Origin of the sequence: Paraburkholderia sp. GAS41 (assembly GCF_050436545.1) — a bacterium.
In the GTDB taxonomy this organism is placed as follows: domain Bacteria; phylum Pseudomonadota; class Gammaproteobacteria; order Burkholderiales; family Burkholderiaceae; genus Paraburkholderia.
Genome location: NZ_JBNDMK010000023.1, coordinates 56907 through 112778 on the forward strand (window position 1 = coordinate 56907; position 55872 = coordinate 112778).

The 55872-nt window shown below is 62.9% G+C and carries 55 protein-coding genes and 1 pseudogene (2 of these 56 running past the window's edge); 31 read left to right on the plus strand and 25 right to left on the minus strand.

Going from position 1 to position 55872, the window contains the following annotated elements:
- A protein-coding gene (locus P3T43_RS26715) for an L-lactate MFS transporter (RefSeq protein ID WP_429284008.1) crosses the window boundary here: on the minus strand, positions 1–817 show its 5' portion. It extends 587 nt beyond the left edge of the window; 817 of the gene's 1404 nt are visible here — the first part of the coding sequence; its start codon is at positions 815–817; its stop codon lies off the left edge, out of view.
- Here P3T43_RS26715 and P3T43_RS26720 point away from each other — a divergent pair.
- The 3 genes from P3T43_RS26720 (at position 807) to P3T43_RS26730 (ending at position 4697) form a co-directional block, all read left to right on the plus strand.
- Complete coding sequence (locus P3T43_RS26720) at positions 807–1205, plus strand: hypothetical protein (RefSeq protein WP_429284009.1); 399 nt, start codon at positions 807–809, stop codon at positions 1203–1205. The two genes, P3T43_RS26715 and P3T43_RS26720, sit on opposite strands and share 11 nt — an antisense overlap.
- A gap of 261 nt (positions 1206–1466) precedes the next feature.
- Positions 1467–2903, plus strand: a complete 1437-nt coding sequence (locus tag P3T43_RS26725) for a M23 family metallopeptidase (protein WP_429284010.1) — start codon at positions 1467–1469, stop codon at positions 2901–2903.
- A 384-nt stretch (positions 2904–3287) separates the two neighbouring features.
- On the plus strand, positions 3288–4697 hold the full coding sequence (locus P3T43_RS26730) for a DUF2252 domain-containing protein (RefSeq protein ID WP_429284011.1): 1410 nt from the start codon (positions 3288–3290) through the stop codon (positions 4695–4697).
- Positions 4698–4708: 11 nt separating this feature from the next.
- On the opposite strand, the gene P3T43_RS26735 is transcribed toward P3T43_RS26730, so the two are convergent.
- From P3T43_RS26735 to P3T43_RS26750, 4 genes are read right to left on the minus strand one after another with little or no spacing between them, the layout of a single operon-like run.
- Positions 4709–5530, minus strand: a complete 822-nt coding sequence (locus P3T43_RS26735) for an energy transducer TonB (protein ID WP_429284012.1) — start codon at positions 5528–5530, stop codon at positions 4709–4711.
- Complete coding sequence (locus P3T43_RS26740) at positions 5523–5921, minus strand: ExbD/TolR family protein (protein WP_429284013.1); 399 nt, start codon at positions 5919–5921, stop codon at positions 5523–5525. Before P3T43_RS26740 ends, P3T43_RS26735 begins: the two co-directional genes overlap by 8 nt.
- Positions 5918–6550, minus strand: coding sequence for a MotA/TolQ/ExbB proton channel family protein (locus tag P3T43_RS26745; protein ID WP_429284014.1), 633 nt, complete (start codon positions 6548–6550; stop codon positions 5918–5920). Before P3T43_RS26745 ends, P3T43_RS26740 begins: the two co-directional genes overlap by 4 nt.
- A gap of 39 nt (positions 6551–6589) precedes the next feature.
- Entirely contained in the window at positions 6590–8941 is a 2352-nt protein-coding gene (locus P3T43_RS26750; RefSeq protein ID WP_429284015.1) for a TonB-dependent receptor, read from the minus strand.
- A gap of 353 nt (positions 8942–9294) precedes the next feature.
- On the opposite strand from P3T43_RS26750, the gene P3T43_RS26755 reads away from it, so the two are divergent.
- The 5 genes from P3T43_RS26755 to gndA all read left to right on the plus strand — a co-directional run bounded on the left by P3T43_RS26755 (position 9295) and on the right by gndA (position 13722).
- A complete protein-coding gene (locus P3T43_RS26755) occupies positions 9295–10053 on the plus strand; it encodes an SDR family oxidoreductase (RefSeq protein WP_429284016.1) in 759 nt (252 codons plus the stop codon).
- A gap of 174 nt (positions 10054–10227) precedes the next feature.
- The gene (locus P3T43_RS26760) at positions 10228–10464 is read left to right on the plus strand and encodes an oxidoreductase-like domain-containing protein (RefSeq protein ID WP_429284017.1); all 237 of its coding nucleotides are present in this window, start codon (positions 10228–10230) and stop codon (positions 10462–10464) included.
- A gap of 95 nt (positions 10465–10559) precedes the next feature.
- Positions 10560–11417 (plus strand): NAD-dependent protein deacetylase, encoded by an 858-nt coding sequence (locus P3T43_RS26765; protein ID WP_429284018.1) that lies wholly within the window; start codon positions 10560–10562, stop codon positions 11415–11417.
- Positions 11418–11537: 120 nt separating this feature from the next.
- Positions 11538–12152, plus strand: coding sequence for a DUF938 domain-containing protein (locus P3T43_RS26770; RefSeq protein ID WP_429284019.1), 615 nt, complete (start codon positions 11538–11540; stop codon positions 12150–12152).
- A gap of 160 nt (positions 12153–12312) precedes the next feature.
- Positions 12313–13722, plus strand: a complete 1410-nt coding sequence (gndA, locus tag P3T43_RS26775) for an NADP-dependent phosphogluconate dehydrogenase (RefSeq protein ID WP_429284020.1) — start codon at positions 12313–12315, stop codon at positions 13720–13722.
- Between the two features lie 123 nt (positions 13723–13845).
- Here gndA and P3T43_RS26780 read toward each other — a convergent pair whose 3' ends face one another.
- Positions 13846–14166 carry a hypothetical protein gene (locus P3T43_RS26780; RefSeq protein ID WP_429284021.1) on the minus strand — a complete coding sequence of 107 codons (321 nt, stop codon included), beginning with the start codon at positions 14164–14166 and terminating at the stop codon, positions 13846–13848.
- A 307-nt stretch (positions 14167–14473) separates the two neighbouring features.
- Between P3T43_RS26780 and P3T43_RS26785 the strand changes: the two genes are divergently transcribed.
- From P3T43_RS26785 to ltaE, 3 genes are all read left to right on the plus strand, one after another.
- Positions 14474–14785 carry a cupin gene (locus P3T43_RS26785; protein WP_429284022.1) on the plus strand — a complete coding sequence of 104 codons (312 nt, stop codon included), beginning with the start codon at positions 14474–14476 and terminating at the stop codon, positions 14783–14785.
- Between the two features lie 202 nt (positions 14786–14987).
- Positions 14988–15782: a peptidoglycan DD-metalloendopeptidase family protein gene (locus P3T43_RS26790; RefSeq protein ID WP_429284023.1), complete on the plus strand. Its 795-nt coding sequence runs from the start codon at positions 14988–14990 to the stop codon at positions 15780–15782.
- A 161-nt stretch (positions 15783–15943) separates the two neighbouring features.
- Positions 15944–16951, plus strand: a complete 1008-nt coding sequence (gene ltaE / locus P3T43_RS26795; RefSeq protein ID WP_429284024.1) for a low-specificity L-threonine aldolase — start codon at positions 15944–15946, stop codon at positions 16949–16951.
- Between the two features lie 34 nt (positions 16952–16985).
- On the opposite strand, the gene P3T43_RS26800 is transcribed toward ltaE, so the two are convergent.
- Complete coding sequence (locus P3T43_RS26800) at positions 16986–18353, minus strand: MFS transporter (RefSeq protein ID WP_429284025.1); 1368 nt, start codon at positions 18351–18353, stop codon at positions 16986–16988.
- A gap of 451 nt (positions 18354–18804) precedes the next feature.
- A complete protein-coding gene (locus P3T43_RS26805; RefSeq protein WP_429284026.1) occupies positions 18805–19032 on the minus strand; it encodes a hypothetical protein in 228 nt (75 codons plus the stop codon).
- Between the two features lie 335 nt (positions 19033–19367).
- Between P3T43_RS26805 and P3T43_RS26810 the strand changes: the two genes are divergently transcribed.
- Positions 19368–21821: a glycogen/starch/alpha-glucan phosphorylase gene (locus P3T43_RS26810; protein ID WP_429284027.1), complete on the plus strand. Its 2454-nt coding sequence runs from the start codon at positions 19368–19370 to the stop codon at positions 21819–21821.
- 97 nt (positions 21822–21918) lie between these two features.
- On the opposite strand, the gene P3T43_RS26815 is transcribed toward P3T43_RS26810, so the two are convergent.
- From P3T43_RS26815 to phnG, 13 genes are all read right to left on the minus strand, one after another.
- Positions 21919–23016, minus strand: a complete 1098-nt coding sequence (locus P3T43_RS26815) for a hypothetical protein (RefSeq protein ID WP_429284028.1) — start codon at positions 23014–23016, stop codon at positions 21919–21921.
- 220 nt (positions 23017–23236) lie between these two features.
- The gene (locus P3T43_RS26820) at positions 23237–23584 is read right to left on the minus strand and encodes a hypothetical protein (protein WP_429284029.1); all 348 of its coding nucleotides are present in this window, start codon (positions 23582–23584) and stop codon (positions 23237–23239) included.
- A 159-nt stretch (positions 23585–23743) separates the two neighbouring features.
- Positions 23744–24133 carry a DUF6232 family protein gene (locus P3T43_RS26825; RefSeq protein WP_429284030.1) on the minus strand — a complete coding sequence of 130 codons (390 nt, stop codon included), beginning with the start codon at positions 24131–24133 and terminating at the stop codon, positions 23744–23746.
- A 203-nt stretch (positions 24134–24336) separates the two neighbouring features.
- Positions 24337–25479, minus strand: a complete 1143-nt coding sequence (locus P3T43_RS26830) for a porin (protein WP_429284031.1) — start codon at positions 25477–25479, stop codon at positions 24337–24339.
- Between the two features lie 482 nt (positions 25480–25961).
- Positions 25962–27077, minus strand: a complete 1116-nt coding sequence (locus P3T43_RS26835) for a succinylglutamate desuccinylase/aspartoacylase family protein (RefSeq protein WP_429284032.1) — start codon at positions 27075–27077, stop codon at positions 25962–25964.
- A gap of 305 nt (positions 27078–27382) precedes the next feature.
- Positions 27383–28165, minus strand: a complete 783-nt coding sequence (locus P3T43_RS26840; RefSeq protein ID WP_429284033.1) for an ABC transporter substrate-binding protein — start codon at positions 28163–28165, stop codon at positions 27383–27385.
- Positions 28166–28742: 577 nt separating this feature from the next.
- A complete protein-coding gene (locus P3T43_RS26845) occupies positions 28743–29876 on the minus strand; it encodes an alpha-D-ribose 1-methylphosphonate 5-triphosphate diphosphatase (RefSeq protein ID WP_429284034.1) in 1134 nt (377 codons plus the stop codon).
- 36 nt (positions 29877–29912) lie between these two features.
- Positions 29913–30680: a phosphonate C-P lyase system protein PhnL gene (phnL, locus tag P3T43_RS26850; protein WP_429284035.1), complete on the minus strand. Its 768-nt coding sequence runs from the start codon at positions 30678–30680 to the stop codon at positions 29913–29915.
- 8 nt (positions 30681–30688) lie between these two features.
- Positions 30689–31459, minus strand: a complete 771-nt coding sequence (phnK, locus tag P3T43_RS26855; protein ID WP_429284079.1) for a phosphonate C-P lyase system protein PhnK — start codon at positions 31457–31459, stop codon at positions 30689–30691.
- A gap of 8 nt (positions 31460–31467) precedes the next feature.
- Positions 31468–32385, minus strand: coding sequence for an alpha-D-ribose 1-methylphosphonate 5-phosphate C-P-lyase PhnJ (locus tag P3T43_RS26860; RefSeq protein WP_429284036.1), 918 nt, complete (start codon positions 32383–32385; stop codon positions 31468–31470).
- Positions 32382–33620, minus strand: coding sequence for a carbon-phosphorus lyase complex subunit PhnI (locus tag P3T43_RS26865; RefSeq protein WP_429284037.1), 1239 nt, complete (start codon positions 33618–33620; stop codon positions 32382–32384). The genes P3T43_RS26860 and P3T43_RS26865 overlap by 4 nt, the downstream gene beginning before the upstream one ends.
- Entirely contained in the window at positions 33620–34246 is a 627-nt protein-coding gene (gene phnH, locus P3T43_RS26870; RefSeq protein WP_429284038.1) for a phosphonate C-P lyase system protein PhnH, read from the minus strand. Before phnH ends, P3T43_RS26865 begins: the two co-directional genes overlap by 1 nt.
- Positions 34247–34269: 23 nt before the next feature.
- Positions 34270–34752, minus strand: a complete 483-nt coding sequence (gene phnG / locus P3T43_RS26875) for a phosphonate C-P lyase system protein PhnG (RefSeq protein WP_429284039.1) — start codon at positions 34750–34752, stop codon at positions 34270–34272.
- 178 nt (positions 34753–34930) lie between these two features.
- Between phnG and phnF the strand changes: the two genes are divergently transcribed.
- From phnF to P3T43_RS26895, 4 genes are all read left to right on the plus strand, one after another.
- Entirely contained in the window at positions 34931–35689 is a 759-nt protein-coding gene (gene phnF, locus P3T43_RS26880; RefSeq protein ID WP_429284040.1) for a phosphonate metabolism transcriptional regulator PhnF, read from the plus strand.
- A complete protein-coding gene (locus tag P3T43_RS26885; RefSeq protein WP_429284041.1) occupies positions 35686–36438 on the plus strand; it encodes a DUF1045 domain-containing protein in 753 nt (250 codons plus the stop codon). Before phnF ends, P3T43_RS26885 begins: the two co-directional genes overlap by 4 nt.
- Positions 36435–36992, plus strand: coding sequence for a phosphonate metabolism protein/1,5-bisphosphokinase (PRPP-forming) PhnN (gene phnN, locus P3T43_RS26890; RefSeq protein ID WP_429284042.1), 558 nt, complete (start codon positions 36435–36437; stop codon positions 36990–36992). The genes P3T43_RS26885 and phnN overlap by 4 nt, the downstream gene beginning before the upstream one ends.
- Positions 36993–37255: 263 nt before the next feature.
- Entirely contained in the window at positions 37256–38458 is a 1203-nt protein-coding gene (locus tag P3T43_RS26895) for a M20 aminoacylase family protein (RefSeq protein WP_429284043.1), read from the plus strand.
- A 107-nt stretch (positions 38459–38565) separates the two neighbouring features.
- Here the strand turns inward: P3T43_RS26895 and P3T43_RS26900 are convergent, their stop codons facing one another.
- Positions 38566–39399: an IclR family transcriptional regulator gene (locus P3T43_RS26900; protein WP_429284044.1), complete on the minus strand. Its 834-nt coding sequence runs from the start codon at positions 39397–39399 to the stop codon at positions 38566–38568.
- A 283-nt stretch (positions 39400–39682) separates the two neighbouring features.
- On the opposite strand from P3T43_RS26900, the gene P3T43_RS26905 reads away from it, so the two are divergent.
- The 11 genes from P3T43_RS26905 (at position 39683) to P3T43_RS26955 (ending at position 49975) form a co-directional block, all read left to right on the plus strand.
- Complete coding sequence (locus tag P3T43_RS26905) at positions 39683–40387, plus strand: FadR/GntR family transcriptional regulator (protein WP_429284045.1); 705 nt, start codon at positions 39683–39685, stop codon at positions 40385–40387.
- A 93-nt stretch (positions 40388–40480) separates the two neighbouring features.
- The gene (ltnD, locus tag P3T43_RS26910) at positions 40481–41374 is read left to right on the plus strand and encodes an L-threonate dehydrogenase (protein ID WP_429284046.1); all 894 of its coding nucleotides are present in this window, start codon (positions 40481–40483) and stop codon (positions 41372–41374) included.
- Between the two features lie 13 nt (positions 41375–41387).
- Positions 41388–42689: a 3-oxo-tetronate kinase gene (gene otnK, locus P3T43_RS26915; RefSeq protein WP_429284047.1), complete on the plus strand. Its 1302-nt coding sequence runs from the start codon at positions 41388–41390 to the stop codon at positions 42687–42689.
- Positions 42686–43342 (plus strand): aldolase, encoded by a 657-nt coding sequence (locus P3T43_RS26920; RefSeq protein WP_429284048.1) that lies wholly within the window; start codon positions 42686–42688, stop codon positions 43340–43342. Before otnK ends, P3T43_RS26920 begins: the two co-directional genes overlap by 4 nt.
- 53 nt (positions 43343–43395) lie before the next feature.
- Positions 43396–44184, plus strand: a complete 789-nt coding sequence (otnI, locus tag P3T43_RS26925; protein ID WP_429284049.1) for a 2-oxo-tetronate isomerase — start codon at positions 43396–43398, stop codon at positions 44182–44184.
- Positions 44185–44211: 27 nt separating this feature from the next.
- The gene (gene denD / locus P3T43_RS26930; protein ID WP_429284050.1) at positions 44212–45195 is read left to right on the plus strand and encodes a D-erythronate dehydrogenase; all 984 of its coding nucleotides are present in this window, start codon (positions 44212–44214) and stop codon (positions 45193–45195) included.
- Between the two features lie 433 nt (positions 45196–45628).
- On the plus strand, positions 45629–46831 hold the full coding sequence (pcaF, locus tag P3T43_RS26935) for a 3-oxoadipyl-CoA thiolase (protein WP_429284051.1): 1203 nt from the start codon (positions 45629–45631) through the stop codon (positions 46829–46831).
- A gap of 288 nt (positions 46832–47119) precedes the next feature.
- Positions 47120–47659 (plus strand): sigma-70 family RNA polymerase sigma factor, encoded by a 540-nt coding sequence (locus P3T43_RS26940; RefSeq protein WP_429284052.1) that lies wholly within the window; start codon positions 47120–47122, stop codon positions 47657–47659.
- On the plus strand, positions 47659–48474 hold the full coding sequence (locus tag P3T43_RS26945) for an anti-sigma factor family protein (RefSeq protein ID WP_429284053.1): 816 nt from the start codon (positions 47659–47661) through the stop codon (positions 48472–48474). The genes P3T43_RS26940 and P3T43_RS26945 overlap by 1 nt, the downstream gene beginning before the upstream one ends.
- Positions 48475–48648: 174 nt before the next feature.
- Entirely contained in the window at positions 48649–49593 is a 945-nt protein-coding gene (locus P3T43_RS26950) for a metallophosphoesterase family protein (protein WP_429284054.1), read from the plus strand.
- 85 nt (positions 49594–49678) lie between these two features.
- Positions 49679–49975: a cupredoxin domain-containing protein gene (locus tag P3T43_RS26955; RefSeq protein WP_429284080.1), complete on the plus strand. Its 297-nt coding sequence runs from the start codon at positions 49679–49681 to the stop codon at positions 49973–49975.
- Between the two features lie 75 nt (positions 49976–50050).
- On the opposite strand, the pseudogene P3T43_RS26960 reads toward P3T43_RS26955, so the two are convergent.
- Positions 50051–51134: pseudogene (locus P3T43_RS26960) on the minus strand (EAL domain-containing protein).
- Complete coding sequence (locus tag P3T43_RS26965; protein ID WP_429284055.1) at positions 51032–51748, minus strand: CSS-motif domain-containing protein; 717 nt, start codon at positions 51746–51748, stop codon at positions 51032–51034. Before P3T43_RS26965 ends, P3T43_RS26960 begins: the two are co-directional and overlap by 103 nt.
- Before the next feature lie 30 nt (positions 51749–51778).
- Here P3T43_RS26965 and P3T43_RS26970 point away from each other — a divergent pair, with 30 nt between their 5' ends.
- From P3T43_RS26970 to P3T43_RS26985, 4 genes are all read left to right on the plus strand, one after another.
- Entirely contained in the window at positions 51779–52111 is a 333-nt protein-coding gene (locus P3T43_RS26970) for a DUF2322 family protein (protein ID WP_429284056.1), read from the plus strand.
- Between the two features lie 61 nt (positions 52112–52172).
- Positions 52173–53102 carry a LysR substrate-binding domain-containing protein gene (locus P3T43_RS26975; RefSeq protein WP_429284057.1) on the plus strand — a complete coding sequence of 310 codons (930 nt, stop codon included), beginning with the start codon at positions 52173–52175 and terminating at the stop codon, positions 53100–53102.
- Positions 53103–53272: 170 nt separating this feature from the next.
- A complete protein-coding gene (locus P3T43_RS26980; RefSeq protein WP_429284058.1) occupies positions 53273–54529 on the plus strand; it encodes an aromatic ring-hydroxylating oxygenase subunit alpha in 1257 nt (418 codons plus the stop codon).
- Between the two features lie 10 nt (positions 54530–54539).
- Positions 54540–55697: a 2Fe-2S iron-sulfur cluster-binding protein gene (locus P3T43_RS26985; protein WP_429284059.1), complete on the plus strand. Its 1158-nt coding sequence runs from the start codon at positions 54540–54542 to the stop codon at positions 55695–55697.
- Between the two features lie 65 nt (positions 55698–55762).
- Here the strand turns inward: P3T43_RS26985 and P3T43_RS26990 are convergent, their stop codons facing one another.
- Positions 55763–55872: the 3' end of a DUF2442 domain-containing protein gene (locus P3T43_RS26990; protein WP_429284060.1), read on the minus strand. Its footprint extends 130 nt past the window's final position; 110 of the gene's 240 nt are visible here — the last part of the coding sequence; the start codon falls outside the window, past its right edge; it ends in the stop codon at positions 55763–55765.

The window sequence follows — 55872 nt, forward strand, 5'->3', positions numbered from 1 at the left end:
CGTTCAGGAACAGGACGAGCCAGATCAGATAGAACTGCGGAGTCTTCAGCGCCTGATCGATATCCACGTGATTGCGCGAGATCATCTTGTTGTGGTTGCCGACGGGGGGCGTCCAGCCGGCCGGTTTCCAGTCGGCGGGGGGCACGCGGATCGCGAGTGCGCCGATCGACATCGAGATGAAATACGCAATGCCCAGTACTACGAACGTTTCTGCGACACCATTGCCGGTTGCACTGCGGAAGTGATTCATCAGCGCCACGGACAACGGTGCTGCAATCATCGCACCGCCGCCGAAGCCCATGATCGCCATGCCGGTTGCCATGCCGCGACGGTCGGGGAACCAGCGGATCAGCGTCGAAACAGGCGAGACATAGCCGAGCCCGAGACCAATCCCGCCGATTACACCGTAGCCCAGATAGAGCAAGACAATCTGATGCATCCAGACGCCGAGCGCAGAAACCAGAAAGCCGCCGCCGAAGCAGCATGCCGCGGTGAACATCGTGCGGCGTGGTCCCACCCGTTCGAGCCATTTGCCGGCGAACGCCGCCGACAAGCCCAGGCACACGATTGCCAGCGAAAAGATCCAGCCGAGCGTGGTGAGCGACCAGTCATCCGGCGCGGACTGGGTGAGGCCGATGACCTTCGTGAGCGGTCCGTTGAAAACCGAGAACGCATAAGCCTGACCGATACAGAGATGCACGGCGAGCGCGGCGGGTGGCACCATCCAGCGCGAGAAGCCCGGTCCTGCGATGGTGGCCTGTTTGGAAAAGAATGGGGCAGAGCCTGGCGTCCCACTCGGCTCAGTAATGCTGCTCATGTTGTGTCTCCGTTTGCGTGTAGTCATTGTTATCGGCGCGCGCGTCGCAATGCTTGAACGTCGCCGCGTGACGAGAGTCGCTTCGCCCGTCGCGCAATATATGCTCTTAAACATCATATTGATTGAAGCCGCATACGACGGTCAGACCGCCTTTCACACGATAGGTTGCGCCGATTCCATTGGCAATATGAGATGGGAGTGCATAAGGTGTCGGCCTGGTGCCGGGTTTTTCTTCATCCAAAACCGGCATGCAGCCTGCGGATGGTTCGTTTTTGCGCGCCGCAATATCGATCAGCGAGCCGTGGCGCGATATGCGGGGAAATCAAGCCGGCAAAGGAGCAAAGGCAATCGCAACACTGCATGGAATCTCGCGCTGAACGCCGTGTAGTGCCGCAGCGCGGCAAAGTCGCGAGCGGCGGCGCATTGAATCTTATTGGCGATCAGATTTGCGTCGGACAAGACAGGACTAGTCCTATTTTTACGAAGCATCGCTGTCAGTACACTCGTGATCCCTGTTGCTGGGCTGTACGGTCCGATGTCGTAAGTCTCCTACGGTTGCTTGCGCATCTGTTCTGCACTGCTGCCTAGTGTTGTTGCACTGTCGCTCAAGCCCGCAGCCTTTCTGTTTCGACTGCGAGATTTCTACGTCATGTGGCCGTATCTACGTAACATCTTCGCGCGCGAGCAGGTCATTTCCACTGATACGAGCCGCCAGGCTCATCTCAAACGCAAATCCCCGATCGGTATTGCCGCCAGCGCGGCCCTGCTGAGTAGTGCGATCGCCGCACTGGGCGCTCCGGTTGCCTCAGGCGTCGTGGCGAATGCGCGCAGCCGGCCCGCAACGGCCGGCGCCAGCGGACTCGCAGTGGAATGGGCCGTGCTGGGCGCGCAATCCAAAGCCGGGATGCCGGTTGGCTTTAGCCGGCCAGTCGCTGGTGGACTGCCGCCCGTGTCCGTCATGCGTACGACATCCGATGGCTCACTCATGCAGCCTTCGCTGCGCCATGACTTGCGTGCACGTCCCCTGGACAGGTTGTCGCTGAATGAGCCGGTGCTGGCGACCCTGTGCTCGCTCAGCCCGTACCTATGCGCGCCGCTCGCCCCGGCTGCGAATCCGCATGAGTGGTCCGGGCGTATTGCTGCCAATCCCGGTGCCGTCCACCTTGGCGTGACCGGCCCAAGCGCGATGGATGGCACACCTTCCACCCTTTCGAGCCCGGCGCCGTTGAGCATGCCGGCGGCCGACGCTGGCAGCTTTACCGGACGGCTGCAAGGCGGTTCGCGCGCGGCATGGACGCCTGTCGGGTTGCCGGCCGACCTCGCGGCGCAACTCAGTCGCATCGTCGCCGGACACCTGGATGTTAGGCGACCCGTTCAGGCGGGCGATTACTACCGTATCGTCTACGAACCCGTGGCAGGCAATCTGGCGGCCTCGTCGCGCAGACGCGTGACGGCGCTAGAGATCCGCTTGGCGGGCCAGACGTACCGCGCTGTGTGGTTCATCGCATCCGGGCGAACGGCCGGTGACTATTACTCGTTCGATGGTCAGCGTCTTACCGCCGAGCCGTTCGCCATGCCGCTGAATTACGTCCGCGTGAGTTCGCCGTTCGGCTATCGGATTCATCCGGTGACGGGGCTGCGTCTGCTGCATACGGGCGTGGATCTGACGGCAGCGCAGGGAACGCCTGTCGTGGCTGCTGCGGCAGGAACGGTGCAGTTCGTGGGCCTCGATAGCGGTTACGGCAAGCATGTCGTCGTGCGTCATGCACGCGGCTATACCACTTACTACGGCCACCTGTCGGCGTTCGCCAGCGGCTTGCGCGTGGGCGCGAGAGTCAGTCAAGGGCAGCCGCTGGGCGCGGTCGGGCAGTCGGGCGTCGCAACTGGACCGCATCTGCATTTCGAAGTACGCCTGAACAATCAACCTGCCGATCCGCTCAGGTTGACGAGTCGCTCCAGCGCGGTACTGCTGGCAGGCCGTCAACGTGCAGCCTTCGATCATGTGGCCAGCGTCGCCCGCGATCGGCTCGCGGGATTGTCCGCTGATGTCCGCACCGCATCGGATTCGACATTGGGAATGCGTTAAGTCTGCAAGGCTCGGTAAAAGGTCGAAACGCGCTGTGATGGTCACGTGCGTGTCGCACATTCCGATGACGCTGTCGTGACAGTGACGGCGTTGACGAGCAAAGCTCTACGTGCGGTTAAGTCGTGTCGTGAGAGAGAAAGGGGCCGGTGCGCAAGGGTGGCACCAGCCCCTTTCTGCCTCTCGGGTGGCTGCACTTGCGCCCGGGTTCAGCACAGGATTTAATACGGCCATGCGATGGCGTCAGCCAGCGTGGCAGTGAGGCGGTCTTCGAACAACAAAACGAATCGTGCAAGCCGGTGCGCTCCGATGTGGGTGCGTTGGCACGGTAACGGCGTGGGCCCAGATCTCACCGGCTACGGCGAGTCACCCGAAACGGAGAAGAGCATGAAAGCCAGCACCATCGCGGAACGGGAGGCCATTGGCCGGGCGGCGCGCGAACATTCGAAGCGTTCGAGTCATCGCACGGTGGGCGAAATCCATCGCAATCCGGTCGATCTTCTCAAGCAAAGCAGCGAAGGGCGGGTTCAGAAACTCGTGCCGTTGCGCTACGGTCGCATGGGCGTGTCGCCATTCACGTTCTTTCGCGGCAGCGCGATCATTCAGGCTCACGATCTGGGCCACCTTCCCGATACCGGCCTCGTCATGCCGATCTGCGGGGACGGCCATCTAATGAACTTCGGCGGTTTTGCGACGCCCGAACGGCAACTCATATTCGATCTGAACGACTTCGACGAAGTGGCGATCGGCCCCTTCGAATGGGACCTCAAGCGCTTGACTGCCAGTCTCGTGGTAGCCGCGCGGCATATGCGCCTGAGTCGCGGTTTCGCGGGCGATCTGGTGATGACAGCGGTAAACGAGTACCGTGACCGCATGACGCAGTATGCGCAATGCGGCTCGCTGGAGTTGTGGTACGAACGCATTTCGTTCGAACGGATGGCTGAAACGGCGTTGACGCCCGAGCGTCGCCGCACGGTCAGGCGCGGCATGGAAAAGGCCGCGGGGCGCACCCAGGAAAGCATGCTGGACAAGATGTGCGAACACGACGGCGACAAGCTGACCATTCGCGATGCGCCGCCCGGACTCTTTCACGTACACGGCACGAATACGATGTTCGAGGCCGAAGACGACTGGTTCACGCTCGGCGACTGGCGCAAGCTGATCGGCCCGATGTACGGCGAATATCTGAAGACGCTGAGCCACGACCGGCGCGAACTGCTCAGCCATTTTTCGATGCAGGACCTGGTGTTCAAGGTGGTCGGCGTGGGCAGCGTGGGCACACGCTGTCTGGTGCTGCTCAATACGGATCACATCGGCAAGCCGCTCTTTTTGCAGATCAAGGAAGCGCGTCAGTCGGTGATCGCGCAGTACTTTAAAGGCCAGACCATCCATCACGATGGCGAACGCGTCGTGCGCGGCCAGCGGGTGTTGCAGGCAGCGAGCGATATTTTCCTCGGCTGGTCGACTGGTCCATCGGGCCGGCATTTCTATTTCCGGCAACTGCGCGACATGAAGCTCTCGGCGAACATCGAACTGTTCGATAACGACCTGCTGCTGGGTTACGCAAAGCTGTGCGGATGGGTCATGGCACGAGCGCATGCGAAAGCGAGCGGCAAGGCGATCGAGCTCAGCGCGTATATTGGCCGCGGCGATCAGTTCGGCGAGGCTTTGAGCGAGTACGCGTTCGGGTACGCGGACCAGGTCGAGAAGGACTACGATCTATTCATGAAAGCCTGCCGTAGCGGTGAACTCGAAGCGCGTGGCGACGAGGACCTGGCGGCGGATTTCCGTCTGTAGCCCGGTTCGATTCAACTTACCGAGAAGTGCACGCGCACAACCTGATCGCTTTCAACCGGGTGGCCGTTTTCCATCGCAGGGAAGAAGCGCCAGCGGTGTAAGGTCTCCAGCAGAATCTGATTGAGCCGCGGATTTTGCGTTGGCTTCACCAGTGCGACGTCGAAGGTACCGTCTGCGCGTACCTTGAAGTGGGCGACGGCGGTGACCTGATAGCCCTGTTCGCGCAGATCGTCGGGCAATGCCGGCATGGGTTGCGAGAGCAGGCGCGCCTCGTTGGTGCCGGATGATGCGGATGATGCCGCGGAGGCCGTACGGTTCAGCGGCGTTGCTGGCGCACTCGATGCAGCTTGCGCGGCTTCCATCGCCGGTGCTTGCACCGAAGCCGGAGCCGATTGATCGTGCGTGGCCGGTGCTTGCGCCGAAGCCGCAGGTGGTTGATCGTGCGTGGCCGGCGCCGCTGGCGAGCGTGGCGCTTCGCGCTGCGGCGTTGTGGGCGTGGGAGCGTTGCGCAGTGGGGCTACGTGCGCGAGTGGCTGTGGCTGTGGCTGAACCTGCACCGGGCTCGACGGACGCTTCACTGCCTGCGGCGGCGGTGCCGCGTAAGCATGCGCCACTGCGGCAGCAGATTCCGCTGGCACTGGTGGCGTCAGTTCAACCAGACGCATCTCGATGGTCGTTAGCACCGTGCGGGGCGCAGTCTTGCGGCTCGAAAGCCAGTCCACGGAATGCACGAGCGGCGCGAGGCATAGCATTGCAGCCAACAGAACGGCTAAAGGGAATCGCACGCGCTCGCGGTCGGCGAGTGCCAGCAGTTGCTGCAAGCCGCTATTCACGATGCACGGCAACAAGAAAATGTTCGGCGCCGGCCCGGCGAGCGGCCAGCATGGCCTGCACCACGACACCATGCGATGCGTGATCGTCAGCGGCTACCACTACTTTGGCATCGGGGCGCAGCAGGCGCGCGACAGTCGGCGTGATCTGATCGAGTCGCACGGCCTGCTGATTGATAAATACCTGGTTAGCCTGATTGACCGAGAGGGTCAGCGGTTTGTCCTGCGTTAGGGGCTGCGCGTGTCCTTGCGGCAGGTTGATCCGCACCGCGTCGAGACGCTGCATGGCCAGCGAGGTCAGCATGAAAGTGGCCAGCAGAAAGAACATCACGTCGATCATGGGAATGATTTCGATGCGGCCGCGCTTCGAGCGGCGTGAGCGCCGCAGTTTCATGCTGACCGCCCCGCGCTTTCGCTGGCAAGGCGCAACTCGCTAAGGGCTTCGTTGGCGAACGATTCGAGTTCGTCCATCAACCGGTCGATGCGGCGCGAAAAGAAGTTGAACGCAAACAGCGCGACGAGGGCGATGACGAGACCAATCGCCGTCGCGATCAAAGCCTGCGCGACGCCGCCGGTCACACCCGGCGGGTTGACCAGGCCGTCACCGCCGATCAGCCTGAACGAATGCATCATGCCGACGATCGTGCCCAGCAGACCTAGCAATGGCGCTGCCGTCACGATCGTTTCGAGTAGCCACAGGCCGCGGCCCATGTCGCGCTCGATTCGCGCGGCGGCGGCTTCGACCCGAGTTTCGATGCGCCACAACGGGCCCCGCGTGTCGTCGAGCAGGCGGCCGATCCGGCTAAAGGCATGCTGTCGCGGCAAGCCGCTGGGAAGCTTCGCTCTGCCAGGCACATCAGTGGCCGCTGCGGCGCTCAGCGATTCCGGCATACGCGCAAACCGCCAGAACGCATAAGTCCGATCGAGCGTGATGGCAAGCGCGACAATCGCCAGCACGGTCAGCGGATAAATCACCCAGCCGCCGAGGCGTGCGACATCGGCGAGATTGGTCCAGTCGTTCATGGTGAAACTCCTTCGGTTGCCTTGCTGTCACCCGCGAGATCAGAACCGCTTGGTGAGGCCGGCATAAATGGCGCGCTGCGGGCCATACTGCGGCGCTTCAACGCCGATACCCGAACCATCGCGCAGTTCATACACGCTGTTGATCGCATTGATCAGCACGAGACGGGCATCGAATTTGCCGACGATCGATACGTCGAAATGCTGGATCACAGCGAGATTCAGTTGTCCGTACCACGGTAGCTTGTCGGTATTCGCAAAGCCGCTACGCAGGCCGCTGCCGACTATCGCATCGGCCGTGAAAGTGGTCCTGCCGAGGTCATAGGCGCCGCCGAGCGAAACGGTCATACGCTGGTCGTGATCGAGGAACACCCAGTTGCTGGCAATAAACGAGAGTTCGGCCGCGCTGAAGTTGAACTGCGCCGAATCGACGTCCTTGCCCTGCGCCCGGCTATACGCCAGATTCAGATACGCGGAGACGTTGCCCTGCTTGTAGTTGCTGGTGAATTCGAGTCCGTAGACGCGGCCGTACTGGTAGTTGAACGGCGTGAAGATCAGCGCTGTGCCGAATTGGCCTTCATCCAGCAGGTTGCTTGCGATCTTGTAGTACGCGTCGAGCCCGACGGTGAGCGCTGGTGTGACGCGTTGCGTGACGCCGATATCGAAATAGTCGCTGCGCTCGGGTTGTACCGGACTGTCCTGAGTGACTTCGCTCTGATTGGTGGTGCCGTTAAAGCGCGTGATAGTCGAAGCCGAGACCAGTTCGAAATCAGGCGGTGTGAAGTAGCGCGAATAGCCGGCGTGCAGCGTAGTGGCGTTGGTCGGCGTGAACACGAGGCCGATGCGCGGGCTCAACTGGTTCGCATGCACGTACTCGTCCATGCCGTCGTAGCGCAGACCGTAGTTCAGCGTGAGCTTGCTGTTGAGCTTCCATTCGTCCTGCAGATAGGCGCTATACAGATAGCCGGTGCTCGCGCCCGAATCGTTAATGGTGAAGGGGACGTCCGAAAGCGGGTTGCCATTGGCGTCGGTTGGGAACACGGCGACGCTGTCGTTGAACACGGCGTGTTCCTGTTCGAGCCACGCACCGCCGCGCAGCGTGTGGGTGTTGTTGAGCCGGAACGTCGTGTCGGCCTGCACGCCCTCTGCCTGGTTGCTGCGGAAGTCCGTCGACGCCACGCCGTTGAACATCAGATCGCCCACCGGGTCCGGATTGAACTGGGTGCGCGTGTATCGGGTGAATAGCGACACCTGATAGTCGAGCGCGTCGCCGTTGGTGCCTTGCAACGCCAGCACGGCGAAGTTGTTCAGTTCCGATTGCGTTTCGTTGAGATTGGCGGAATTGAAAGACGTCTGGCGAGCAAGTGCGAAATTGGTTGGCAAGCCTGGCGTGTTGGGCAGTTCGAACTGGTTGGCGGCCGTGCCCGCCATCAACGTCACACGCGTGAGCGGGTTGATGATGTACGACAGATAGCCGAAGCCGTTGCCGAGGCGCGTGTGATCGTGCAGCGGACTGCCGTCCGACGTCGGCGCTTCGATGCCGAGGTTGTTCACCCCGAGCGTGCCGGTGAAGAAATAGCTTAGCGGTCCTTGCGAACCGTACACGTCGGCGCTGCTTTGCAGCGTCTGATGGCTGCCGCCGTACACGTCGACGGAACCGCCGTTGCCGAGGTCGCCCGATTTGGTCGTGATGTCGACGATCCCAGCGGTTTTATAGCCGTATTGCGCAGGCAACGCGCCGGTGATCAGGTTCACCTGATCGATGATATGCGTATCGAGCGACTGCCCGAAGCCGCTAATCGGCTCGGGAATGATGATGCCGTTGATCCGGTATTGCAGGTCGGCGTGATCGCCGCGCACATGGAGCTGGCCATACGAATCGTTCGCGACTCCTGGTGCCTGCAGCAGAACCTGGTTGATCGGTGTGTTGTCGCCTTGCGGCAGCGCCTGGATGTCCGCTTGCGTGAAACGGTAGACGCTTGCGCCGACTGCTGGCTGCAGGCCGTTACGGGCCACGTCGAGACGTTGCGCCTGAACGTTGACATCCATCGCGCTGCCTTTTTCGAGCGCGATCTTCAACGGGTGAGGCGTGCTGCCGTCGACGGTAGCGAGGCTGGAATTGGCGCCAAACCCCTTGGCGCCGGCCGTGACGGCATAGGTGCCCGGCTGGACAACAGGCAACACGAAACTGCCGTCGTGGTTCGTGTGTGTTTGCGCAAGCGTATGGCCGTCGGAATCCTGCAAGGAAACGGCGGCGTTTTCGAGCGCATGCCCTTGCGTATCGGTGACGACGCCTGTCACGGGCGCGCCCCCCGATACAGCAAGGACATGCAGGGAAAGGGTCTGCGCAAACAGCAGCAAGGCGGCACGCGAAATGAGTGTGTGATGTTTCATGTTCTTGTTATGCGGGTGGGAATCCTCGTGTCGCATCGTGCGAGTTCGCGCTGCGTGGCAGCCGAGTCCAGCGTGCGATTTTGTGAAATGTTATAACATAACAAATAAATTTGGCAATCGTCCACTTGAGCGGACGAGGCGGGTCGGCACAAAGGTTGGAGCCAACGCTGCGCGAGGCGGGCCGGCGCGCAGGCTGCGGCCAGCGTCGAGCCTGTTGAGTCAATTGGCCCGCAGACTTCGCTGCCGGCGTGGCGCAGACGTGGTACGTTTGACGCGATTCATCTGATTCATCTGATTCATCTGATTCATCTGATTCATCTGCTTCGTCCGATTCGTTTGCAAGGAGACAGGTTGTGACCGCAACAAACAAGGTAGCGCTGGTAACCGGCGCGGGCAGCGGCATCGGCCGTGCGACGGCGCTTAGACTGCTCGAACACGGCTATCGCGTGGTGCTGACCGGGCGCCGTCAGACGCCGCTCGACGAACTCGCCGCCGAGGCGCAGCAACGCGGCGCGGACGCGCTCGCCGTGGCCTGTGATGTCAGCGATGCGGCGAGCGTCGCCGCGCTCTTCGACGCGATCCGCCAGCGCTATGGCCGCCTCGATGTGCTGTTCAACAACGCCGGACGCGGCGGTCCGCCGGTCGAGATCGACGAGCTCAGCGTCGAAGATTGGCGCGCCGTGGTCGACACCAACCTGACCGGCGTGTTTCTCTGCACCCGTGCGGCTTTCGGCATGATGAAGACACAGACGCCGCAGGGCGGACGCATCATCAACAACGGTTCGATCTCGGCTCACGCGCCGCGCCCGAACAGCATTGCCTACACGTCGACCAAACACGCGATTACCGGCCTGACCAAATCGGTGTCGCTCGACGGCCGTAAATACGACATTTGCTGCGGGCAGATCGACATCGGCAATGCGGCCACCGAGATGGCCGCGCGCATGGCGCGTGGCGTGCCGCAGGCCAACGGCGAGATCGCGATCGAGCCGCTCATGGATGTGGAACTGGTCGCCGACGCGGTCTTGCATATGGCGGAGCTGCCGCTGTCCGCGAACGTGCAGTCGATGACGATCATGGCGACCAAGATGCCGTTTGTCGGACGGGGGTAAGGCGGCGCGACCGGGAATGCCGGCGCGCAGCGAGCGACGGGACGGTCACCTCAAGGGGCATCGTCCCGGCCGTCCATCTGCGGCGAAAAGCTGTGATCGCAATCGGCGTCGCACACAGCACGCCACCCTTGAGATCAACTTATACTGACTGACTCCCGTTACCCGGATAGCGCCGTGTCTCGAGCTTTGCCGTTGGACAAACCACGCGACCCGCAGCAGGACCACGCGCTCGACGATCCACCGCCGGTGCCCCCTGTGCGGCCCGGCCTCGACGATTGCTGTCACAGCGGATGCAACCCGTGCGTGTTCGACCTGTACGACGACGCGCTGGAGCGCTATCAGACCGCGCTTGCGCAATGGCAGGCGCGCCAGCCGCGGCCTGCCGCCGGGGCACGCGGCCACCGGCGTTAAGGCGACCCGGAGTGTGTCCATGCTCGCGGGCATCAAGCCAAGCCCTGCAACCTGAAACGCAACGTAAACCCGCCTATCCTCGACAGTCCGCACTTATGACCGACCTTCAGGCCGCCCCGATGCAAACGCCCGCGCTGGATGAACTCCATGAGTTCGTCCAGCGTCACCCGCGTCTGTTTGTGCTGACGGGCGCGGGAATCAGCACCGACTCCGGCATTCCCGGCTATCGCGACGAAAACGGCGAGTGGAAGCGTTCGCCGCCGATCACCTTGCAGGAGTTTCTCGGCTCGCTTGCGGCGCGGCAACGCTATTGGGCGCGCAGCATGATTGGCTGGCCGGTGGTGGCCGAGGCCCGGCCGAACGACGCGCATCGTGCGTTGGCCAGGCTCGAAGCGGCCGGGCATGTGCCGACTCTCGTCACACAAAACGTCGATGGCCTGCATCAGCGCGCGGGCAGCAGCGACGTGATCGAACTGCACGGCAGCATCGGCGCGGCGACCTGTCTGGATTGCGGCACGCGGCATGCCCGCGCGACGATCCAGCAGACGCTCGAAGCCGACAACCCCGCGTTGCTCGACGTAGTCGCCGAGCCCGCCGCCGACGGCGACGCGCACCTCGAATGGCACGACCTCGGCGGCTTTCGCATTCCTGCGTGTCCGAATTGCGGCGGCCTGCTGAAACCTTCGGTGGTGTTCTTTGGCGAGAACGTGCCGCGTGTGACGGTCGACGAGGCCACCCGCGCGCTCGAAGCGGCCGATGCCATGCTGGTGGTCGGTTCGTCGCTGATGGTCTATTCGGGCTATCGCTTCTGCGTGTGGGCGCAAAAGATGGGCAAACCGATCGCCGCAATCAATCTCGGCCGTACGCGCGCCGATCCGTTGTTGTCGTTGAAGATCGCCGCGCCCTGCGCCGACACGCTGACCGCACTCGCCGCGCGTCTCGCGCTGGATTGAGCGCCCTCGCCATATCGCCCGCAGATCGCCGATAATGGAACGCCGCTTGCCGCGCCGACCCTGTATCCGACCGTCGCGACGAACCCCTCGGCGAAAGACTACGCACCGGCCTTGACTGACATGACCCTACCCGATCCCACGCTGCGCCAGCATGCCCCCGCCGCCGAACGCAATCGCGAGCCGATCCTCGCCGTCTTGCGGCAGGTGTTGCCCGCGAGCGGCGTGGTGCTTGAAATCGCCAGCGGCAGCGGTCAGCACGTGACACATTTTGCGGCGGCGCTGCCCGGACTCATCTGGCAGCCGAGCGACCCCGACGTCCACGCCCGCGAGTCGATTGCCGCGTGGACCGCGCATAGCGGCCTCGCCAATGTGCGCGCGCCGCTCGAACTGAGCGTCGAACGCGCCTCGTGGGGCATCGACGCAGCGCAAGCGGTGGTCTGCATCAATATGATTCACATCTCGCCGTGGACAGCCACCGAGGCATTGTTCGACGGCGCGAGCCGCCTGCTCGACAGCGGCGGTGTACTGTATCTGTACGGGCCCTACCGGCGGCACGGCGCGCATACGGCGCCGAGCAACGAAGTGTTCGACCAGCATCTGCGCGAGCGCAATCCGGCGTGGGGCGTCCGGAATATGGAAGCCGTGGTGGCGCTCGGCGAAGCACAAGGGCTCACATGCAGGGAACCGGTCGGCATGCCGGCCAACAATTTCAGTCTGGTGCTGACGAAACGCTAGCGCGCCAGGCGGGTCTGAAGGGAGATTCAAACGCGGGGGCTCCGTGTGGGCCCGTTAGCGAGCGGCAATCGGCCATTTCTTTTATGCTTTCATCCTCGACATCCCGCCAACGTCAATTGCGGCGCGGCGTCACGACAATCTGGAAATCTGGAGAATTCAAATGGGCAAACAGGCAATCGGCGTAGTGGGGCTAGCGGTCATGGGCCGTAATCTGGCACTCAACATCGAGAGCCGCGGCCATGCGGTGTCCGTGTACAACCGCAGCCGCGAGAAAACCGATGAACTGATCGCAGAATATCCGGACCGTAAGCTGGTGCCGACCTTCACGCTCGAAGAGTTTGTCGATTCGCTGGAGAAACCGCGCCGCATCCTGATGATGGTCAAGGCCGGTGCCGGTACCGACGACACCATCAACCTGCTCAAGCCGCTGCTGGACAAGGGCGACATCCTGATCGACGGCGGCAATACACATTTCACCGACACGATTCGCCGCAACCAGGAACTCGCCAAGGCCGGCCTGCATTTCATCGGCACGGGTGTGTCGGGCGGTGAAGAAGGTGCGCTCAAAGGTCCGTCGATCATGCCAGGCGGTCAACGCGACGCCTACGACCTGGTCGCGCCGATCCTCACCGAAATCTCCGCCAAGGCGCCGGACGGCGAACCGTGCGTCGCCTACATGGGGCCGGACGGTGCGGGGCACTTCGTGAAAATGGTGCACAACGGCATCGAATACGGCGATATGCAGTTGATCGCCGAAAGCTATGCGGTGTTGAAGCAGGTGCTCGGTCTGTCGAACAAGGAACTGGGCGAGGTCTACACCGAATGGAATACGGGCGAACTCGACAGCTATCTGATCGAAATCACCTCGAAGATTTTCAGCAAGAAGGATGACGAAACGGGCAAGGATCTGGTCGACGTGATCCTCGACCGTGCGGCGCAAAAGGGCACCGGCAAGTGGACCAGCCAGAACGCGCTCGATCTCGGCGTGCCGCTGCCGCTGATTACCGAATCGGTATTCGCGCGCGTGCTGTCGTCGCTGAAAACCGAACGCGTGGCCGCGAGCAAGGTCATCAAGGGACCGGAAACCAAAGCGTTCGAGGGCGACCGCGCCGCGTTTATCGAATCGGTGCGCCGCGCGTTGTATTTCAGCAAGGTGATCTCGTATGCGCAGGGCTTCGCGCAATTGCGGGCCGCTTCGCAAGAGTACAAATGGGATCTGGACTTCGGCACGATCGCGAAGATCTTCCGCGCGGGCTGCATCATCCGCGCCCGCTTCCTGCAAAAGATTACCGATGCCTATACGAAGGACAAGCAGATTGCCAATCTGCTGCTCGATCCGTACTTCAACGACATCGCGTCGAACTACCAGTCCGCACTGCGCGATGTGGTGATTGCGGCGATCAAGGCCGGCGTGCCGGTGCCGGCGTTTGCCTCGGCGGTGGCGTACTTCGACGCCTATCGCTCGGAACGTGTGCCGGCCAACCTGGTGCAGGCGCAGCGCGACTTCTTCGGTGCGCATACGTTCGAACGCGTCGACAAGCCGGGTAGCTTCCACGCCAACTGGTCCTGAGCACAGCCGGACTTCGGTATGCGGTAAAAGACGCCGGCCAGGCAATCTGGTCGGCGTTTTGCGTTTTGGCGTCGGTTCGGTCGGTCTGTAGCGGCAGAGCCTGCCAGCCTGCGGCGGCGCTACTCAGTGCAACATGCGTCGGCGACGCCCGATATCGTCGAATAGCTCGTTGCTGGGTTCGAGTGCGAGCAGCCACGACTCGTCGTAGCCGCTGAGGTTGTCGAGCGCTTCGCGCAAGCGCTCGAGCGCGAGAGCGGGAATCTCGACGCTGGCCTCGACGCCGCTCGAGAGGCCGGCAACGCTGGCGAGCTGGACCAGCGCGTCAGCCGCTTCGGCCACATCCGCCGCGAACACGAGGTGGGTATTGAGCAGTTCAACCAGACCTGGGGATGCCGCAACATCTTCGACGTTTAACTGCACGGCCAGAAACGTGGCTTTGTTCATCCCCGAGCTCCTCACGGACAGGACATGGCGGCGAGCGGTTCGCCTGCGGTGCGTTGCTTCAGCAAGACCCAGTATAGGCGAGGCAATGCGGGATTCAATGATCACACGAATCGGGCTGACGCGCGGCGCGACGGCGCGAGGCGTAGGCAGCAGGCGGCGCGCCCTATAATGGCGCGAGAAGATTTTTCCGGCCGGGTTTCGTAGCGGGCCTGCACAAGCTGGTTTGGCGAGGCTTTCACGGCTGCTTCTGTGCAGCGCAGCATGACTTTGCATGGACTGGCCGTGCCGGCCGGCATGCCCGATCATCATGAAGATTATCCGTAGCAAGACATTTACGGCGGAGCGTCCGTGGGGTGCACTCGATATCGCCAACATGCGGGGCATTACCACGCGCCTGCACTGGACGGATCAGCCGTACAGGTGGCATGTGAATCACGGCGAGGAAGTCTTTGCTGTCCTCGACGGCCGGGTGGAGATGCGCTACCGCGAAGCGGGCGAGGAACGTTCTGTGCTACTGGAGACGGGCGATGTGTTCTTTGCGTCGGTGGGCACCGAGCATGTCGCTCATCCGTTGGGCGAAGCGCGCATTCTCGTGGTCGAATCCGAGGGCAGTGTTTGAGCGGCGCGAACGAGGTTGATTCGGAGCGCGAACCAAATGCGGCTGTCACGGAGCGACCAAGGTTGCACGCCGCTCGTGCCGTGGACAAACGGCGTCAGAGAGGCGTCGCCAGTACAGCGTGTTGAAGTGCGCTGGTCGCGCCGCAGCGGCCACGGCGCCTACGCCTGAAGATTGGATTGACTCACGTGCCGAGGATGATCAGATGACAGAAAAATCGCAACGTGCAGCTTCGCAGGTTCTGATGGCTGCGTCGGTCGTGGCCGCGCTCAGCGGTTGCGCGATGACGCCTTGGGGCGACAGTTCCTCGTATAACGGCGCGTCCGGGAGCTATCAGACCAGCAACGTACCAACCGGGCAGGTGGCCGCGGGCTATTACCGCGTCAATCCCGGCGATACCTTGCCGGGCATCGCCGCCGCGTACGGCCAGCGTCCGCAGGATCTGGCGCGCTGGAACGGTCTGCAGCCCAACGCCAGCGTCACGGTTGGCGAGGTGCTGCGGGTAGCGCCGCCGCCGGGCGCCGTGGCGCCGCCTGCGCTGCCTCCGCAAAATCCGCCAGGTGCCCAACAGGGCGTGCCGGGTGCGCCGGGCGCGCCTGGTACAGCGGGCGCCGGCGCGGTCGCACAGCAGGGCATGTTGACATGGCCGCTGCGCGGGCCGGTACTCAAGGGCTTTGCGCCGGGTAGCAGCAAGGGCATCGTGATCGGCGGCAGGCTGGGCGATCCGGTCAAGGCTGCGGCCGCGGGACGTGTGGTCTACGCGGGCAGCGGTATCGAGGCGTACGGGCCGTTGATCATCATCAAGCACAGCGACACGCTGATTACCGCATACGGCCAGAACGGCACCTTGCTGGTCAAGGAAGGCGATGCCGTCACGCAAGGGCAGGTCATCGGCGAGGTCGGCGCGGATAGTCGCGGTGTGGCATCCATCCAGTTCGAGGTGCGCCAGGACGGGCATCCTGTCGATCCGCTCGCGTGGCTGCCGAAGTCGGGCGGGTAAATCCGACGATCCGATGAGAGCGGCCGGGGGCGCAGTTTTTACACATGGTTTTCAGCGTCTTCGGAATTGAATACACTCGGTGATTCACGCGCCGCACTCCCACGCCAGGTCGCAGCGGAAGCCAAGCCTGGCCGAGGCGCTCTCTCACACAGGAATGTCAGATGATCGATTTGCGCAGCGATACCGTTACCCGTCCGAGTCAGGCCATGCTGACTGCCATGACCTCCGCCGAAACCGGCGATGACGTGTGGGGCGACGACCCGACCGTATTGCGTCTGCAAGCCACCGTAGCCGAGCGCGCGGGCAAGGAAGCGGGGCTGTTCTTCCCGAGTGGCACGCAAAGCAACCTGGCCGCGCTGATGGCGCATTGCGCGCGCGGCGACGAATACATCGTCGGCCAGGCGGCTCACACGTACAAGTACGAGGGCGGCGGTGCCGCGGTGCTGGGCAGCATCCAGCCGCAGCCAATCGAGAATGCCGCCGACGGCTCGCTGCCGCTCGAGAAGATCGAGGCCGCCATCAAACCCATCGACGACCACTTTGCGCGCACGCGCCTGCTGGCGCTCGAGAATACGATCGGCGGCAAGGTCCTGCTGGCGGGGTATGTGGCCGAAGCGGTCCGGCTCGCCCGCGAGTATCAGCTGGCCACGCACCTGGACGGCGCGCGCGTCTGCAATGCCGCAGTCGCGTCCGGCCAGCCGCTGGCGGCGCTGTGCGAACCGTTCGATTCGGTGTCGATCTGCTTCTCGAAAGGGCTAGGGACGCCGGTCGGCTCGGTGCTGGTCGGCAGCAAGGCGCTGTTGCAGAGTGCGCATCGGTGGCGCAAGGTGCTGGGCGGCGGCATGCGTCAGGCCGGCGTGCTGGCGGCGGCCTGCCTTTACGCGCTGGATCACAACGTCGAACGGCTCGCGGAAGATCATGCCAACGCCGCACATCTGGCCGCGGGGCTCGCGCAGATCGATCAGGTCAAGGTGCTGTCGCAGGCCACCAATATGGTGTTCGCGCAATTTCCCGCGCAGCACTGCGCGCCGCTCGAAGCCTGGTTGAAAGAACGCGGCATCCTCACGCAGATGCTATATGCGTCGCGCTTTGTGACGCATATGGACGTATCGCGCGCGGACATTGACACCTTCCTCGCCGCAGCGAAGGGCTATTTCGCCGCGCATTGACGCAAGGCGCCGCCGCAGCGCGGCCAATCCCTTGCTACCTGGCCGATGAAGGTGCGGCCGCGCCCGTGCGATGCGACGGTGCGAACAGGCGCAAGCCGCTGGCAATGCTCGCGGCGCCAGCGAATACCGCACCGGCCGTCAGCGCCAGTGTCGGTCCATGCCGGCCGGCAATGCCGAAGCTCAGCGCGACCAGCGCCGCGCCTGTCGTTTGTCCCAGCAAACGCGCGGTCGCAATGATGCCGCTGGCGCCGCCGCTGCGTTCGGGCGGCGCGCTGGCCATCAACGCTTTCAGATTCGGCGACTGGAAAAAGCCAAACCCCGCCCCGCAGACTGCCATCCGGATGCCGATGTCCAGCACCTGCGGATGCGCCGGCAAGAGCGCGAGCGACGCCATGCCCGCAGACAGCACCGCCAGCCCGATGGCACCTAGCAAGCCCGGCGGATAGCGATCTGACAGACGTCCCGCAAAGGGCGCCGCCAACGCGACCACGACCGGCCACGGCGTCATCAGAAAGCCGGTCTCGACCTGGCTGCGGTGCAGCACATCCTCGAAATAGAACGGCAGCGACACGAAGGCGAGGCCTTGCGCGGCGAATGAGCAGACCGCGGTCACCGCCGACAGCGCAAAGACCGGCAGCTTGAACAGATCGACGGGGAGCATGGGCGCCGGGTGGCCGGCTTCGCGCCGCATCAGCAGCAGCCCGAACACAAGCGCGACCGCCGCCGCGCCCAGCACATACTGGGCGGGCTCGCGCTGTGCCGCTTCGCCGAGCGCGAAGATCAGCGCCGCGAACGTGATGACGTTGAGAAGGGCGGCAACCCGGTCGAATTGATGCGTGCCGCGCGTGGTGTGAGGCAGCGCGGGCAGGGCGAACGTCAGGGCGATGACGCCCAGCGGCACATTGACCGCGAACAGCCAGGGCCAGGTGGCGAGCGACAGGATCAGCGAAGCCACTGTCGGCCCGACCGCGAACGACACCCCCACCACCAGCGCATTGAGCCCCAACCCGCGCCCAAGCCGATGCGGTGGGAACAGGTAGCGAATCAGCGCGGTATTGACGCTCATGATCGCGCTGGCGCCGAGGCCCTGCAGCACCCGCGCCGCGGCGAGCAGCGGCAGCGTGCCGGACACCGAACAGGCCAGCGACGCCACCGTAAACACCGCGATCCCAGCAATATAGATGCGCCGATGGCCGACGATATCGCCGAGTGCGGCGAGCGGCAGCAAGGTTGCGACCATCGCGAGCTGGTAAGCGTTGATGATCCAGACCGAGGCGGCGGGCGCCGCGTGCAGGTCGGCGGCGATGGCCGGCAGGGCGGTGTTGGCGATGGCGGTGTCGAGCGTGGCGAGCGCGACGGCCAGCATGATTGCCGCCATCGCGCGACGGTTGCTGGCTGACATCGGGGCATCGTCAGGCGGTGCGTAATCGGGTGAAAGCGGTGTCTTCGCGGACAAGGGCTGGGCTCATCGGGTGGCGCACGTTCCTTGGCGAAGCAGCCAGGAGCGCCTCGCGGGATCGGTGAAATCGCGCGGATTGAAAGGGTGATGCGGATTGAAACAGGCTGCCGGACGTGTATGAGCCGACGCGCTGCTAATGGACAGATTGTTACAGAGCCGGCGAAATCCTGCTGGCGGCCCGGCAAGGTCACGCAGCGTAACGCGGCAACCTGGGGCTCGCACAGATGCAGTTTTATCGAATCAAACGCAACTAACGGTCAGGCCCAGCCGGCGTCCTCAAACACCAGCCTTTGCGGCATGAATGAAACTCAGGAGGGCGAACCCGCTCCCACAGCGAGGCCCGCGAGCCTTCCCCACCCACGCGAATCCGTCAACCCCACGGCCCGCCGAACCCTTAGCTCAACGAAGCCAGCAAAATCGCCAGCTTGCGAATATGCGCCTTGAATGCTTCCGTCGTATCGCGCTCGTGCCCAGCACTCAAATGCGGTGCCTCGGCAAGTTCGACCTGTTGCTGGAATTCATCAGCAATCCGGCGACGTGTCTCCGGCGGCAGGGCGCGAATCAGCGAAACCAGCAGCAGTTCCTGGGCGTGGAACATTCCGAGCATGGATTGTGCGTTCATCTCGACCTCCGTCGATGCAGGATGAAGAGGACCGGCGCGGTGTATGCGTGCATCGAGCACGTGTTCGCGGATATGTCGTCTTCTTCCTCCATACTAGTGCAGGCAAGCCGGTCAATTGAGGCGTGCTTGCACCGTATCTGTGCCTGACGTGCCGTGCGCGGCCTTGTATCCCACCGCGTGAAGGCAGGCTGTGCGCAATGCCGTGGGCCGCGTGTCCCGGTGACGGGAAGTTGGAAATGTCCTACTCTGCATATTTACCCGCCTGACCGGCGCGCGCCTCCCGTCCGTCAATTGTGCGGTCCGCGTATGCCGAGTCGCACTTACCGGAGGCTTCAATGACGGCCGTGGATCTGGAGTTTGACCAGCTCAACAGCACTGTCGATGCGCTACGGCGCTCTATTTCCAACCGCATGATGTACGGCGTAGGTAAGGACGCCGTAACGGCGCGTCCACATGACTGGCTGCACGCTGCAGCGCTCGCGGTACGCGACCGTCTGGTCGCCCGCTGGATGAAAACCACGCGGCAGCAGTACGAGCAGGACGTGAAGCGCGTGTACTACCTGTCGATGGAATTCCTGATCGGCCGAACCTTCACTAACGCGTTGCTGGCGCTCGGCATTTACGAGCCGATGCGCGAGGCGCTGGCGAGCCTCGGCGTCGATATGGAAGTTCTGATCGATATGGAACCGGACGCCGCGCTCGGTAACGGCGGCCTCGGTCGCCTTGCCGCCTGCTTTCTCGATTCGATGGCGACGCTGGGCATTCCCGGTTTCGGTTACGGTATCCGTTATGAATACGGCATGTTCCGCCAGCAGATCGTCGACGGCGAGCAGGTGGAAGCGCCGGATTACTGGCTGCGTGCGGGCAATCCGTGGGAGTTTCCGCGCTCGGAGATTCAATACCTCGTGCATTTCGGCGGCCGCACGGTGCAGCGCGGCGAGCATGTCGAGTGGATCGACACCGAGCACGTCAACGCCATGGCCTACGACACGGTCATCCCCGGCTACGCGACCAGCGCGACCAATACGCTGCGCCTGTGGTCTGCTCGCGCCAGCGAAGAGCTCGATCTGTCCGCATTCAACCGTGGCGACTACCGCAGCGCCGTGGATGCGAAGACGATGTCGGAGAACGTTTCGCGCCTGCTGTACCCGGACGACTCGACTCCGGCGGGCCGCGAACTGCGGCTGCGGCAGGAGTATTTCTTCGTCTCGGCGACCATGCAGGATCTGATCCGCCGCTATCAGCGCACGCACAGCACCTTCGGACGCTTTGCCGAGAAGGTCGCGGTACATCTGAACGATACGCATCCGGTGCTGGCCATTCCCGAACTGATGCGCCTGCTCGTGGACGTGCATCATGTGCCGTGGGACAAGGCATGGCACCAGATCGAGCAGATGTTCTCGTACACCAACCACACGCTGATGCCTGAAGCGCTCGAAACGTGGGATGTCGAGACGCTCGCGCGCCTGTTGCCGCGTCATCTCGAGATCATCTTCGAGATCAACGCGCAGTTTCTCAAACACGTCAGCGAGCAATCCGGCCACGACGCGGAAATGATCCGGCGCATTTCGCTGGTGGACGAATACGGCCAGCGACGTGTGCGGATGGCGTACCTCGCGATCGTCGCGAGCCAGAAGGTCAACGGTGTGTCGAAGCTGCATTCGCAACTGATGACGCGCGATATCTTCGCAGATTTCGCGCGCATCTATCCTGAGCGCTTTACCAATGTGACCAACGGCATCACGCCGCGCCGCTGGCTGGCGCAGGCGAGTCCGTCGTTGTCGTCGCTGATCGACCGGCAGATCGGCACACACTGGCGGCGCGATCTGTTCGAGCTGGAGAAGCTGCGCGATCTGCGCAACGACAGCGGCTTCGTCGACGCGTTTCGCGAAGCGAAGCGCCAGAACAAGCTGCGCCTCGCGCAGCATCTGGCCCACCATACGCACGTCTCGTTCGATCCCAACGCGTTGTTCGATCTGCAGGTGAAACGGATCCACGAATACAAGCGGCAACTGCTCAACGTGCTGCATGTGATCGTGCGCTACAACCAGATCCGCGCGAATCCGGAACGCGACTGGGTGCCGCGTGTGGTGATGTTCGCGGGCAAGGCGGCGTCGGCTTACCGGATGGCAAAGACCATCATCAAGCTGATTGGCGACGTGAGCGAAAAGGTCAATCACGACCCGCTGATTGGCGATCGCCTGAAGGTGGTGTTCGTGCCGAACTACGGCGTGAGCGTGGCGGAGCTGATCATTCCGGCCGCCGATCTGTCCGAGCAGATCTCGATGGCGGGCACCGAAGCATCGGGCACCGGCAATATGAAGCTGGCGCTCAACGGCGCGCTGACGATCGGCACCATGGACGGCGCCAACATCGAGATTTGCGATGCGGTCGGGCGGGAGAATATCTTCATCTTCGGCCATACCGCCGACGAAGTGGATGGCTTGCGCGCCGCGGGTTATCGTCCGCGTCAGGTCTACGAAGAGAACCCCGAATTGCGCATGGCGCTCGACCAGATTCGCACCGGCTTCTTCTCACCCGACGATCCGCTGCGCTTCGCGGACATCTTCCATACGCTGGTCGATTGGGGCGATCACTACATGGTGCTGGCGGATTTCGCGGCGTTTGCCGAGGCGCAGAACAAGGTGGACGAGCGCTTCCGCGATCAGCGTGCATGGGCCGAAAGCGCAATCGAAAATGTGGCCGGCATGGGTCAGTTCTCGTCCGATCGCACGATCGGCGAATATGCTCGCAATATCTGGCACGTCAAGCCGCTCGATATTTCGTGAGGATGTAAAACGCGGATGCGCAAACGCCGCCGGGCCGCATGAAAGAACATGCGGCCCGGCGGCTGACGCGGTATTGCGCAGCGTTTCGACCGAGTTGTTACGGCGCGAATGTTTCAGAGTTCCTGGTCGCGTGCAGTCCTAGCTGAGCGCGCGAGAAGTCGAGCAGCACGTCCAGATTCTGCATGGCCATCAAGCCGACCACGATGCGGCTCGCGCCGGGCTTCGCCTTGGCGATCGTCACCTGAGCGCTTTCATAGCGGTGCTGCCACGAGCCGACGCCGAGCGCGACATCGTAATTGCCTTGCGCGAGCACGTCGTTTTCATCGCCGTCGTTGGTCCAGTTCGGCGCCTTGTCGGTTTCGACACGAATCATTCCGGTGCTGCCGGTGGCGAACACCACGGGCGCGCAAAAACGCATCTTCTCGCCAACCTGCACGCAGCCCACCGGCCATTGGGCCGCGGCGTTTTGCGACGCGGTCATGGGGATCATCGTGAATTCGTGTGTGAGGCCTGTTGAGGGGCTCAGAATCACAAACGGCTTGTCAAAATTGGCGTGCACCAGGTAGCGCTGGCCGATATTGCCCGGCAAGGCGCGCAACGGTTGCGTGCAACAGTCGTCGTTCGGTTGCGCGGCGCCTGCACCGAGAATGCCGGAGAACGCGTAACCGAATTCGCCGGTGTAGCCGTCCATGGCGAGGCATTTTCTCTGGTTGCGCAGGCAGCGCACGTCGTTGACGGTTTGCACGGCGAGGTCGACCGGCTTGGTGCCGATCACGCTAAACGGCAGCTTGACCGACGGCCCCGACACCACGGCGCCGTTCGCAAAAGTCAGAGAGGTCGCTGGACCGGCAACCGGATAATTCACCGCGGGGAGCACTTTCGACAGCACGCGCACGCCCTGGATACCCGAGTCGAATGCCAGATACACGGCTTTACCGTCGAGCTGGACCGGCAAGCCGAGCCGCGCGTGACCTTCGTCGGCGCGTTCCACGTGCAGCAGAATCAGCACGCCGTCATTGCCGCCATTGATCAGCGAGGCGGTAGCGGCGGGCGGAGTGGGCACGGGAAAGGTGACGCCGCAGCCGCCAAGCGATGTCACGCCGACCAGCGCGACGGTGACGAAGGCGGTGAGGGCGGTGAATCGGCCACACAGGGAAGACAGCGAGCGCAAACAATTTCGGGACAGCAGTGACATGGGACCACACTTTGCAAAAGAGCGTGTCCCTGACGGAGGCGGTGCATCGAGAACTGTAAAACGTGCCGCAGCGGCGACAGTCGCGAAGGCCTTGTGCCTGACCGGCAACGGCTTGGAGGCGCTTGCGAGGCCTGCGGTAGGGAACGCGGGATAAGAGAACCGCAGACTCTACCTGCCTCGCTATACCGAATTGCAAAAATGTGTAAAGACTTGATCGTTGTCAAAGATCGCAAGCGAAATCGAGTGGACGGCGGATCACGCTTTCCACTGCGCGGCCAAGGATGGCGCGGTCGAGTGCGCCGGCCAGTGCGCCAATCACTTCATCAAGGGTGCGGGAGATGACTTCGACGCGGAAGGTGATGCGCTCGTTGCGCTTGTCGATGGTCACCACATAAAGCCGTAGATTCTTGCCTAGCGCTGCATGCAATGCGCGCCTGCCGGTGGCTGAGGAGGTACCGGGCACCGTGACGTCGAGTGTGACGAGACAGACGCGGGCGGGGGTCGAGGGTGCCAGCGAGCGCAAACCTCGCGGGGCAACCGTGGCAGGCGTGACGGCGGACTGTAACATCGTGCGGTGCCGCTACGGAGCGGGGCGGCATGTTGTGGAGACGAGTCCACTGTATCCGCGCGAGTCTCAAGCGGGTGCAAAAGCTCGCGGCGTTCAGGTTAATTTTGTGTTAACGCGCAAGCAGAGGGCGCTGCGACTTTTCCTCGCAGGCGCGCTGGATCAGGCTTTTGGCGCCGGAGCCGCCGCCAGGGCCTCGCGGACAGTTTGCGCCACGCGTTCGACGAACTCGAGATCGATACTCGACAGCGCTTCACGCTCACCGGCGCGAGTTTCGACGATCAGGCGATGCGTGACGTCCTGGGTGGTCCATGTAAGCCAGCCCACTACGGCGAGCATGACGCCGCACACGATGCCCAGCGACGAGCGAAACACGCCGCCGACGATAGCGGCAATCGCCCCGATCACCGAGATTCCAACGGGCACGACCCTGTTCTTCTGCACGGTGACGACCCGCACGTTCAGAATGTCGCGCAGCGGGAAAACCTGTCCGGCGGCGGAAAGTGCATTGCGCGTGACCGAGACGCCACGGTCGTTGAAAGGGGTTTCCATCGGGTCGGATGCAAGCGGTAGCAAAGGCCGCAGGGTAACAGAACCCGCGCTTGCGCAGGAAGGGGCGGGGTGACGCAGAGGGTTATTCAAACGAAGAAACGCCCGGACGAGGCGCCTATGACAGGCGCCCCGCACGGGCGCTTTTCGAGTTCACACGGTCCGCTCCTGAAGGCTTTCAAGCCTTCAGGAAACGCAGATTCCGTTTAGAACTTGACGCGGATGCCAGCGCGAACTGCCAGCTGCGTATCTGCACCTGCCACCGGCAGGTAGCTGCCCGTGCTCACGCCGATCTGCGATTGCAGCGGTGTGCCGTTCGCCAGCTTGCCCTTGGCGTCCTGATACACGCCAAGCAGGTACACGTCGGTGCGCTTGCTCAGTGCGTAGTCGACGCTTGCGTCGATCTGGTTCCAGTGACCGTTGGTGTGGTCCTTCACCTGCATGTACGTGTAGCCCAGTGCGCCCGTCAATGCCGGCGTGAACAGGTACTTCGCGCCAGCTTCATACGCGTTGAACGTGGTCATGTTGCCCGTCAGCTGCTCGATGTTCGTGTGCGTCCACAACGCCCATGCAGTCGCTGCGCCGATCGAATACTTGGCGCCGACACCGGTCGTAGCCAGATCCTTCGTCGCGCCCGAGCCTGCCGTTGCATTGGCCAGCGTCGACGAGAAGCTCGGAACTGCCGAACCCGGGAAGCGGATATCCGTGTAGGCTGCGCCGATACCCAGCGGGCCGTTCACGTAGTTCAGGCCGAAGCTGTACGCCGACGACGAACCGCCCGTGCCCGGTGCGCCTGCGAATGCGCCTGCTTCGTTCGAGAAGCCGTACATTGCGCCGAACGTCAGGCCGTAGAAGTTCGCGCTGCTGAACTTGATCGAGTTGTTGATACGGCTCGACGTGAGCTGGTCGACGTCGTTGATGTGGTAGCCGTAGTTACCCGCGACGGTCTGGCCGCCGTTGGCGTACGAGTTGCCCAGGTAGTCGGTCGAGAACGAGTATTGACGACCGAGCGTCAGCGAGCCGATGCCGTCTTGCGTCAGGCCAACGAAGGCTTGACGGCCGAACAGATCGCCACCTTGACCCAATGCGCCGGTGCCCGAGTTAAAGCCGTTTTCCAACTGGAAGATGGCCTTCAGACCACCACCGAGGTCCTCCGAACCCTTCAGGCCCCAACGGCTGCCTTGAGCAACGCCGTCAGCGTACTGAACCAGGTCTTGTGCCTTGGCATTGGCGTGGTTCGTATACGTAATACCTGCGTCGACCAGGCCATACAGCGTGACGCTGCTTTGTGCGTGAGCGGTGCCGGCGAATGCCGTGAGGATAGCGGTGGCAAATACTGTCTTTTTCAAGTGATTCTCCGATTTTAAAAGAGGCGATCGCGAGCCTGGCTCTATGGGCAGGTCGCGCGATGGCCGCCAATGTAAGGGACCGGAACGAAACGAATGTGACAGTCAGGTTATTTCGAAAATCTGTCGTACGAATACGACATCTGAATGCTTGACCTACGGAAAGTCATGCGCACGGCCATGGTCTGTGCCGCCGTGAGCCCCGCAATTGTTGTGAATAATAAGGCGTTTAAAGCCGTGGCATGCCGTTTTACTATTAAAAGACGAAGCAATTGCCATTGACGCAATCAATTCTCAGAATTGAATGGTAAAGACCCCGCGATAAAGATAAATAGCCAATAAAAATGAATAACCCTATATCTGAGTCGGGCAATTGGAAATGGCAAGCATAACTAATCTATTTCGCGTTTATTCGACCATTGACGGCCGAACCGGCAGCGAGATTGCTGCCAGTTCGGCCTTATACGTCAGGGTCAACGCATCGATCAGTTGGACAGCAGCGATCCCGAGCGGAATGCCTTCGCGCCGGCAATGCGGGCGAATTCCAGCCCTGCGGTCGCGAAGCGCGTCAGGTGGCGCGCATACAGCACGCCGGCGACGGTGCTCTTGAGCGTCACCACGCGATTGGTCAGCGGGTCGACGATATCGGCGATCTCGTGTCCGGCATCGACCCAGGTGCCCACTTCCGTGCGATACACCAGCACGCCGCTCATCGGCGCGACGATCGGCTCGGCGCCGGCGAGCGGCGTGGCGGCGAATTCGAGCGCCGGCATCGGCGCCGCGGTACCGTCGATGACGCCACGCTGGGTCAGATATTCGATGATGCCCTGCGCGTCGTGATCGGCGAATTCGTAGGAGACGTTGCGCTGGCCGCGCAGTTCGATCGTCACCGAAATCGAACCGTTCGGGATCGGGAAGCGCTCGCCGAAGCGGCCGCGCAGATCAGACCAGCAGAAGCTGTGGATTTCGTCGAACGGATTGCCGACCGAATTCAGCGCCAGCAGCGAGGCCTTCGCTTCCAGATAGCGCGCGAGCGGCTCCACTTCCGGCCACAGATCCGGATTGGTGTAGAGATGCATGGCCGCTTCCCAGTCGCAGTGCAGGTCGAGCACGACGTCGGCGTCGTACGACAGTTTCTGCAGCGCGAGGCGTTGCGATTCCAGTTCGGTTTGCGGTTCGATCGCATCGAGCGCTTCGCGCATCGCGGTGCGGATGGCGGTGCGGTTCTGGTCGATATTGTCGGTGAGGCGCGCTTCGATCACCGGTTGCACGAGTGCGGACAGATCGTGGAAGTTGCGGTTGAAATTCTGCGCGGACAGGGTCTCGAAGCGGCCCGTGTGATGGCCGAGAAAATGCTGGTTCAGGCCGATTGGGTTCGCCACCGGCACGATCACGACCTCGCCCTTGATCTTGCCCGCCGCTTCGAGCGCAGCCAGTTTGTTGCGCAGTGCCCACGACACCAGCATGCCGGGGAGCTCGTCGGCGTGCAGCGAGGACTGGATGTAGATCTTTTGCCCGCCGCCGGGACCGTAGTGAAAACTCGTCAGGTTGCGTGCGGTGCCGAGTGTCGGGGAAATCAGCGGATGGGTTTGGGTTTGCATGATGTCTGAAGCGCGGCGGCCTCGGAAGGAGTCGCGCTATGTTGTTGATTTCAGTTTGAAAAATCGATTTTCTGGAAGGCTTGCCAAGGCGCGAACCAGACTCGCGCGGCGCGGCGTAATCGCACGATCTTAGCCGATATGCGCGCGGGATGTGAATCGGCGCGCTGTTGCGGAGCACAAACAGAGCTCGCAAAAAGGGGCGCAAAGAGGGCCGCCAGGAGGGCTGCCAAACGCAACGGGCTCCGCGTGTGGCGGAGCCCGTCTGCACAACACGAACGGGCGCGGCAAGCCGCGCCTGCTGCGTTTTAGCTGCCGTACACGTCGAAATCGAAGTACTTCTTCTCGAGCTTCTTGTACGTGCCGTCCTTGATCATGTCGGCGATTGCCTTGTCGACTTTGGTCTTCAGATCGGTGTCTTCCTTGCGCATGCCGATGCCTGCACCGTTGCCGAGGATCTTCTCGTCGACGATGTCCTTGCCGGCAAATTCGTAGCCAGCGCCGCGCGGGGTCTTCAGGAAGCCGATTTCAGCTTCCACGGCATCTTGCAGCGATGCGTCAAGACGGCCCGACAGCAGGTCGGTGTAGACCTGATCTTGGTTCTGGTACGAGACAACCTTGGCGCCCTTCGGCTCCCAGTAGGTCTTCGCGTACGTTTCCTGGATCGTGCCCTGCTCGACGCCCACCGACTTGCCCGTCAGCGATTCCGGCGTCGGCTGGAGACCCGAACCCTTCTTGGTGACGAGGCGCGTCGGTGTGTTGAACAGCTTGTCCGAGAAGGCGATCTGTTCCGCGCGTTGCGGCGTCATCGACATCGACGACAGCACGCCGTCGAACTTCTTGGCCTTCAGTGCCGGGATCATGCCGTCGAAGTCGTTTTCGACCCAGACGCACTTTGCGTTCAGACGCTTGCAGATTTCATTGCCGAGGTCGATATCGAAACCGGCGAGCTTGCCATCCGAACCCTTGGATTCGAACGGGGGATAGCTGGCGTCCACGCCGAAACGGATGGTGGTCCAGTCCTTCGCATGTGCGCCAATCGAGACGGTGGCAAGCAAAGCAACCGTCAAAGCCGCTAGCAGTTTTTTCACTGTTTTACTCCTCGGTGGTGGTTCGTATTACTCCCGCATGCGGTGGTGCCGCTACGGGATAGCGCCCGGCGCGAGTCACAACCGGGCAGGATTGAACGGCGGCAGACCTTGGCGGCCTGCAGCGCGGGCAAAGCTTATCAGGTCAAAAAGTTTACGTACTCAGTAAAACACCGGATGGCGCCTTGACAGGAGGTTCAGAGTTTGGGCAGGGCGCGCGGATGGATTTCGCGCGTATACGCCTGCTGTTTCCGCTTGACCACGCTGCGCGGTGGGGCAATTTGACGTCATGCGTTGCGCATGAAATGCACCGGCTGCCCACCTCGGATTTCGCGGTTTTTGTAATTAAATCAACAACATTCGACCGGAAAGCCGGTGGGCATGCAGGCGGGCCCGCCTGCATGGGCCTGGCTCGTGACGGCACGCCCACCTGGGTGGATTCGAACACAAAACCGCACACCGCCCTATTTAGTGCGAGGACCTAGCGCGAGAAAAGACGCAAAAACATGACGCAAACGCGCAATTTCTCCGTTGCGCCGGCGCGGGCCGCCAAGGGCCTGCGCGCCCAGTAACAGCGCGATCAGACGATTCGCGCGCCTTCTCGATAGGTGGCGCGCGGCACCGGCAGCGTGTCGAGCATCGTGACCCGCACGAAGTCGGCCCGCAGACCCGGCGCGATCGCGCCGCGATCATGCAGCCCGACCGTGCGCGCCGGTTCGGCCGACACGGTTGCCATGGCGCGCGGCAAGGTCCAGCCCGCCTTTTCCACCAGTTCGAACACAGCGGTGAGCAGGCTCGACGGCACGTAGTCGGACGACAGGATGTCGAGCAGATTCGCTTTGGCGAGTTCGAGCGCGGACACGTTGCCCGAGTGCGAGCCGCCGCGCACGATATTCGGTGCGCCCATGATCGTCGAAATGCGATGCTCGCGTGCCGCCTGCGCGGCGATTCGCGTGGTCGGAAATTCCGCCAGCACGATGCCTTCGGCCGCGGCCTGTTCCACGTGTTCCACCAGGGTGTCGTCGTGGCTCGCTACCGGCAGCCCCAGCGTCTTGCAGCGTGCGACGATCTCGTGGCGATGGGCGTCGGCGTAACGCTCCTGTTCGATGGTCAGCTCGGCCAGCGCCGTGGTCACGTGTTCGTCGCTCAGCTTGCCGTTGCGTTCCTGGAAACGGCGCCATTGTTCGCGGTCATGCCATTGGCGCTGGCCCGGCGTGTGATCCATCACCGAGGCGAGGCGCAGCAGCGGATGCCCGCACAACGAGTCGAATATTTCCACCACGTCGGCGGTGGCGATTTCACAGCGCAGATGCAGAAAGTGTTCGGCGCGCAGCAGCTTGCGCTCGGAGAAGCGGGTGAGCGCCTCAGCGCATTGTGTCTGCATATCGCGGCCACGCAGGCCCGCGTTTGCGCGCGTGCCGATGGACAGCGCGTCGAACACCGTCGTGATGCCCGCCGCGGCCACCTGCGCGTCGTGGATCACAAACGCGGCATCCGTATTCCACACCACGCCGGGGCGCGGCGCCAGATGCTTTTCGAGGTTATCCGTATGCAACTCGATCAGACCCGGCAGCAGATAATCGCCATCCCAGTCTTCGGCCTCGCGCGCCGAGGTCGTGCCCCGTTCGACGTCGTGAATCTTGCCGTCTTCGATGCGCACCACGCCGGTAAATACTTCGTCTCGCGTCACAATGCGAGCGTTCCTGATCAACATCGACATGCTCCGTATTCAGTCTGTACAGTCTGTACGTCAGTGTAGCGCCGCTGGTAGACGCAGCGGCGGCTGAAGTTCAAGGCGGCGCGTGGCCACTCTGTTGCGCGTATCTTCATCATGAAAGATGCCGACAATCGCCGCGCCGCGTTCGCGTGCTTCGATGATCAGATCGGCGACCACCTCGCGATTTTCGGCATCGAGCGAAGCGGTCGGCTCGTCGAGCAGAAGCAGCGGATGCCCGGCGATGAGTCCCCGCGCGATATTCACGCGTTGCTGTTCGCCACCGGAAAACGTGGCGGGCGCCAGCGACCAGAGCCGCTCGGGGACATTGAGGCGTGCCAGCAGCGCAGCAGCGCGCTCGTGCGCTTCGTCTGCGTCAACACCGCGAGAGACCAGCGGTTCGGCAACCAGCGCAAGCGTTGTCACGCGCGGAATCACGCGCAGGAACTGACTCACGTAGCCGACCACGTTACGGCGCAGACGCAGCACGTCGTGCGGTTCGGCGCCCGTAATTGCGACATGCTGCACGTCATGTGCATCCGAGCGGATCGCAATGGAACCCGAACTCGCCAGATAGTTGCCGTACAGGCAGCGCAACAACGTGCTCTTGCCCGCGCCGGAGGGGCCGACCAGTACGACACATTCGCCCTGTTCGACATCGAGCGAGACGTCGGCCAGCGCGTCGATCTGCACGCCGCCCTGGGCGTGCAGCGTGAAGGTCTTGCCGATGTTGACGGCGCGCAGCATCAGCGCTGCGTTGTCGATAAAAGCGCGTTCGCGCGCGTGTGATTCGATGGATGACATCGTGGACCTCAAACCGGCAGGACGGAAGAAACCAGCGTTTGCGTGTACGGGTGTTGCGGATCGTCGAGCACCTGATCGGTCAATCCGGCTTCGACCACCTCGCCGCCCTGCATGACCATCAAACGATGCGCGAGCAGGCGTGCCACGCCAATATCGTGCGTCACGATCAGCACCGACAGATGCAGCGTGCTGGTCAACGTGCGCAACAGATCGAGCAACCGCGCCTGCACGGACACGTCGAGACCGGCGGTCGGCTCATCCATGAACACGAGGCGCGGTCCGGTGACGAGATTGCGGGCGATCTGCAAACGCTGCTGCATGCCGCCGGAAAACGCAGCGGGATATTCGTCGATACGCGTGGCATCCAGTTCGACGCGCTCCATCCATTGTGTCGCGGTCTGGCGAATCTGACCGTAATGGCGCGCGCCGACTGCCATCAGCGGCTCACCGATATTGGCACCGGCGGAGACGCCGCTGCGCAGGCCGTCGCGCGGATTCTGCTGGACGAAGCCCCATTCGGTACGTGTGAGCAAACGGCGGCGCGGTTCAGACAACGCGCGCAGATCGAGCGTGTCGCCCTGCGTGGCGTGGTAGTGCAGCGTACCGTTATCGGCTTCGGTGCGCAGCGCGAGCGTGTTCAGCAGCGTGGTCTTGCCCGAACCGGATTCGCCGACGATGCACAGCACCTCGCCGGGATAGAGGTCGAAGCTCACGTTTCTGCAGCCGTTACGGCCGCTGAATTGCTTCGTGAGGGCGCGAGCACTCAGAAGCGGGGTCATGCGCGCGGTCATACGGACTCTCCTTCGGCGATTGCGCCAGTCTGCTCGGCCTGTGACTCGCGACGGTCATGACAGTAATCGCTATCCGAGCAGACGAACATGCGCTTGCCGGCGTCGTCGACGATCATTTCGTCGAGGAAGCTTTCTTTCGATCCGCACAGCGCGCAGGCATGTTCCCAGCGCTGGATTTCGAACGGATGATCGTCGAAGTCGAGACTGCGCACGGGCGTGTACGGCGGAATGGCATGGATGCGCCGCTCGCGGCCGGCGCCAAACAACTGCAGCGCAGGGTTCATATGCATCTTCGGGTTGTCGAACTTCGGAATCGGCGAGGGCGAACTCAGATAGCGGTCGTTGACGATCACCGGGTAGTCATACGTCGTGGCAATGCTGCCGTGATGCACGATGTCTTCGTACAGCTTCACGCTGATCAGACCGTAGTCGGCCAACGCGTGCAGCTTCTTGCATTCGGCGAGGCGCGGTTCGAGCCGGAACAAGGGCTCGGGCATCGGCACCTGATAGACCAGAATCTGCTTGTCCGTGAGCGGCGTTTCGGGAATCCGGTGCCGCGTCTGCACGATCGTCGCTTCGGACGTGCGGCGCGTGGTCGCGACGCCGGTGGTACGGGCAAAGAAGCGGCGGATATTGACCGCGTTGGTGGTTTCGTCCGAGCCCTGGTCGATCACCTTCAGCGTGTCGCTGCGGCCAATGATCGCTGAGGTCACCTGAATACCGCCTGTGCCCCAGCCGAACGGCAAGGGCATTTCCCGCGAGGCGAACGGCACCTGATAACCGGGCACCGCGACCGCTTTGAGCAGCGAGCGGCGGATCATCCGCTTGGTCTGTTCGTCGAGGTAAGCGAAGTTGTAGCCTTCAGCCGCGCTGTCGTACGCTGCGTTGGCGAGTGGCGTGTCGGGCGCATTCATGCTGCTTGCTCCTCTTGATCGTGGCCGGTGTGCGGTTGCGAGGCTTGCGACGCCTCAACTGCCGCGGATGGGTGAGCCGCTCGTGCCGTTTGCCCTGTTTGTTCCGTTTGTTCCGTTTGTTCCGTTTGCGCGGCATGTTGCGCACGCAGGCGCCGCACGAGTTCGAGTTCGGCCTGAAAGTCGACGTAGTGCGGGAGTTTCAGATGCTGCACGAAGCCGGAGGCTTCGACGCTATCGCTATGCGACAACATGAATTCGATATCCTGGGTCGGCGATGCCAACGTTTCGCCGAGTTCCTCGGCACGCAACGCGCGGTCCACCAGCGCCATCGCCATGGCCTTGCGTTCCGAATGACCGAAGGCGAGGCCATAGCCTTGCGTGAAAGTCGGCGGCACCTCGGTGCTGCCGGCAAACTGGTTGATCATCTGGCACTCGGTGATATCGATTTCGCCGATTTCCACCGCTTCGCCGAGTTCGTCGAGTTCCATTTCGAGCGTCACCGAGCCGAAACGGATTTCACCCGCGAACGGATGCGAATTCGAATAACCGCGCTGCGTCGCATAGCCCATGGCCAGCAAAAAGCCTTCGTCGCCGCGTGCGAGGTTTTGCAGACGCGTCGCACGGTTGGCCGGAAACGCGAGCGGCTCGCGCGTCAGGTCGCCGGGTTCCGGCGCGCCGGGCCGCGGTGTTTCCTGTTCGATCAGACCTTCCTTGTTGAGCAGCGTGACCACACGCGGCATGGTCTCAGGCGGTTCTTGAGGCGTTTCCCGAGGCACAGGAGGCTGTTGTGCGACGTGACCGTTCGGATCGCCGCCGTTCGCCTGCGCATCGGCCATCAGCCTGAAATCCAGCAGACGCTGCGTGTAATCGTAAGTTGCGCCAAGCAACTGTCCGCCCGGCAAGTCCTTGAAGGTGGCGGAAATGCGCCGCTCAACCCGCATGGCTTCGCTATCGAGCGGTTGCGTGTAGCCGAAGCGCGGCAACGTGGTGCGGTAGGCGCGCAGCAGGAAGATCGCTTCGACCAGATCGCCGGCGGCCTGTTTGATTGCAAGCGCGGCGAGATCTTCGTCGTACACCGAACCTTCGGTCATCACGCGGGCCACGGAAAGCCGCAGCTGCTCACGGATCTGTCCGACGCTCAGCTCGGCGAACTGCGTATCGCCGCGGCGTGATTTGTCGAGCAGACGCCACGATGCTTCGATCGCGCGTTCTCCACCCTTGACGGCAACGTACATCAGTTCACCTTGGCTTGAGTTGTGCGCGGCAGGCCGATCAGCTGATGGCCGCAGACGAGATAGCAATCGATGCCGCACGGAAACAGCGGCGCAAGGCTGGTGCGCTCGCGCCAGAAATGTTCAGGCAGACCGACCGGCGAGATTTCGGCGGTACGCTCGATACCAGGACCGTTTAGTACGACCAAAGGTCCGCCGGTCAGCGCATCGACGCGGATCAGCAAAGTCACCGACTGCTCAGGAGATTCCGCTGCGCCGAGCGAAAAATGCTCGAGCGGCGGCAACAACGCGGCGTCGTGGATATAGGCAAATGCAGCGTCATGCACGTCTTCGACGAGCGGCGCGCCGGTATGAAAGCGCAGCGCCGAAGCGAGCGCCGCATCGGGCTCGGCAAGCCAGACCGGTGTGGAGTAGTCGCACAGCGTGAGCAGGGCCGCCAGCGCAGCCAGATCGGCGCGCGAGCGATGCGTACCGGTTGCCTGTGACGCCGGCAGAACGTTCTCCACGACCCCAACCGTGCCCGGACGCGACAGCGCATCGAGCAGCGTGCGAAATACCGCCTGGGTGTCGTAGACGGGATCGGCAAATCCCGGTGCGAGTGTGGCGAGGGCAATCTGTGAGGGGTTCATCGCGTTTTCCATCAGGGTATCCATCAGTCGCCCCGCACCATCGTGAAGAATTCGACGCGCGTCGAAGCGGCTTCGTGGCGGCGCGCCTCGCGCCGTGCCGCGAGCTGGGCGGCGAGCGGCTCGATCAGTTGGTCGTGCAGATGAACGTGCCGATCGGGCAATTGCAGCAGCGCGTCCGCGAGTGCGGCGAGCTCCGCGCGGCGGCGGTCGCGGCCCAGATGGCAGGCGACGCCGACCGGCGCTTGCCCGGCCGGGCTGCGCAAGCGCAGCGTGGCGCGGGTGACGGTAGCTTCGCCGACATTGAAGGCGTCGCCGCTCCCGCCAATGCGGCCGCGCACCATGGCGAGTCCGGTTTCGGGCGGCCGCAGCCAGTCGAATTCAGGCTGGCCGGCACCCTCCAGCGCATGGCTCAGTGCGGCTTCGAGTTCGGCGCGGGGCGTGTGCGCCAGGACGGCCATCCATGCACGCCGCGTGGCGGAGGAAGGCGAGGCAGAAGAGGCACTCATCGGGGTTCCTGTTGATGCAGTGAGTCGTCATTTGAGCATCTATTCATCTAAACGTCTAGACGTTTAGAAGTAAAGTGGTTGTGTCTGCGGCGCGCCCGTGTTTTCATATTTCCATCACGGCTTGCGCACTACAATGCACGTCACAACGAATATTTGAACCGAAGGGAATGACAGCACCATGACATCGAACGACACCGCTACGCCAGGCACACAGCTTGAACGGGGCGCGGGCGTTGCCGTGTGGCGGCAAATCGAGCAGATCCTCGCCGCTGAGATCGCGGCGAGCGGTTTTGGCGAGGAAGGCCGCCTGCCGAGCGAAGGCGAACTGGCCAGACGCTTCGACGTCAACCGTCACACGGTGCGCCGCGCCATGCTGGGACTGGCCGCGCTGGGCCTCGTGAGCGTGGAGCAGGGGCGTGGCACGTTCGTGCAACCCGGCGCAATCGATTATTCGATTGGCCGCCGCACGCGCTTTACCGAGAATCTGCGCCAGCAACATCATGCGGCGGGCGGTGCCATGTTGTCGGCGGCGCGGGTGAAGGCCGAGCCGAACGTCGCCAAGGCGCTCGGCCTGCGTGCCGGGGCATCGGTCTACCGGATCGAGTCGCTGCACGAGTCGGACGGCGTGCCGCTGACCTTTGCGCGCAACTGGTATCCCGCGGCGCGTTTTCCCGATTTGCCTGACGTTCTGCAGCGCACCGGCGGTATCACCCGAGCGATGACCGAGCTGGGCGTACCCGACTATCTACGCAAGTGGAGCCGTATCGGCAGCGTGCTGCCCGAACCGGAAGTGGCGCGGCGGCTGAATATCAACCGGCAGCAACCGGTGCTGTGGGTCGAGAACGTCGACGTCGATCTGGAGGGCGTGCCGGTCAAATACGGCATTACGCACTTCGCCGCGGATCGCGTGCAGTTGATGGTGGAAAACGACGTATGAGCAGCGCGAGTGAAGTCGTGAATCCGTCGTTCGACTGGTCTGTCGAGGCGCGCTTCGCGCTGTATTACGCGCCGTCACGCGATTCCGGCTGGTGGCAAGCGGGCTGCGAATGGCTTGGCGGCGACGTGGAAAGCGGCGTGTCCTGCACGCCGCCGCAACCGGCCTCGCTGATTCGCAAGGTGAGCGAACTGACGACCGCGCCGCGCCGTTACGGCTGGCACGGCACGCTGGTCGCGCCCTTTCGACTCGCTGACGGCGTGACGCCGCGTGGCGTGCTCGACGACGCGCGCGGCTGGGCGCTGCAGCAGGAGTCCTTCAGTTTGCCGGTAGAAGCCGCCACGCTCGGCGATTTCGTCGCGCTGCGGCCTGTTGCGCCTGAAGGCGAAGCCGCCATGCGCGAACTCGCATCCGGCGCGCTGCGTACGCTTGGCGGCTTGCGGGCCACGCCGTCCGCGGCGGATCAGGCGCGCCGGCTCGCTGCACCGCTGACGCCGCGTCAGCGGGCTTTGCTGATCGAATGGGGCTATCCCTACGTGTTCGACGAATTCCGTTTCCACATGACGCTGTCCAGTTCGCTGGATGTTGCGGACGAGCGCGCCGCGCTAGTCGCGTGGTGGCACGCAAGGATTGCAGAACTCGGTCCGCTGGTGGTGGACAGTGCTGCGCTGTTTGTCGAACCGGCACCCGGCGAGCCTTTTGTGTTGTGGCAGCGTCTGCCGTTTCAGGCTGGAAGAGTGGGGCAATCATGAATGGCCGTTTGATCTATGTGATGGGCCCATCGGGTGCAGGCAAGGATTCGCTGCTGGGATTCGCGCGGAAGCAGTTGCAGGCTGAACCGATCCTGTTTGCGCACCGCTACATTACGCGGCCGAGCGGCAACGGCGAAGCGCATGTCGAACTGAGCGTCGACGAGTTCAAGGTGCGTTCCGTGCTGGGTCTCTTTGCGCTCGAATGGTCGAGTCACGGGTTGCGCTATGGCATCGGTATTGAACTCGACACATGGCTCGAGCGCGGCTGTACGGTGGTCATCAACGGTTCGCGCCAGCATCTGGAGCAAACGCTCCTGCGCTATCCGGCCGTCGAAGTGGTGCATATCGACGCGGCCCCTCACGTTCTCGAAGCGCGGCTCGGTGCGCGCGCCCGCGAAAGCGCGGAACAGGTGGCGGCACGTCTCGCGCGGCGCGCACCGTTTTCGTTGCCCGCCGGGGTTCACCTGACCACCATCGACAATTCCGGCGCTCTCGAAGACGCGGGCCGCGCTTTCGTCGAGGTCGTGCGCGGGACGTTGGCCGTTGGGCTTTGATGATGCCGCCGCGAGCGCGGCGCTTGCGCAACGGCTGGTGCTGCGGCTCACAGGCTCACAGGCTCACAGGCTCACAGGCTCACAGGCTCACATACCGGCTCACACAGCGGCTTGCACATCGGCTCACACACCGGCTCACACACCGGCTCACACATCGGCTTGCACATCGACTTGCACGCCGCGCCTAGCCGGCTGCGAGGGTATTGCTATAGTGTTCGCCTGTGCGCGGCTTTGGCCGCGGCGTCACCCATTCGGAGTCCACGATGAGCGAAGTATCCCGTCCCGCCGGCCCTTTCACCGAGGTCGAGCATCTGGCGCCCGCCGCCGAACACCTGCGCGAAATCCGCCACCATATTCACCATCATCCGGAACTGGCCTACGAAGAAGTGGCGACGGCGGCGCTGGTGGCGGACAAGCTCACGCAATGGGGCTGGCAGGTGACGCGCGGGGTCGGGCTCACCGGCGTGGTCGGCACGCTCAAGGTGGGCGACGGCACGCGCAGCATCGGCATTCGCGCGGATATGGATGCGTTGCCGATCGTCGAACAGACCGGCTTGCCGTACGCAAGCGGCACGCAAGGAAAGATGCACGCGTGCGGCCACGATGGTCACACCACCATGCTGCTCGGCGCGGCGGAGCATCTGGCGAAGACGCGGCGCTTCTCGGGCACCGTGCATCTGTATTTTCAACCGGCTGAAGAGAGCGGCATCGACAGCGGCGCGAAGAAGATGATCGAAGATGGCCTGTTCGAACGCTTTCCTTGCGATGCCGTGTTCGGCGTGCACAACCATCCGGGTGCGGAGCCGGGGACGTTGCTGTTCCGCAAAGGGCCGTTCATGTCGGCGGGGGACAAGGCGATCATCACGATCGAAGGCGTCGGCGGGCATGCGGCGCGTCCGCACCTCGCGGTCGATCCGGTGGTGGTGGCGGCAAGCCTCGTGATGGCCTTGCAGACCATCGTGGCGCGCAACGTGGATCCGTCGCAACCGGCGGTCGTGACGGTCGGCTCGATGCATGCAGGCACGGCGAACAACGTGATTTCCAGCACGGCCAGACTCGAATTGAGCATCCGTTCGTTTAGCCCGGCGATCCGTGCGTTGCTGAAAAAGCGCGTGATCGAACTGGCCGAGAGCCAGGCGCTGAGTTATGGCGCCAAGGCAGTTGTCGAGTACATCGAAGGATATCCGGTGGTGGTCAACTCTGATGCGGAAACGGAGTTCGCGATTGAAGTCGCCCGCGAACTGGTGGGTGACGAGAACGTGGTCGCGCAGACGGATATGCTGATGGGCAGCGAGGATTTCGCGTTCATGCTGCAAAAACGGCCGGGCACGTTTTTGCGTATCGGCAATGGCGTGGGCGAGGACGGCTGCATGGTGCACAACCCGCACTACGATTTCAACGACCGCAATCTGACTGTAGGTGCGGCTTACTGGACGCGGCTCGTCGAGCGTTATCTGGCGCAGTGACGGGTTGATGGTTGCACGCGCAACTGGCTTGAGATCGCCAATGCGCTGGCAACCGGGCTGGCAACTGACGGGGCAAGTGGCGCAATAACTGCTGCGCCATCGCACCTTCACCCGCGCCGCGCCACCAGATCCGACACGTTCTGCGCCGCCACTTGCAGCGGCTCCAGAAACGCTTTCACCATTTGTTTCGCCGAATTGCGCTGGGCGTTACCGCTGATATTCATCGCCGCGATCACACGCCCTTGCCGGTTGCGAATCGGTGCGGACAACGAAATCAATCCGCCTTCCAGTTCCTGATCGACGATCGCCCAGCCCTGACGGCGCACCTGGGCGATCAGCTTTTTCAACTCTTCCGTGTCGGTGATCGTGCGCGGCGTGTGGGCGTACAGCTGCGTCGAACCGAGCGTGGCGTCGAGCGTCTCGTCGTCGAGCGCGGACAGCAGGACGCGGCCCATCGACGTGCAATAGGCGGGCAGGCGGCTGCCGATCGACAGGTTGATGGTCATGATCTTGTGGGTCGGCACGCGCAGCACATAGACGATCTCGGTGCGGTCGAGCACGGCAGCCGAGACGCTTTCGTGGACATGCGCCGAGAGCTCCTCCATCACCGGTTCGGCGAGATTCCAGAACGGCATCGAGGTCAGATAAGCGAAGCCGAGGTCGAGGATCTTCGGCGTGAGGCGGAACAGCCGTCCCTCCATTTCGACATAACCGAGCGTCTGCAAGGTCAGCAGAATGCGCCTCGCCCCCGCCCGCGTGAGGCCGGTGGCAGCGGCGACGTCGGTGAGCGTCTGTTCGGGACGCTCAGCGTTGAACGCGCGAATCACCGCGAGACCGCGCGCGAACGACTGCACGTAGGAGTCGCCCGGTCTGTCCGGCGCGTCCGTTGTGTCGGGCGCGCTGGCCGGTTCGGCAGGCGATGCTTGGGGGGCTTTGCTCATGGGCCTTTTCAGTGTTGCTTGGGGTAACGGGACGCCACGCCGGTGCGGGCCACCCGGGTGCGGGCCACCGGAAAGCCGTGAAGATAGCTTATGCCCTGCGTTTCGCCAACCTTGCCGATTTTGTATCTTGCGTAGCGCCAGGGTCCGGCGACGCTTTTGAAGGTGGGCCGGCGCCCACTGGCTGACCGGCCGGATTGGCAAAGTGCATCACCAGGGTTTTCGGGGATGCCGAATACGGCGTAAATTTGTATGATGACCCGATGACTTAACAAGCAGAGGCCGCATGTTCGAGAAGATTCCCGCTCGCGCCCTGAGCGACACCGTCGCGCAGCAACTGCTCGGGCAGATTGACAAAGGCGCGTTTGCCCGCGGCGGCAAGCTACCGACAGAAGCCGTGCTGGCGGGGCAGTTCGGCGTCAGCCGCACGGTGATCCGCGAGGCGATTTCGCGCCTGAAGAACGAGGGCGTCGTGGAGCCGCGGCAGGGCAGCGGGGTGTTTATCGCGGCCCACGGCGCGATCCGGCCGCTGCGCATCGACTATGCGGAGGCGGTCGAAGGCGGATCGGTGTTGCAGATCCTCGCGCTGCGCCGGGCAATCGAGGCCGAGGTGGCTTCCGAGGCCGCAACCCGACGCAGCGACGCCGATCTGGTGTCGATCGACACCGCCCTCGCCCGGATCGACGAGGCCGTCGCCGAGGGCCGCGACGGCGTCGCCGAAGACGTGGCGTTTCACCGCGCGATTGCCGTGGCCACCGGCAATCCGTATTTCCTCAAGACGCTGGCGTTCCTGAATCAGTACCTAGAAGCGGGGACCGTCGTCACGCGCCGCAACGAGGCGCTGCGCGAAGATTTCTCGCGCCAGGTGCGCGAGGAGCATGCTGCCATCGTCGCGGCGATCCGCACGGGCGATCCGATGGCCGCGAACCAGGCCGCCCGTACGCATTTGTACAACGCGGCACGACGCCTGGTGGAAGCCGGTACCGGCTGACACGGTAAGGCGTTCAAGCCAGGCGGGATGCCGTTAGCTAGCTGCCAACAGCGCTGCGAACTCGAACGATACGAATCTCTTCCGGAGTGCAGAATGTCCAGAAACGTTGGCGTTATCGGCCTTGGTGCCATGGGGCTGGGCGTGGCCCGCTCGCTGTTGCGGGCCGGATTCAGGGTGCACGCATGCGATCTGCGCCCCGCCGTGCTGGAGAATTTCGTCGCGGACGGCGGCATTGCCTGCGCGAATCCGGCTGAACTGGGCGCGCATTGCGAGGTGGTCGTCACGCTGGTGGTCAACGCGGTGCAGACCGAAGCCGTGCTGTTCGGCACCCAGGGTGCAGTGGCCAGCATGAAGCCGGGCGGTGTGGTGATTGCCAGCGCCACGGTGTCGCCGGACTTCGCCATTGAACTCGGTCAGCGCGTCGAGGCGGCCGGCCTGCAGATGCTCGATGCCCCCGTCTCTGGCGGCGCGGCGCGGGCCGCTTCCGGCGAGATGACCATGATGACCTCGGGGCCGGCCGCCGCGTACGCCGCCTGCGAGGACGTGCTGGCCGGCATGGCCGGCAAGGTTTACCGGCTGGGCGCGGCGCACGGTGTCGGCTCGAAAGTGAAGATCATCAACCAGTTGCTCGCGGGCGTGCATATTGCCGCCGCCGCGGAAGCGATGGCGCTCGGCCTGCGCGAGGGCGTCGACGCTGAATCGCTCTACGACGTGATTACGCACAGCGCCGGCAATTCGTGGATGTTCGAAAACCGCGTGCCGCACATTCTCAAGGGCGACTACACACCGTTGTCGGCGGTCGATATCTTCGTCAAGGATCTCGGCCTCGTGCTCGATACCGCGCGCCGTTCGAAATTCCCGTTACCGCTCTCGGCTGCCGCGCATCAGATGTTCATGATGGCGTCGTCAGCAGGGCACGGCGGCGAGGACGACTCGGCGGTGATCAAGATTTTCCCCGGCATCGCGGTGCCGGCGGCGAAGTCGTAGCAGGAGCGGCCTGATGACAACTTCCTCTTCGCGGCCGCTGCTCGGCTGCATCGCCGACGACTTTACCGGCGCCACGGATCTCGCCAACATGCTGGTGCGCGGCGGCATGCGCACCGTGCAGAGCATTGGCGTGCCGGCTTCCGATGAAGCGGTGGAGGCCGACGCACTGGTGGTGGCGCTGAAATCGCGCACTATCCCGGCCGCTGACGCCGTGGCGCAATCGCTGGCCGCGCTCGACTGGTTGCGCGCGCAAGGATGTCGGCAATTCTTTTTCAAGTACTGCTCGACCTTCGATTCGACCGATGCCGGCAACATCGGTCCGGTAGCGGATGCGTTGCTGGATGCCTGCGCTGGCGAGAATGCGTTGACGATCGCCTGTCCGGCATTTCCCGAGAACGGGCGCACGATCTATCGTGGCCACTTGTTCGTCGGCGACGTGTTGCTCAATGAATCGGGCATGCAGAACCACCCGCTCACGCCGATGAACGACGCGAATCTCGTGCGCGTCCTGCAGCGGCAGACCGCATCGAAAGTGGGTCTCGTGCGCTACGACAGCGTGGCGCAAGGCGCCGCGGCGGTGCGCGAGCGGCTTGAGGTCTTGCGGCGCGACGGCGTGCGCATGGCGATTGCCGACGCGCTTTCCGACGCCGATCTGCACACACTCGGCGAAGCCTGCGCGGATTTCAAGCTGATTACGGGCGGCTCGGGCGTGGCCATCGGTCTGCCGGCAAACTTCCGCCGCGCCGGTCTGCTTGGCGGGACGGCGAGCGCGAGCCAGTTGCCGCTCGTCGAAGGCCGCTCGGTCGTATTGGCGGGTAGCGCCTCGCAGGCCACCAACGCCCAGGTGGCGGCCTGGCGCGAGGGCCGGCCCGCATTCCGGATCGATCCGCTGGCGGCTGCGCGCGGCGAGCCGGTCGTGGAACAGGCGCTCGCGTTTGCGCGCGAGCACTTCGGCGCCGAGCAGCCCGTGCTGATCTACGCCACGGCGACACCCGACGAAGTCAAGGTGGTGCAGCGCGAACTCGGCGCCGAACGAGCGGGGACTCTCGTCGAAGACACGCTCGCGGCCATTGCACTCGGTCTGCACGCACTGGGCGTGCGCAAGTTCGTCGTGGCCGGTGGCGAAACCTCGGGTGCGGTCGTTCGGGCGCTCGGCGTGCATACGTTGCGCATCGGCGCGCAGATCGACCCTGGCGTGCCGGCTACCGCGACCACCGGCGAGCAACCGCTCGCCCTCGCGCTCAAGTCCGGCAACTTCGGCGCGACGGATTTCTTTGCCAAGGCGCTGCGTCATCTCGACGGGGCGGCATCATGAACTTAGGCATCCTTATGAATGACGAGACGAGGCTGCGCGAGGAGATCTGCGTCACGGGTGCGAGTTTGTATCAGCGCGGCTATACGGTGGGCAGCGCGGGCAATATCAGCGCGCGTCTCGACGATGGCTGGCTCATCACGCCAACCGACGCGTGTCTCGGCCGGCTCGATCCGGCCGCCATCGCCAAGGTCGATCTCGCGGGCAACGCGGTGTCAGGCGGCCAGCCGTCGAAAACCCTCGCGTTGCATCGCGGCATCTACGCACGCAACCCGCAGACGCGCGGCATCGTCCATACCCATTCGACGCATCTGGTTGCCTTGACGCTGGCCGGCGTGTGGAGCGAGGCCGACGTGCTGCCGCCGATCACTCCGTACTACGTCATGAAGGTCGGCCACATTCCGTTGATCCGTTACCGGCGCCCGGGAGACCCCGAGGTGGCCGAACAGATCGCAGCGCTGGCCGATACCGTGCGCGGCGTGCTGCTGGAGCGGCTCGGCCCGGTTGTGTGGGAGCGTTCGGTGGCGCAGGCATCGTATGCGCTGGAAGAACTCGAGGAGACCGCGCGCCTCTGGTTGATGACGAACCCGCGTCCAGCACCGCTCGATGCTGCCGCGCTGGAAGAATTGCGCAACGTGTTCGGCGCGCGCTGGTAACGCTGCACGACGCGAGTGGGTCGGGTGGTTCAATCGAAAAAGGAGTCATTGCAATGCCTCGCTTCGCTGCAAATCTGACCATGATGTACAACGAACACGGCTTTCTCGATCGTTTTGCCGCTGCGGCGCAAGACGGTTTCAAAGCCGTGGAGTTTCTGTTTCCCTACGATTTTCCGGCCGCCGAGATCAAGACGCGGCTAGGCGCGCACGACCTGACCCAGGCGCTCTTCAACGCGCCGCCGGGCGACTGGGCCGCAGGCGAGCGCGGCATCGCTTCGCTGCCGGGCCGCGAGGACGAGTTTCGCCGCAGCATCGACACCGCGCTCGACTACACGCGTCAGCTCGGCAACCGCACGTTGCACGTGATGGCGGGCCTGATCGGCGCGGACCAATCGCGTGAGCGGCATCGCGAGGTCTATCTGCGCAACCTCGCGTACGCGGCTCAAACCACGCAGGCCGATGGCATCACCGTGGTGATCGAGCCAATCAATACGCGCGATATCCCCGGCTTCTTTCTGAATCGCCAGGACGATGCGCAAGCGATTTGCGCGGAAGTGGGCGCGTCGAATCTGAAGGTGCAATTCGACTGCTATCACTGCCAGATCGTCGAGGGCGATCTGGCGGTCAAACTGAAACGCGATATGGCGGGCATTGGCCACATTCAGGTCGCGGGCGTGCCTGAGCGGCACGAACCGGATCTGGGCGAACTGAACTACCGCTATCTGTTCGATCTGATCGATACGCTCGGCTATGACGGCTGGATCGGTTGTGAATACCGTCCGCGGGCGGGAACGTCGGCAGGTTTGGGCTGGCTCAAACCGTATTGGCAGAACAACGCCTGATTTGAGGGGTTTCCGGGAGCAAATCTGATGAAAGTATTGATCACCGGCGGTGCGGGGTTTCTCGGCCAGCGTCTCGCGCGAGAACTGCTGGCACGCGGCGCGCTGAAAGGACAGGACGGCCAGCCACAGCCGATTACCGAGCTTGTGTTGCTGGACGTGGTCGCCGCGACTGGCTTCGGCGACGACAGCCGGGTTCGCTCGGAAGTGGGCGACATCGCCGAGCGCAGCGTGCTCGAGCGTGTGATCGACACGCAGACCTCGTCCATCTTTCATCTGGCTGCGATCGTCAGCGGTCAGGCGGAGGCGGATTTCGACCTTGGCATGCGCATCAATCTCGATGCGTCGCGTCTGCTGCTCGAGATTTGCCGGGCACGTGGGCATCGTCCGCGGGTCGTGTTCACGAGTTCGGTGGCGGTGTATGGCGGCGACATGCCGGACGTGGTGCGCAACGACACGGCATTGAATCCGCAGTCGTCCTACGGAACGCAAAAGGCCATCGCGGAACTGCTGCTGAACGACTATACGCGGCGCGGCTTCGTCGACGGCCGGGTATTGCGCCTGCCCACGATCAGCGTGCGCCCCGGCAAACCGAATGCGGCGACTTCGTCGTTTGCGAGCGGCATCATCCGTGAGCCGCTCAACGGCGAGGTGGCGATTTGTCCGGTGCCCGGCGGGACGCGTTTGTGGTTGTTGTCGCCACGCAAGGCGATTGCGTGCCTGATCGCCGGACTCGAAATCGACGGCGCCGCGCTCGGCACACAGCGCGCGCTGAATCTGCCGGGCATTTCGGTGACGGTGGACGAAATGGTCGCCGCATTGCGCGAAGTCGCGGGAGACGCGGCGGTCAAACGGATCGAGTGGCAACCGGATCCGTTTCTCGAGAAGATCGTCGGCAGTTGGCCGGGCCGTTGGGACATGACGCGCGCGGAGCAACTCGGCCTGAAGGGGGAAAGCAGCTTTGCGGACGTAATCCGCAGTTACATCGAGGACGAGCATATTCGACCCGTTTGAGTTGGCAGGGCCGGTATTCCTCGTGGCGCGGTGTGGTCGGGGTCCGCCCCGTCCAGCATGGACATGGCCGAGAGGGGCCATACCACGGGCGTGCGAGGGCTTGTCCGCAGGCCATTTCCGCGCCAGGTATTTCCCTGAGCGCGTCGAGGCGTGCTTGACACGCTTTCCGCGCCACGCCTATTATCATGCCTTGTTGTTCGAAATACGATCAGTTGTGCGTATAGCGAACAATCTGAAGCCTGCCGGCACCCGTTGACTGCTATCCTGCGAAGGGTTGCGCGGAGTCTGCGTTTGGCCGTGGCATGACTTCCGGAGATCCCTTCCGCTCGCCGTGACGACATGACCGGGCAAAGCGGCCGTGCTGCGCGACGCGGCGGCCGTGGGCCGGCTCTGTCGCGCGCCGTGTGGCGCAGCATCCAACTGGAGACGAGACATGACTGAAGCTTTCCTGTGCGACGCGATTCGCACGCCGATCGGCCGCTACGCGGGCGCATTGTCGTCGGTGCGCGCCGACGATCTGGGCGCGGTACCGCTCAAGGCGCTGATGGAGCGGAACAAGGACGTCGACTGGAGCGCCATCGACGACGTCATTTACGGCTGCGCCAACCAGGCCGGCGAGGACAACCGCAACGTCGCGCGCATGTCGCTGCTGCTTGCGGGCTTGCCGCAGGCGGTGCCGGGCTCCACGGTCAATCGCCTGTGCGGTTCGGGCATGGATGCAATCGGCATTGCCGCGCGCGCGATCAAATCCGGCGAGGCGGCGTTGATGCTGGCGGGCGGCGTCGAAAGCATGAGCCGTGCGCCGTTCGTGATGGGCAAAGCAAGCAGCGCGTTCTCGCGGCAGGCCGATATCCACGATACGACGATCGGTTGGCGTTTCGTCAATCCGCTGATGAAACAGTTGTACGGCGTCGATTCGATGCCGGAAACCGGTGAAAACGTCGCAACCGACTACAAGGTGAGCCGCGCCGATCAGGACGCATTCGCGCTGCGGAGTCAGCAAAAGGCGGCCCGCGCGCAGCGCGACGGTACGCTCGCGCAGGAGATCGTCGCGGTGACGATCGCCCAGAAGAAGGGCGATCCGCTGGTGGTGTCGCAAGACGAACATCCGCGTGAAACCAGCCTCGAAGCGCTGGCGAAGCTGAAGGGCGTGGTGCGGGCGGATGGCACGGTGACGGCGGGCAACGCTTCGGGCGTGAACGACGGCGCGGCTGCACTGCTGCTCGCCAACGAAGCGACCGCGCGGCAGTTCGGCTTGACGCCGCGGGCACGCGTGCTGGGAATCGCCACCGCCGGCGTCGCGCCGCGCGTGATGGGAATCGGCCCGGCTCCGGCAACGCAAAAGCTGCTGGCGCGCCTGAACATGACCATCGATCAGTTCGATGTGATCGAGTTGAACGAGGCGTTTGCATCGCAGGGGATCGCGGTGTTGCGCGCCCTCGGCGTGGCGGATGACGATGCTCGCGTGAACCCGAATGGCGGTGCGATTGCGTTGGGTCACCCGCTCGGCATGAGCGGCGCCCGGCTCGTGACGACGGCGATGTACCAGTTGCAGCGTACGCAAGGGCGTTTCGCTTTGTGCACGATGTGTATCGGCGTCGGCCAGGGCATTGCAATCGCCATCGAGCGTGTCTGATTGACCCGGCTGCGGCCGGTATCCGCATGCTGAATCAAAGCCCCGTTCGTTAGCGAACGGGGCTTTTTTGTGTCAAACGGAGAAAAAGCCGCTTTTTCTCGCTCGAAAAAGGGGGCTGCCCCAAGAGCCATCTTGCGTCACAATGCCTGCGGAGAAGGACGCCGGTTGCGAAAACACGGTTGTCAGGCACGTCAATCTGGGTCAGTTTGCCCGTCCGGGAATAAAAACGCACTGCCGGCAGTCTTATCAATGTCGGTCACGGATAGGCGTTACCGCAGGAATTGAACAATGGCCGATCCAAATATAGCGAAGCGTTTCGAATCGCTCGTCTTGCCCCACATGAATTCGGCCTTCAACGTCGCGCGTTGGCTGACGCATAACGACCAGGACGCGCAGGACGTCGTCCAGGAGGCGTATTTGCGCGCGTTCCGTTATTTCGGCGGATTCCGTGGCGAGGATGCGCGCGCCTGGCTATTGAGCATCGTGCGTAATACGTTTTACACGTGGCATCAGCAGAACCGCGATCATGCCGCGGAGACCACGGAATTCGAGGAAGACATGCACAGCCTCGAGACCGTCAACGCTGGGCATGACGACAGCCCTGAGGCGACGCTGATTCGCAGCCAGAGCCGCAAGCGGGTGCATCAGGCGCTCTCCAGCTTGCGGCTGGAATTCCGGGAGGTGGTGGTGCTGCGTGAGCTGGAAGAGTTGTCATACAAAGAAATCGCCGTCATCGTCGGGATTCCGATGGGGACGGTGATGTCTCGCCTCGGGCGCGGGCGCCAGCAACTCGCCGCGCTGCTCGCACCGACGGATCAGGAGGCGTGATGGATCACGAACAGGCGTTTGAACTGCTGCCGGGCTATATCGACGAGGAACTGAGTCTGTCCGAGTCGCTCGAATTCGAGCGTCACCTGGCCAGTTGCGAACGGTGCAAGCACGCCTATGAGCAGCAGCGTCAAGTCATCATGCAGTTGCGGCAGAACGATTTGCGGCTGGACGCGCCGCCGGAACTGGTGAAACGCATCCGGGCAGCGCTGCCGGTGCAGCGCTCATGGTGGCAGCGCGTCGCTAGCCGGTTGGGTGGCGTTTCTGGCTTCGGCGGCACGGGTCGCACAAGCGGTACGGGTGGCACGCTGGGCTGGGCGCCGGTCGGCGCGATGGTGGTGAGTCTGGTGGCTTTGACCTGGAGCGCGGGCCTCTACCTTTCGCTGCCCGCTGGCGATACGCACCTCACGCAGGAACTGGTGGACAGTCACGTGCGGTCGCTGCAGTTCGATCACCTGTACGACGTGATTTCGACGGATCGCCACACGGTCAAGCCATGGTTCGACGGCAAGATCGACTTCGCGCCGCCCGTGATCGACCTCGCGCAACAAGGCTATCCGCTGGTGGGCGGTAGGCTCGACTATCTGAACGGACATGCAGTCGCGGTGATGGTGTATCGCTACAAGCTGCATCCGATTAACCTGTATGTCTGGCCAGGCAGCGAGGCAGGTGCGACACCGCATATCTACGAGCGGCAGGGGTATCACCTCGCGCACTGGAGCGCGGCGGGGATGAATTACTGGGCCATTACCGATGCCGGTGAAAGCGAGCTGAATGGCTTCGTTACGAATCTGCGAGCGCATTCAGCTTCGTAGCGCGTAGTCACACGTGAGGCGAGGCTTTTTGCCGGCGAGGCAAGGCCCTGCCGATAAATACCGGTCAAGCAGGGAATAAACCGGACGACGCTGCAGTCTCCTCATTGAATCCAGTCAGGAATTCCGCCGGATGGTCCGGCGCACCAGATCCTGCACTTTAATCGTGAGGTCACCATGTCGTCAGATCTTCCATCCGATCCGTCCCGCCGCGGCGCGTTGAAGTGTCTCGCCTTCGGCGGCGTAGGCACCCTGTTCGTTCTGGCAGGCGGCATTCTCACTCCCGTGGAACTTGCGCTGGCAGCAAGCGCTAAGGAATCCTCAGCGCAGTCCGGCATTCCGCTATTCCTGCAGATCAGCGATACCCATATTGGCTTCAACAAGGAGGCCAACCCCGATGTGGCGGGCACGCTCAAGCAGACCATTGAATTCGTCAACGCCATGCCGATCAAGCCCGCGCTGACGATTCACACGGGCGACATCACGCATCTTTCGAAACCGGAGCAGTTCGATCTCGCAGCGCAGTTGCTGTCGGGACTGAATATCACCGAATTGCATACGGTGCCAGGCGAGCACGATGTGACCGACGGCCCTGGCACCGAATACTTCAATCGTTTCGGTCAGGCGTCGGATAACCGCGGCTACTACAGCTTCGATCATAACGGCGTGCACTTCATTGGGCTGGTGAACGTGATGCACTTCAAGCCGAACGGTCTGGGCGGCCTGGGTGACGATCAGCTTGCGTGGCTCCAGAACGACCTGAAGGGCCGCTCGTCGAGCACGCCAATCGTCGTGTTTGCGCATATGCCCATGTGGAGCATCTACGAGCCATGGGGCTGGGGCACCGGCGATGCGGGTCAGGCAATGAGCTACCTGCAGCGCTTCGGCTCGGTCACCGTGTTGAACGGCCATATCCATCAGATCGTGTCGAAGGTGGAGGGCAATATCACCTTTCATACAGCGCGTTCCACCGCCTATCCGCAGCCGACCGCCGGCAACGGGCCAGGACCCATGCCGTTGACGGTGGCGAGCGATCAGCTACCGCGGATGCTCGGCGTGACCAGCATCAAGATCATGCACCACCCGCTCAAGGTGACGCTGGACGACACCACGCTCGTTTGATTCGACACATTCCATTCACCAGAGAGGTTAAAACATCATGATTAGTACTGCGATGAGACGTGCGTTCGTTGTCAAACTCGGTGCGATGCTGCTGGTAGCGGCGTCGGCGAACTTGCAGGTGGCTCGCGCGGATGAGCCGAATGCCGTTGTAATCAAGAACTTCATGTTCACGCCGATGGCGCTCACCGTCAAAGCGGGGTCGACCGTGACCTGGAAGAATCTCGACGGCGAACCGCATACGGTGGTCAACGATTCGGGGCTGTTCCGCTCCGCCGCGCTCGATCAGAACGAAACCTATCAGTTCAAGTTCGATAAGCCGGGGGTGTACAACATCTTCTGCGGCATTCATCCCAACATGAAGGCGACCATTACGGTGCAGTAGCGTTGAAACTCAAAAGGGGCGGCAGTGTGTTGCAGCGAAGGCGAACCGCACTCGGCAGCGGTTCGCGCGACATCGTTACGAATGCGCATAGAGGGTGGGAACAGGCTTCTCCGGGAGTTCGTTTGCCGCTACCGGACGCTGATACAAATAACCCTGGCTGAACGGGACGTCCGCATCGCGCAGTGCCTGATGCTGCGCTTCCGTCTCTACCCCCTCCGTAATCACGAGGAGTCCGAAATGTCGCGCGACGGACACGATTCCCCTGATCAGTTCGACGCCGCCCGTATCCACTTGGGACACGAATTGCCTGTCGATCTTGACGAAGTCGAATGGAAAGCGATTGAGCAAATCGAGGTTGCTGTGCTGCGTGCCGAAGTCGTCGATGGCGAAACGGATGCCGCGCGCTCTGAGTGTCTCGAAGATTTGCGTGACCCGGGGACTTTTGCTCAGCAAAAAGCGTTCGGTGAGTTCCAGCACCAGGCTGACTCCTTCGGGCAGCGTAGCGTTCACCGCCAGCACCTCCGTCACGAAGCCTCTGCGTTCAAGGTCGCGTGGTGCAATATTGACCGCGATGCGAAATGGCCGGGTCGGCATGTGCACACTCATTTCAGCGGCCGCCGTGCGTAGCACAAAACGTGTGACATCGGCGAGCAGCGGGCTGGATTCGACCTCGGGCATGAACACCGGGGCTGACCGCTCCCCACTTCGGATGTTGCCAGCGCAGCAGCGCTTCGACGCCTACCGTCGCGCGGCTTGCCATGTCGATGATCGGCTGATAGACCACGTACAGCTCGCCCTGCCGCAAGCCGCGCCGCACGGCGGCGAGCAGCAGGCGGCGGGGCGCGAACGTGAGCAGATAAAGCGTTGCCAGCAGCGCATTCAGCAGCACCCCGAATCCACCAAACAGCAAACCGTACTTCCAGCGCGTCTGCGAGATGAACGCCGGTGAAGCGGACAGGACGATGGAGAAGGGCCGCAGGCTGGACGCCACGCGGCTCGCGTCAGCGGGGAGTGGTTCGCTGGCGGCAATGAACTTGCCCTGGTCGGTGAGGCGCCCTACGCCTTTGATCGACAGGACGGTCTGCTGGGCGCCGTATCGCGCGCCATGGGCGAGCAGGTCGGTAATGTATTCGCCTTCGATAATGTACAGGACACCCAGGCGGTCGCTCGTGGCATGGAACAGGACGAGGACGGGTGTATCAGGCTGGAACGGTGTACGGAGAGAAGCTTGACACTGACGGGCACACCCGTCTGGTTGCGATAGCGCGCGAGCGGTACGTCAACCGTCCCGAGAGCGGATGAACAGTACAGGCGCCCATCTTCGACGAGCGTGATCACTCGCACGTAGGTGACGTAGGTCTGTAATTCGGATAACTGATGTCCCACCTGCACGCACGGCCGGCCAGCACCGAGGCGAGCAGGATAATGAGGCCGCAAGCGAGCGCTGCGAGTTGCCACAGGCGCGGCGCGATGCCGCGCGAGGCCGGTGCCAGGACGTTGAATTCGGCAGGAAATGGCTTGTTGGCGGCGTTTGACATGTCTCGCGGGCAACGCGGCAAGAGAGAATGGGGTCCATCTCAGGCGAGTGGCACCTAACAACTGGCGTGGTCTTTTGTTCTGATCAACATAGCGCGCACGGTTTTTGCGCGCAGGTCGCGTGGGTGCCGGATTGGCGGCGCGGGAACAGCTTGCCGTGCGGTATAAATTCGACGGCTGGATGGGCCGCGAGTGCCACGCCCTGAAGCCATCGAAGGGTAAAATACGGCCCGCCATGCAACTTACCGAACCGACGGAGTATTGACAGTGATTCAACCAGGCAACGTATTCAAGGACAACCTCGCACAACTGCCTTCCATTGATGGCGTCGCGCGCATCGATCTGATCGACGGCAACGGTGCCGTGGTAGCCAGCATCGAAAACAAGCCGGGCAAGCAGGGTTCACTGGCCGTGTACCAGTATCTGCAGCAAAGCTTCGGCACGCTCGACGCCAAAGCAGCCGAACATGGCCTCGCGGTGTTCGCCGAACACACGGTCGACGCGCGCAATCGTCCGGGAGCCCATCCGAACGTCGATATTCTGCTCGCTATTGCGGGCGGCGGTGAAGCGTTGCGTATCGACGTCGTCGCTGCGGCCTGAACGCAATTCGTCTCGGCCGGTACGTCCCAACCCAAGCCTTTTCACTAGCCAGAGCCAAGCGATGAAAACGGTCACTGAAGGCGCCAAAGGATATAGACGGCTCATCCCATCGATGACGGCCCTGGTTGAATTCGAGGCGGTCGCTCGCCTCGGCAGCTTTACGGTGGCGGCGAACGAACTGGGCGTCACCCAGGCTGCCGTGAGCAGGCAGGTGAAGTTCCTTGAAGAGGCGCTGGGTGTTCGCCTGTTCCATCGCCTGCATCGTGCCATCAAGTTGACGAGCGAAGGCGAGGCGCTGTATCTCGTGGTGGCGGAATCGATGCAGCGGATTGCCGGCGCGTTTGACCGGATTTCGGGCGGAAGCGAAGACCAGGAACTGGTGCTCGGAACGACTGCGGCCTTTTCACACTTTCGTGTGTTGCCACAACTACCCGCACTCAAGCGCATGCAGCCCCGGCTGAAACTGCGTTTGACCACGCTGATGTTCACGGCGGATCTGCGCCATAACGAGGTGGACATCGCTGTCCGCTACGGCAGTGGGAAATGGCAAGACGGAAAGTCGTCGTTGCTGTTCAACGAGGAGGTTTTTCCGGTCTGCTCGCCTGCGTGGCTGCTTGCCAACGGTTCTCCACAATCGCTCATGGATATCGCGAAGGCATCGCTGATTGAATCTGACTCGACATCCGAGGGCTGGATGGACTGGGAAGAATGGTTTCAGGCAGTGGGGGTGCAACCGCCCAGGTTGAACTTTGCACTCCGATGCAGTCTCTACACGGACGCAATTCAGGCCGCGATTCAGGGGCAAGGCATTGCGCTCGGCTGGCACAGGTTGCTGCACGATCTGCTCAAGGCGGGAGAACTAGTCCGTCTCACCGATACGTCCGTCAAGGTCAGCGACGCGTATTTTGCGGTTATTCCTCATGGTCGGGCGGTCACCCCGATCACAGCCAGTATGATCGACTGGCTGCGTGGAGAGGTGGGGACCAGCTGACGCCGGCACCGCATTCAACGCGGCTGCGGAGCGGTCAGCAATGCTTCGCATAACCTGTAGTAATGCGAGAGTGAGAATAAAGCACGTTGACGCCCCTTTTCGGCTCTTCAATACTGGACTGACAGCGGAGGTTCGGCTGCAGAACGCCAGTCCAACATGAGGGCCACACGATGTCTGACGTAAAGCTCAAAACACACGGTGAACTGTTGCGTGGTCGCCAGCAAGGCCACGGCATGCCCGGTGAGCTGTTTGGGCGCCAGGACGTGTTCGAGACGGACGTCGAGGTGTTTTTTCACAAGCACTGGATTCTCGTCGGCGTCACTGCCGACGTGCCCGAAGCGGGTGACGTCTCGACCGTGGACATTGGGAAAGCTTCCATTCTCATCGTTCGCGATGACGACGAGAACATCCGGGCCTACCGAAACGTTTGCAGACACCGGGGCGCGCGCCTCAAGGACTCCGGCAAATCCACGGTTGGCATGCTCGTCTGTCCTTATCACCAGTGGACCTACGACCTCGACGGCAGCCTGAAGCACACCACCCATATGGGCGCCGATTTCGACCGCTCGTGCCGTAGCCTGATGCCGGTGAAGACACGTATCGTGGGCACGCATGTTTTCGTGTGTCTATCGGACGATACGCCCGACGATATCGCCGTTCTCGAAGAGACGATGGCTCCCCGGTTTGCGCCCTATAGCCTGACGCACTCCAAAATCGCGCACGAGACTGAAATCGTCGAGAACGGAAACTGGAAACTCGTGATAGAAAACAACCGCGAATGCTATCACTGCAGCGCAACGCATCCCGAGCTGACCGCCTCGTTTCTTCCCGAAGACTTTGGATTCTGCCCGCAGGACTTGAGCGAAGAGTCGCGGCTCGCGCTCGACGCCTACTATGCACGCAATGCTGCGAGCGTTTCGAGCTGGGAACAGGACGGACTCCTCTGCAGTGCAGTTGAAAAACTGGCGCCGGAGACGGTCACGGGTTTCCGGACGCAGCGTCTCGTCATCGCGGGCAACGGTGAATCGCAAACCATGGACACCAAGGTCGCGAGCACCCGGCTATTTGCCGACATGCAGCGCCGCGACCTCGGCGACGTGCATATGTGGACTCACAATTCGTGGACCCACGTGATGAGCGACCATGCGGTCGTTTCGTACATTATTCCGCTTGCACCGGACAAAACGCTGGTGCGTACGAAATGGCTGGTCCATCAGGACGCTGTGGAAGGTGTCGATTACGACCTGAACAAGCTGACCGAAGTATGGGTTGCAACGAACACTCAGGACGCCAGGCTCGTTTCAATCAACTACCGCGGCACGCAGGACCCTGCCTATATACCGGGACCGTTTTCACCCTTCACGGAGGCCTATCTGGAACTGTTCTCGCAGTGGTACGCGGCCAGGTTGATCGCGCACGGCCTCTGAGTGGATCGCCATGATACTGACTGACTGCCCTGTCGACGCGCCCTCGGTGAGCGCTTTCGCGGATTCGCTGAGCGATGCAGCAACGTGGGAGCGCGCGGCGGCTCAATGGCCCAGCACCGAGAAAAGGGCATTGGTCTGTTGTCGCACTATCGACGAAACACACGATGTCAAAACCTTCGTGTTTAGCGTTGGAAACGGCGTTCCGTTCAGCTTCGAGCCGGGGCAATTCATTACGATTTCCGTCGATTGCATGGGCCAGACGCTCACGCGGTGTTACACGATCTCTTCGCCGCCGACGCGACCGTACACCTTGTGCATCTCGGTCAAGCGCGTACCGGGAGGGACCGTATCGAACTGGCTGCATGACAATTTTCGCCCAGGAGACACCCTGCAGGCGTATGGTCCTTCGGGCGTGTTTACGCCGTCGGCGCATCCAGCCACGCGGTCGCTGTACTTGTCCGCGGGCTCAGGCATCACACCGCTCATGTCAATGACGCGCGCGGGTCACGACCTGGGCCTCGATCGTGACGTCGTGTTTTTGCACAGCGCAAGAACACAGGAAGACATCATCTTTCGCAGCGAATTGTCTCGACTCGCTGCTTCAGCGAACCGGCTCAGGGTTGTTCACCTCTGCGAGGCAGTGGGCCGAGAGGGCGACTGGAAAGGGCCGGTGGGAAGACTTTCACTCGAGTTACTCGAGGAGGTTGTGCCGGACTTCAGAGAGCGCGAAGTATTCACCTGCGGACCCGCTGGCTACATGAAATCGGTCAGAGGACTCCTGATCGAAGGCGGACACGACCCGGCCCGCTATCACCAGGAAAGTTTCGACATCAGCGCCAGCAGTGCCGAAGGCGGCGTCACAGCCATTGCGGCGTTGTCCGGCGGCGCGACGCTTGAAAGTGGGGATTCGTTCAGCGTGCGACTCGCCCGTTCCGGCAAGACCTTCACGATGGTCAGCACCGGGACGGTCCTTGCTGCCGCGCGCAAAGCGGGCGTGCCCGTGCCGTCTTCGTGCGGGCAGGGCCTGTGCGGGACCTGTAAGACCGCGGTTCTGGAGGGAGACGTCGATATGCAGCATAACGGCGGAATACGGCAACGCGAAATCGACAAGGGTCTGCGCCTGCTTTGCTGCAGCCGTCCCAAATCGGACCTCGTATTGGACCTGTAGGTGGCTTCAGTCCGCCGATTCACGTGCCACCGGGGGACCGATCGCTCGCCGCCGCGCCTGCAGCTCTAGTGATGCGCGGGCGCGGGGCGCCGTGAGAACAGCGCGGAGACCTCGATTTCCTCGCCGATTTCCGGCCAAAGCAGGCGCCGGCGGTCCATGGAGATAGCGAAATGCG

What these genes read in the sequence shown, in the direction of transcription:
- P3T43_RS26720 (WP_429284009.1), top strand. Translation starts at nt 807, where the DNA reads ATGCTGCTCATGTTGTGTCTCCGTTTGCGTGTAGTCATTGTTATCGGC.
- P3T43_RS26725 (WP_429284010.1), top strand. Translation starts at nt 1,467, where the DNA reads ATGTGGCCGTATCTACGTAACATCTTCGCGCGCGAGCAGGTCATTTCC.
- P3T43_RS26730 (WP_429284011.1), top strand. Translation starts at nt 3,288, where the DNA reads ATGAAAGCCAGCACCATCGCGGAACGGGAGGCCATTGGCCGGGCGGCG.
- P3T43_RS26740 (WP_429284013.1), bottom strand. Translation starts at nt 5,921, where the DNA reads ATGAAACTGCGGCGCTCACGCCGCTCGAAGCGCGGCCGCATCGAAATC.
- P3T43_RS26745 (WP_429284014.1), bottom strand. Translation starts at nt 6,550, where the DNA reads ATGAACGACTGGACCAATCTCGCCGATGTCGCACGCCTCGGCGGCTGG.
- P3T43_RS26750 (WP_429284015.1), bottom strand. Translation starts at nt 8,941, where the DNA reads ATGAAACATCACACACTCATTTCGCGTGCCGCCTTGCTGCTGTTTGCG.
- P3T43_RS26765 (WP_429284018.1), top strand. Translation starts at nt 10,560, where the DNA reads ATGACCGACCTTCAGGCCGCCCCGATGCAAACGCCCGCGCTGGATGAA.
- P3T43_RS26770 (WP_429284019.1), top strand. Translation starts at nt 11,538, where the DNA reads ATGACCCTACCCGATCCCACGCTGCGCCAGCATGCCCCCGCCGCCGAA.
- gndA (WP_429284020.1), top strand. Translation starts at nt 12,313, where the DNA reads ATGGGCAAACAGGCAATCGGCGTAGTGGGGCTAGCGGTCATGGGCCGT.
- P3T43_RS26780 (WP_429284021.1), bottom strand. Translation starts at nt 14,166, where the DNA reads ATGAACAAAGCCACGTTTCTGGCCGTGCAGTTAAACGTCGAAGATGTT.
- P3T43_RS26785 (WP_429284022.1), top strand. Translation starts at nt 14,474, where the DNA reads ATGAAGATTATCCGTAGCAAGACATTTACGGCGGAGCGTCCGTGGGGT.
- P3T43_RS26790 (WP_429284023.1), top strand. Translation starts at nt 14,988, where the DNA reads ATGACAGAAAAATCGCAACGTGCAGCTTCGCAGGTTCTGATGGCTGCG.
- ltaE (WP_429284024.1), top strand. Translation starts at nt 15,944, where the DNA reads ATGATCGATTTGCGCAGCGATACCGTTACCCGTCCGAGTCAGGCCATG.
- P3T43_RS26800 (WP_429284025.1), bottom strand. Translation starts at nt 18,353, where the DNA reads ATGTCAGCCAGCAACCGTCGCGCGATGGCGGCAATCATGCTGGCCGTC.
- P3T43_RS26805 (WP_429284026.1), bottom strand. Translation starts at nt 19,032, where the DNA reads ATGAACGCACAATCCATGCTCGGAATGTTCCACGCCCAGGAACTGCTG.
- P3T43_RS26810 (WP_429284027.1), top strand. Translation starts at nt 19,368, where the DNA reads ATGACGGCCGTGGATCTGGAGTTTGACCAGCTCAACAGCACTGTCGAT.
- P3T43_RS26815 (WP_429284028.1), bottom strand. Translation starts at nt 23,016, where the DNA reads ATGTCACTGCTGTCCCGAAATTGTTTGCGCTCGCTGTCTTCCCTGTGT.
- P3T43_RS26820 (WP_429284029.1), bottom strand. Translation starts at nt 23,584, where the DNA reads ATGTTACAGTCCGCCGTCACGCCTGCCACGGTTGCCCCGCGAGGTTTG.
- P3T43_RS26825 (WP_429284030.1), bottom strand. Translation starts at nt 24,133, where the DNA reads ATGGAAACCCCTTTCAACGACCGTGGCGTCTCGGTCACGCGCAATGCA.
- P3T43_RS26835 (WP_429284032.1), bottom strand. Translation starts at nt 27,077, where the DNA reads ATGCAAACCCAAACCCATCCGCTGATTTCCCCGACACTCGGCACCGCA.
- P3T43_RS26845 (WP_429284034.1), bottom strand. Translation starts at nt 29,876, where the DNA reads ATGTTGATCAGGAACGCTCGCATTGTGACGCGAGACGAAGTATTTACC.
- phnL (WP_429284035.1), bottom strand. Translation starts at nt 30,680, where the DNA reads ATGTCATCCATCGAATCACACGCGCGCGAACGCGCTTTTATCGACAAC.
- phnK (WP_429284079.1), bottom strand. Translation starts at nt 31,459, where the DNA reads ATGACCCCGCTTCTGAGTGCTCGCGCCCTCACGAAGCAATTCAGCGGC.
- P3T43_RS26860 (WP_429284036.1), bottom strand. Translation starts at nt 32,385, where the DNA reads ATGAATGCGCCCGACACGCCACTCGCCAACGCAGCGTACGACAGCGCG.
- P3T43_RS26865 (WP_429284037.1), bottom strand. Translation starts at nt 33,620, where the DNA reads ATGTACGTTGCCGTCAAGGGTGGAGAACGCGCGATCGAAGCATCGTGG.
- phnH (WP_429284038.1), bottom strand. Translation starts at nt 34,246, where the DNA reads ATGAACCCCTCACAGATTGCCCTCGCCACACTCGCACCGGGATTTGCC.
- phnG (WP_429284039.1), bottom strand. Translation starts at nt 34,752, where the DNA reads ATGAGTGCCTCTTCTGCCTCGCCTTCCTCCGCCACGCGGCGTGCATGG.
- phnF (WP_429284040.1), top strand. Translation starts at nt 34,931, where the DNA reads ATGACATCGAACGACACCGCTACGCCAGGCACACAGCTTGAACGGGGC.
- P3T43_RS26885 (WP_429284041.1), top strand. Translation starts at nt 35,686, where the DNA reads ATGAGCAGCGCGAGTGAAGTCGTGAATCCGTCGTTCGACTGGTCTGTC.
- phnN (WP_429284042.1), top strand. Translation starts at nt 36,435, where the DNA reads ATGAATGGCCGTTTGATCTATGTGATGGGCCCATCGGGTGCAGGCAAG.
- P3T43_RS26895 (WP_429284043.1), top strand. Translation starts at nt 37,256, where the DNA reads ATGAGCGAAGTATCCCGTCCCGCCGGCCCTTTCACCGAGGTCGAGCAT.
- P3T43_RS26900 (WP_429284044.1), bottom strand. Translation starts at nt 39,399, where the DNA reads ATGAGCAAAGCCCCCCAAGCATCGCCTGCCGAACCGGCCAGCGCGCCC.
- P3T43_RS26905 (WP_429284045.1), top strand. Translation starts at nt 39,683, where the DNA reads ATGTTCGAGAAGATTCCCGCTCGCGCCCTGAGCGACACCGTCGCGCAG.
- ltnD (WP_429284046.1), top strand. Translation starts at nt 40,481, where the DNA reads ATGTCCAGAAACGTTGGCGTTATCGGCCTTGGTGCCATGGGGCTGGGC.
- otnK (WP_429284047.1), top strand. Translation starts at nt 41,388, where the DNA reads ATGACAACTTCCTCTTCGCGGCCGCTGCTCGGCTGCATCGCCGACGAC.
- P3T43_RS26920 (WP_429284048.1), top strand. Translation starts at nt 42,686, where the DNA reads ATGAACTTAGGCATCCTTATGAATGACGAGACGAGGCTGCGCGAGGAG.
- otnI (WP_429284049.1), top strand. Translation starts at nt 43,396, where the DNA reads ATGCCTCGCTTCGCTGCAAATCTGACCATGATGTACAACGAACACGGC.
- denD (WP_429284050.1), top strand. Translation starts at nt 44,212, where the DNA reads ATGAAAGTATTGATCACCGGCGGTGCGGGGTTTCTCGGCCAGCGTCTC.
- pcaF (WP_429284051.1), top strand. Translation starts at nt 45,629, where the DNA reads ATGACTGAAGCTTTCCTGTGCGACGCGATTCGCACGCCGATCGGCCGC.
- P3T43_RS26940 (WP_429284052.1), top strand. Translation starts at nt 47,120, where the DNA reads ATGGCCGATCCAAATATAGCGAAGCGTTTCGAATCGCTCGTCTTGCCC.
- P3T43_RS26945 (WP_429284053.1), top strand. Translation starts at nt 47,659, where the DNA reads ATGGATCACGAACAGGCGTTTGAACTGCTGCCGGGCTATATCGACGAG.
- P3T43_RS26950 (WP_429284054.1), top strand. Translation starts at nt 48,649, where the DNA reads ATGTCGTCAGATCTTCCATCCGATCCGTCCCGCCGCGGCGCGTTGAAG.
- P3T43_RS26955 (WP_429284080.1), top strand. Translation starts at nt 49,679, where the DNA reads ATGCTGCTGGTAGCGGCGTCGGCGAACTTGCAGGTGGCTCGCGCGGAT.
- P3T43_RS26965 (WP_429284055.1), bottom strand. Translation starts at nt 51,748, where the DNA reads ATGGCGGGCCGTATTTTACCCTTCGATGGCTTCAGGGCGTGGCACTCG.
- P3T43_RS26975 (WP_429284057.1), top strand. Translation starts at nt 52,173, where the DNA reads ATGAAAACGGTCACTGAAGGCGCCAAAGGATATAGACGGCTCATCCCA.
- P3T43_RS26980 (WP_429284058.1), top strand. Translation starts at nt 53,273, where the DNA reads ATGTCTGACGTAAAGCTCAAAACACACGGTGAACTGTTGCGTGGTCGC.
- P3T43_RS26985 (WP_429284059.1), top strand. Translation starts at nt 54,540, where the DNA reads ATGATACTGACTGACTGCCCTGTCGACGCGCCCTCGGTGAGCGCTTTC.